Origin of the sequence: Arenimonas metalli CF5-1 (assembly GCF_000747155.1) — a bacterium.
Classification (GTDB): Bacteria; Pseudomonadota; Gammaproteobacteria; order Xanthomonadales; family Xanthomonadaceae; genus Arenimonas; species Arenimonas metalli.
Genome location: NZ_AVCK01000065.1, coordinates 1 through 49,776 on the forward strand (window position 1 = coordinate 1; position 49,776 = coordinate 49,776).

The 49,776-nt window shown below is 71.1% G+C and carries 50 protein-coding genes; 20 read left to right on the forward strand and 30 right to left on the reverse strand.

Annotated features, from left to right (window positions below; all coding sequences use genetic code 11):
- On the forward strand, positions 1–2,056 hold a 2,056-nt coding region (gene rapA / locus N787_RS13860), incomplete at its 5' end, for an RNA polymerase-associated protein RapA (RefSeq protein WP_034215441.1).
- A gap of 66 nt (positions 2,057–2,122) precedes the next feature.
- On the opposite strand, the gene N787_RS13865 is transcribed toward rapA, so the two are convergent.
- Complete coding sequence (locus tag N787_RS13865; RefSeq protein ID WP_034215443.1) at positions 2,123–2,779, reverse strand: rhomboid family intramembrane serine protease; 657 nt, start codon at positions 2,777–2,779, stop codon at positions 2,123–2,125.
- Positions 2,780–2,819: 40 nt separating this feature from the next.
- Here N787_RS13865 and N787_RS13870 point away from each other — a divergent pair, with 40 nt between their 5' ends.
- The gene (locus tag N787_RS13870; RefSeq protein WP_052575500.1) at positions 2,820–3,446 is read left to right on the forward strand and encodes a 2OG-Fe(II) oxygenase; all 627 of its coding nucleotides are present in this window, start codon (positions 2,820–2,822) and stop codon (positions 3,444–3,446) included.
- Between the two features lie 3 nt (positions 3,447–3,449).
- On the opposite strand, the gene N787_RS13875 is transcribed toward N787_RS13870, so the two are convergent.
- Positions 3,450–3,818 (reverse strand): MGMT family protein, encoded by a 369-nt coding sequence (locus N787_RS13875; RefSeq protein ID WP_052575501.1) that lies wholly within the window; start codon positions 3,816–3,818, stop codon positions 3,450–3,452.
- Positions 3,819–3,858: 40 nt separating this feature from the next.
- On the opposite strand from N787_RS13875, the gene N787_RS13880 reads away from it, so the two are divergent.
- On the forward strand, positions 3,859–4,266 hold the full coding sequence (locus N787_RS13880; RefSeq protein WP_034215446.1) for a hypothetical protein: 408 nt from the start codon (positions 3,859–3,861) through the stop codon (positions 4,264–4,266).
- A 159-nt stretch (positions 4,267–4,425) separates the two neighbouring features.
- Here the strand turns inward: N787_RS13880 and N787_RS13885 are convergent, their stop codons facing one another.
- Positions 4,426–5,550 carry an inorganic phosphate transporter gene (locus N787_RS13885; RefSeq protein WP_034215447.1) on the reverse strand — a complete coding sequence of 375 codons (1,125 nt, stop codon included), beginning with the start codon at positions 5,548–5,550 and terminating at the stop codon, positions 4,426–4,428.
- 3 nt (positions 5,551–5,553) lie between these two features.
- Positions 5,554–6,183, reverse strand: a complete 630-nt coding sequence (locus N787_RS13890; protein WP_034215450.1) for a DUF47 domain-containing protein — start codon at positions 6,181–6,183, stop codon at positions 5,554–5,556.
- Between the two features lie 205 nt (positions 6,184–6,388).
- On the opposite strand from N787_RS13890, the gene N787_RS13895 reads away from it, so the two are divergent.
- Positions 6,389–7,759 (forward strand): hemolysin family protein, encoded by a 1,371-nt coding sequence (locus N787_RS13895; protein ID WP_034215453.1) that lies wholly within the window; start codon positions 6,389–6,391, stop codon positions 7,757–7,759.
- A gap of 37 nt (positions 7,760–7,796) precedes the next feature.
- A complete protein-coding gene (locus N787_RS13900) occupies positions 7,797–8,399 on the forward strand; it encodes an exopolysaccharide biosynthesis protein (RefSeq protein WP_034215455.1) in 603 nt (200 codons plus the stop codon).
- On the opposite strand, the gene N787_RS13905 is transcribed toward N787_RS13900, so the two are convergent.
- The 3 genes from N787_RS13905 to N787_RS13915 all read right to left on the reverse strand — a co-directional run bounded on the left by N787_RS13905 (position 8,400) and on the right by N787_RS13915 (position 12,278).
- Positions 8,400–10,520: a putative bifunctional diguanylate cyclase/phosphodiesterase gene (locus N787_RS13905; RefSeq protein ID WP_034215457.1), complete on the reverse strand. Its 2,121-nt coding sequence runs from the start codon at positions 10,518–10,520 to the stop codon at positions 8,400–8,402.
- The gene (locus N787_RS13910) at positions 10,517–11,446 is read right to left on the reverse strand and encodes a phosphate/phosphite/phosphonate ABC transporter substrate-binding protein (RefSeq protein ID WP_425387887.1); all 930 of its coding nucleotides are present in this window, start codon (positions 11,444–11,446) and stop codon (positions 10,517–10,519) included. Before N787_RS13910 ends, N787_RS13905 begins: the two co-directional genes overlap by 4 nt.
- A 61-nt stretch (positions 11,447–11,507) precedes the next feature.
- Positions 11,508–12,278, reverse strand: coding sequence for an RNA methyltransferase (locus tag N787_RS13915; protein ID WP_084590823.1), 771 nt, complete (start codon positions 12,276–12,278; stop codon positions 11,508–11,510).
- 103 nt (positions 12,279–12,381) lie between these two features.
- Between N787_RS13915 and N787_RS13920 the strand changes: the two genes are divergently transcribed.
- Positions 12,382–13,188 (forward strand): inositol monophosphatase family protein, encoded by an 807-nt coding sequence (locus tag N787_RS13920; RefSeq protein WP_034215460.1) that lies wholly within the window; start codon positions 12,382–12,384, stop codon positions 13,186–13,188.
- A gap of 389 nt (positions 13,189–13,577) precedes the next feature.
- On the opposite strand, the gene secF is transcribed toward N787_RS13920, so the two are convergent.
- From secF to N787_RS13970, 10 genes are all read right to left on the reverse strand, one after another.
- Positions 13,578–14,498: a protein translocase subunit SecF gene (gene secF / locus N787_RS13925; RefSeq protein ID WP_156969066.1), complete on the reverse strand. Its 921-nt coding sequence runs from the start codon at positions 14,496–14,498 to the stop codon at positions 13,578–13,580.
- A 54-nt stretch (positions 14,499–14,552) separates the two neighbouring features.
- On the reverse strand, positions 14,553–16,430 hold the full coding sequence (secD, locus tag N787_RS13930) for a protein translocase subunit SecD (RefSeq protein WP_034215465.1): 1,878 nt from the start codon (positions 16,428–16,430) through the stop codon (positions 14,553–14,555).
- A gap of 56 nt (positions 16,431–16,486) precedes the next feature.
- Complete coding sequence (gene yajC, locus N787_RS13935; RefSeq protein ID WP_034215467.1) at positions 16,487–16,831, reverse strand: preprotein translocase subunit YajC; 345 nt, start codon at positions 16,829–16,831, stop codon at positions 16,487–16,489.
- A 120-nt stretch (positions 16,832–16,951) separates the two neighbouring features.
- The gene (gene tgt, locus N787_RS13940) at positions 16,952–18,058 is read right to left on the reverse strand and encodes a tRNA guanosine(34) transglycosylase Tgt (RefSeq protein WP_425387889.1); all 1,107 of its coding nucleotides are present in this window, start codon (positions 18,056–18,058) and stop codon (positions 16,952–16,954) included.
- A gap of 5 nt (positions 18,059–18,063) precedes the next feature.
- Entirely contained in the window at positions 18,064–19,128 is a 1,065-nt protein-coding gene (gene queA / locus N787_RS13945; RefSeq protein ID WP_034215471.1) for a tRNA preQ1(34) S-adenosylmethionine ribosyltransferase-isomerase QueA, read from the reverse strand.
- 25 nt (positions 19,129–19,153) lie between these two features.
- Complete coding sequence (locus N787_RS13950; RefSeq protein ID WP_211252173.1) at positions 19,154–19,720, reverse strand: DUF7010 family protein; 567 nt, start codon at positions 19,718–19,720, stop codon at positions 19,154–19,156.
- A 47-nt stretch (positions 19,721–19,767) separates the two neighbouring features.
- Positions 19,768–20,370 (reverse strand): response regulator transcription factor, encoded by a 603-nt coding sequence (locus N787_RS13955; RefSeq protein ID WP_034215473.1) that lies wholly within the window; start codon positions 20,368–20,370, stop codon positions 19,768–19,770.
- Complete coding sequence (locus tag N787_RS13960) at positions 20,367–21,488, reverse strand: sensor histidine kinase (RefSeq protein ID WP_052575502.1); 1,122 nt, start codon at positions 21,486–21,488, stop codon at positions 20,367–20,369. The genes N787_RS13955 and N787_RS13960 overlap by 4 nt, the downstream gene beginning before the upstream one ends.
- A 40-nt stretch (positions 21,489–21,528) precedes the next feature.
- A complete protein-coding gene (locus tag N787_RS13965) occupies positions 21,529–22,302 on the reverse strand; it encodes an ABC transporter permease (protein ID WP_034215476.1) in 774 nt (257 codons plus the stop codon).
- On the reverse strand, positions 22,299–23,231 hold the full coding sequence (locus N787_RS13970; RefSeq protein ID WP_034215478.1) for an ABC transporter ATP-binding protein: 933 nt from the start codon (positions 23,229–23,231) through the stop codon (positions 22,299–22,301). The genes N787_RS13965 and N787_RS13970 overlap by 4 nt, the downstream gene beginning before the upstream one ends.
- A 234-nt stretch (positions 23,232–23,465) precedes the next feature.
- Here N787_RS13970 and N787_RS13975 point away from each other — a divergent pair, with 234 nt between their 5' ends.
- Positions 23,466–24,968 carry an aminotransferase class III-fold pyridoxal phosphate-dependent enzyme gene (locus N787_RS13975; RefSeq protein WP_034215481.1) on the forward strand — a complete coding sequence of 501 codons (1,503 nt, stop codon included), beginning with the start codon at positions 23,466–23,468 and terminating at the stop codon, positions 24,966–24,968.
- Between the two features lie 183 nt (positions 24,969–25,151).
- Here the strand turns inward: N787_RS13975 and N787_RS13980 are convergent, their stop codons facing one another.
- A complete protein-coding gene (locus N787_RS13980) occupies positions 25,152–26,333 on the reverse strand; it encodes an FAD-dependent oxidoreductase (RefSeq protein WP_034215483.1) in 1,182 nt (393 codons plus the stop codon).
- Positions 26,330–27,541, reverse strand: coding sequence for a 2-octaprenyl-6-methoxyphenyl hydroxylase (ubiH, locus tag N787_RS13985; protein WP_034215486.1), 1,212 nt, complete (start codon positions 27,539–27,541; stop codon positions 26,330–26,332). The genes N787_RS13980 and ubiH overlap by 4 nt, the downstream gene beginning before the upstream one ends.
- 105 nt (positions 27,542–27,646) lie before the next feature.
- On the opposite strand from ubiH, the gene N787_RS13990 reads away from it, so the two are divergent.
- The 3 genes from N787_RS13990 to N787_RS14000 are packed head-to-tail and all read left to right on the forward strand — an operon-like array spanning position 27,647 to position 29,713.
- On the forward strand, positions 27,647–28,225 hold the full coding sequence (locus N787_RS13990) for a hypothetical protein (protein WP_156969068.1): 579 nt from the start codon (positions 27,647–27,649) through the stop codon (positions 28,223–28,225).
- 7 nt (positions 28,226–28,232) lie between these two features.
- Positions 28,233–28,787, forward strand: a complete 555-nt coding sequence (locus N787_RS13995) for a cob(I)yrinic acid a,c-diamide adenosyltransferase (protein ID WP_034215488.1) — start codon at positions 28,233–28,235, stop codon at positions 28,785–28,787.
- A 2-nt stretch (positions 28,788–28,789) separates the two neighbouring features.
- A complete protein-coding gene (locus tag N787_RS14000) occupies positions 28,790–29,713 on the forward strand; it encodes a histone deacetylase family protein (RefSeq protein ID WP_034215490.1) in 924 nt (307 codons plus the stop codon).
- Here the strand turns inward: N787_RS14000 and msrB are convergent.
- Entirely contained in the window at positions 29,700–30,119 is a 420-nt protein-coding gene (gene msrB / locus N787_RS14005) for a peptide-methionine (R)-S-oxide reductase MsrB (RefSeq protein ID WP_245594028.1), read from the reverse strand. The two genes, N787_RS14000 and msrB, sit on opposite strands and share 14 nt — an antisense overlap.
- 46 nt (positions 30,120–30,165) lie before the next feature.
- Here msrB and lptD point away from each other — a divergent pair, with 46 nt between their 5' ends.
- The 7 genes from lptD (at position 30,166) to N787_RS14040 (ending at position 37,319) form a co-directional block, all read left to right on the forward strand.
- A complete protein-coding gene (gene lptD / locus N787_RS14010) occupies positions 30,166–32,394 on the forward strand; it encodes an LPS assembly protein LptD (protein ID WP_034215552.1) in 2,229 nt (742 codons plus the stop codon).
- Positions 32,395–32,433: 39 nt separating this feature from the next.
- Positions 32,434–33,738 carry a peptidylprolyl isomerase gene (locus tag N787_RS14015; RefSeq protein WP_034215491.1) on the forward strand — a complete coding sequence of 435 codons (1,305 nt, stop codon included), beginning with the start codon at positions 32,434–32,436 and terminating at the stop codon, positions 33,736–33,738.
- Positions 33,739–33,743: 5 nt separating this feature from the next.
- On the forward strand, positions 33,744–34,718 hold the full coding sequence (gene pdxA, locus N787_RS14020; RefSeq protein ID WP_034215492.1) for a 4-hydroxythreonine-4-phosphate dehydrogenase PdxA: 975 nt from the start codon (positions 33,744–33,746) through the stop codon (positions 34,716–34,718).
- Complete coding sequence (gene rsmA, locus N787_RS14025; RefSeq protein ID WP_034215493.1) at positions 34,715–35,527, forward strand: 16S rRNA (adenine(1518)-N(6)/adenine(1519)-N(6))-dimethyltransferase RsmA; 813 nt, start codon at positions 34,715–34,717, stop codon at positions 35,525–35,527. The genes pdxA and rsmA overlap by 4 nt, the downstream gene beginning before the upstream one ends.
- 9 nt (positions 35,528–35,536) lie before the next feature.
- Positions 35,537–35,917 carry a Co2+/Mg2+ efflux protein ApaG gene (gene apaG, locus N787_RS14030; protein ID WP_034215494.1) on the forward strand — a complete coding sequence of 127 codons (381 nt, stop codon included), beginning with the start codon at positions 35,537–35,539 and terminating at the stop codon, positions 35,915–35,917.
- 1 nt (position 35,918) lies between these two features.
- Positions 35,919–36,764: a symmetrical bis(5'-nucleosyl)-tetraphosphatase gene (locus N787_RS14035; protein ID WP_034215496.1), complete on the forward strand. Its 846-nt coding sequence runs from the start codon at positions 35,919–35,921 to the stop codon at positions 36,762–36,764.
- 84 nt (positions 36,765–36,848) lie between these two features.
- On the forward strand, positions 36,849–37,319 hold the full coding sequence (locus N787_RS14040; RefSeq protein WP_034215497.1) for a hypothetical protein: 471 nt from the start codon (positions 36,849–36,851) through the stop codon (positions 37,317–37,319).
- An 18-nt stretch (positions 37,320–37,337) separates the two neighbouring features.
- Here the strand turns inward: N787_RS14040 and N787_RS14045 are convergent, their stop codons facing one another.
- Genes N787_RS14045 through N787_RS14065 form a run of 5 tightly spaced genes read right to left on the reverse strand, consistent with a single transcriptional unit; the run spans position 37,338 to position 40,655 of the window.
- Positions 37,338–37,817, reverse strand: a complete 480-nt coding sequence (locus N787_RS14045) for a dihydrofolate reductase (RefSeq protein ID WP_034215555.1) — start codon at positions 37,815–37,817, stop codon at positions 37,338–37,340.
- 5 nt (positions 37,818–37,822) lie between these two features.
- Positions 37,823–38,617, reverse strand: coding sequence for a thymidylate synthase (locus N787_RS14050; RefSeq protein ID WP_034215500.1), 795 nt, complete (start codon positions 38,615–38,617; stop codon positions 37,823–37,825).
- The gene (lgt, locus tag N787_RS14055; RefSeq protein ID WP_034215503.1) at positions 38,617–39,507 is read right to left on the reverse strand and encodes a prolipoprotein diacylglyceryl transferase; all 891 of its coding nucleotides are present in this window, start codon (positions 39,505–39,507) and stop codon (positions 38,617–38,619) included. Before lgt ends, N787_RS14050 begins: the two co-directional genes overlap by 1 nt.
- 28 nt (positions 39,508–39,535) lie before the next feature.
- The gene (locus tag N787_RS14060) at positions 39,536–40,258 is read right to left on the reverse strand and encodes a TerC family protein (RefSeq protein WP_034215506.1); all 723 of its coding nucleotides are present in this window, start codon (positions 40,256–40,258) and stop codon (positions 39,536–39,538) included.
- Between the two features lie 13 nt (positions 40,259–40,271).
- Positions 40,272–40,655 (reverse strand): diacylglycerol kinase, encoded by a 384-nt coding sequence (locus N787_RS14065; RefSeq protein ID WP_034215507.1) that lies wholly within the window; start codon positions 40,653–40,655, stop codon positions 40,272–40,274.
- A gap of 130 nt (positions 40,656–40,785) precedes the next feature.
- Here N787_RS14065 and N787_RS14070 point away from each other — a divergent pair, with 130 nt between their 5' ends.
- Positions 40,786–41,463, forward strand: a complete 678-nt coding sequence (locus tag N787_RS14070) for a DUF533 domain-containing protein (RefSeq protein ID WP_052575504.1) — start codon at positions 40,786–40,788, stop codon at positions 41,461–41,463.
- A gap of 91 nt (positions 41,464–41,554) precedes the next feature.
- Positions 41,555–42,583, forward strand: a complete 1,029-nt coding sequence (locus tag N787_RS14075) for a TIGR00266 family protein (RefSeq protein ID WP_034215510.1) — start codon at positions 41,555–41,557, stop codon at positions 42,581–42,583.
- 58 nt (positions 42,584–42,641) lie between these two features.
- On the opposite strand, the gene N787_RS14080 is transcribed toward N787_RS14075, so the two are convergent.
- Together N787_RS14080 and N787_RS14085 are read right to left on the reverse strand one after the other, a co-directional pair.
- Positions 42,642–44,699 carry a TonB-dependent receptor family protein gene (locus tag N787_RS14080; RefSeq protein ID WP_156969065.1) on the reverse strand — a complete coding sequence of 686 codons (2,058 nt, stop codon included), beginning with the start codon at positions 44,697–44,699 and terminating at the stop codon, positions 42,642–42,644.
- Between the two features lie 28 nt (positions 44,700–44,727).
- Positions 44,728–45,717 carry an isoaspartyl peptidase/L-asparaginase family protein gene (locus N787_RS14085; RefSeq protein WP_034215515.1) on the reverse strand — a complete coding sequence of 330 codons (990 nt, stop codon included), beginning with the start codon at positions 45,715–45,717 and terminating at the stop codon, positions 44,728–44,730.
- 402 nt (positions 45,718–46,119) lie between these two features.
- Here N787_RS14085 and N787_RS14090 point away from each other — a divergent pair, with 402 nt between their 5' ends.
- Entirely contained in the window at positions 46,120–47,307 is a 1,188-nt protein-coding gene (locus N787_RS14090) for a S8 family peptidase (protein ID WP_034215518.1), read from the forward strand.
- 121 nt (positions 47,308–47,428) lie between these two features.
- On the opposite strand, the gene N787_RS14095 is transcribed toward N787_RS14090, so the two are convergent.
- From N787_RS14095 to N787_RS15170, 3 genes are all read right to left on the reverse strand, one after another.
- Positions 47,429–48,721, reverse strand: coding sequence for an ABC transporter permease (locus N787_RS14095; RefSeq protein WP_034215521.1), 1,293 nt, complete (start codon positions 48,719–48,721; stop codon positions 47,429–47,431).
- Complete coding sequence (locus N787_RS14100) at positions 48,718–49,446, reverse strand: ABC transporter ATP-binding protein (protein WP_084590829.1); 729 nt, start codon at positions 49,444–49,446, stop codon at positions 48,718–48,720. The genes N787_RS14095 and N787_RS14100 overlap by 4 nt, the downstream gene beginning before the upstream one ends.
- Positions 49,443–49,776, reverse strand: a 334-nt coding sequence (locus N787_RS15170; RefSeq protein ID WP_425387888.1) for a hypothetical protein, incomplete at its 5' end; no start/stop codon positions are given. The genes N787_RS15170 and N787_RS14100, both read right to left, overlap by 4 nt.

The window sequence follows — 49,776 nt, forward strand, 5'->3', positions numbered from 1 at the left end:
GGCGCTGGCCGCCGGCTGGGACCTGCTGCTGGTGGACGAGGCGCACCACCTGGTGTGGACGCCGGAGTTCTCCAGCCCGGGCTATGCGCTGGTGGAGGCACTGTCGGCGCGCACGCCGGGCCTGCTGCTGCTCACGGCCACGCCGGAACAACTGGGCCTGGGCGGGCACTTCGCGCGCCTGCGCCTGCTCGACCCCGCGCGCTACACCGACCTCGACGCGTTCCGCGCCGAATCGCGCGGCTACCTTGAACTCTCCGCGCTGGCCGAGCGCCTGCTCGAAGGCCAGTCGCTGACCACCGCCGACATGGCGACGCTGTCGGGCCTGTTCCCGGGCGATGAAGCCGCGCTGGTCGCCCGCCTGGGCCGCATCGCCGCCGGCGATGCCGCCGAGCGCGAGACACTGCTGGCCGACCTGGTCGACCGCCACGGTACCGGCCGCGCGATGGTGCGCAACCGGCGCGCCGCGGTCGGCGGCTTCCCCACCCGCCTGCCTTCCGTCACCACGCTCGACGCGCCCGGGGATCCGACCGTGCTCGGCCGCCTGCGCGCCGAGTTCGCGCACGACGTCGGCGACAGCGACGACGAGCCCGAACACGACTACGCCAGGGACCCGCGCACCGACTGGCTGCTCGGCATCCTCGACCAGGTCGCCCCGGCCAAGGTGCTGCTGCTCTGCCGATCGCGCGCCAAGGTGCAGGCGCTCGAGGAAGCGCTGCGCCTGCGCACCGGCCTGCAGGTCGCGCGCTTCCACGAGGACATGAACCTCCTGCAGCGCGACCGCAACGCCGCCTTCTTCGCCGACCCCGAGGGCGCGCGCCTGCTGATCGCCAGCGAGATCGGCGCCGAGGGCCGCAACTTCCAGTTCGCCCAGCACCTGGTGCTGTGGGACCTGCCGCTGCACCCGGACATGCTCGAGCAGCGCATCGGCCGCCTCGACCGCATCGGCCAGAAGGGCGACGTCAACATCCACGCCGCCGCCGTCGCCGGCAGCGCGCAGGAAGTGCTGCTGCGCTGGGTGCACGAGGGGCTGGACGCCTTCCGCGGCGTGCTGGCCGACGGCCGCGAACTGCTGCGCAGCTTCGGCGCCGAGCTACTGCAGCTGGCCGAACAGGACGCCGATGCGCGCGAACCCGCGCTGACCGAACTGATCGCCCGCAGCCGCGACAAGCACGCCGAACTGACGCGCATCATCGCCGAGGGCCGCGACCGCCTGCTCGAACTGGGCAGCCGCGGCACCGACGGCGGCGAGCTGCTGGCCGCGCTGCAGGGCGACGACCAGCACGCCGCGATGGACGACCACGCGCTGCGCCTGCTCGAGGCCTTCGGCGTGCACAACGAGCCGCTGGGCCCGAACCAGTGGCTGCTCGATCCCGAGCACCTCACGGTGGACGGCTTCGAGGAGTTCAAGCAGGGCCCGCGTGCCGTCACCTTCGACCGCGCCACCGCGCTCGGCCGCGACGACCTGCTCTACCTGCGCGACGACCACCCGCTGCTGCTCTCGGCCAACGAGCTGCTGGTGTCGGGCGAAACCGGCAACGCCGCCTTCCTGGTCGACGACAGCCTGCCGCCGCGCACCGTGGTGATGGAAGCCGTGAACGTGATCGAGTGCGTCGCCCCGCGCGGCCTCGACGTCGAGCGCTACCTGCCGCCCGCGCCGCTGAGCGTGGCGGTGGATACCCGCCTGCAGGTGCGCGCGGAGTTCGCCCCGGGCGAACGCGCCCGCCTGCGCGCCGGCGACCGCGTCTTCGACCTCTCACCCCAGCGCAAGGTGCTGGCCGCGCTGGTGCCGCCGATGCTCGAGCGCGCCCGCGAGGAAGCCTTGCTGCGTGCGCAGGAACGCGTGGCCGAAGCGGTGGCGAAGGCCGACGCGCTGCTGGGCGCCGAGATCGCCCGCCTGCGCGCTCTGGCGAAGGTGAACCCGGCCGTGCGCCACGAGGAAATCACCGCGCTGGAGCAGGAGCGCGAGCAGCTGCTCGCCATCCTCCCCACCGCCCGCCCCCGCCTCGACAGCCTCCGCCTCGTCGCCAGCACCGACTTCCTCCAGCTCCGCCGCTGACAAGAAAAAGGGGTCAGAGTAATTATTCTTTTGAAACGAATAATTACTCTGACCCCTTTTTCTCGGCTAGCGGACGAGCCTCGGGCCGCGCGGGCGGAACGGCGGCTGGCCGCGCCAATAGCGGATCACCAGCCAGCCGAACAGCATGCCGCCCAGGTGTGCGAAGTGGGCGATGCCGGAGTTGCTGGCGAACACGCCCATGCCCAGCTCGATCGCGCCGAACACGATCACGAAGGTGCGGGCCTTCATCGGAATCGGCGGGATCAGCAGCATCACCTGCCGGTTCGGAAACAGCATGCCGTAGGCCAGCAGCAGGCCGAACACGCCGCCCGAGGCGCCGATGGTGGGATAGACGCCCTGCCCCGTGATGCCCGAGGTCACCACCGCCAGCTGGATCAGGCCGGCGCCGACGACGCAGATCAAGAAATAGGCCAGGAAGCGGCGCGTGCCCCAGGTCTGCTCCAGCGAGCTGCCGAACATGTACAGCGCCAGCCCGTTGAAGAACACGTGGCCGAAGCTGCCATGCAGGAAGCCGTAGCTGAGGACCTGCCACGGCAGGAAGCCCACGGTGATCGGCGAGCCGTCGGCCGCGAAGCCGGCGGAGTACTCGCCCAGCGGCCACAGCGCGAAGTACATCAGCAGCGGTTCGGGCAGGAACTGCTGCAGCAGGAAGCCGATGCCGAGGGCCCAGAGCAGGCCGGCGGTGGCCGGAGGCAGTCGCATGGGGAAGTGCCGGTGGGGAGCCAGCCCGTATCATAGCGGCATGGCCCCGCCCCTTCCGTTGATCCCCGGTGACGATGCGCTCGACGCGCTGGCCGGCGTGCTGCGCACGCGCGACTGGGCCACGCTGGCGCTGGACGCCACCGATGCCCGCCTGCACGCCGCCGCCGATGAAGCGCGCGCCCACGCCGCCGCTGGCCGCCTGGTGCCCGCCGCCACCGGCCGCGCCGACGGCCGCCAGTTCGCCGGGCTGCGCGGCGACGCCACGCTCTGGCTCGATGACCCCGCCTGCGGGCCGGCGGCGCGGGAACTGCTCGCCTCGCTCGATGCGCTTCGCAGCGGCCTGAACCGCCGTCTGCTGCTGGGGCTTGAGGAGGTCGAGGCGCACTTCGCGCACTACCCGCCCGGCGCCGGCTACGCCCGCCACCGCGACCGCTTCCGCAGCGACGATGCGCGCGTGCTGTCGCTGGTGCTTTACCTCAATCCCGACTGGCCGGACGCCGCCGGCGGCCAGCTGCGCCTGCACCTGCCGGCGGGCCCGGTGGACATCGCGCCTCGCCTGGGCACGGTGGCGATTTTCCTGAGCGCCGAAGTCGACCACGAGGTGCTGCCGGCGACGCAGCCGCGCTTCAGCGTCGCGGCCTGGTTCCGCCAGCGCCCGCGGGCCTGAGGCTCAGCGCTTCACCGCCGGCGGCGCCCACAGCATCTCGTCCAGCGTCGGCGCCGCGCGCTGCCCGCGCACCCGCCCCGCCTCGACCCGCACGCCTTCCGAACGCAGCCGCTGCACCTGCTCGTCGAAGCCTTCGGAACCTTCGGGGAAGGCGATGCGGCCATCGGAACGCAGCACCCGATGCCAGGGCAGCCCCGGCTCGTCGCCCGCCGACAGGATGCGCGCCACCAACCGCGCCCGTCCCGGCAGCCCGGCGCGCCGCGCCACTTCGCCGTAACCCGCCACTTCGCCCGCGGGAATGGCGCGCACCGCCGCGAGGATGCGCTGGCGGGCGGCGGCGGGCGTATCGCTGGCGTTGGGCTTTGGGGCCATGGGGGTTTAGGATACCCCTCCCGCAGATTTCCACGCCGCCATGCAGAACTTCGAACAGATCCGCAGCCACCTCCAGGGCAAGTACAAGCTCACCGCCAGCGAGCCTTACCTGGCCTGCGTGCAGCTCTCGCTCGACAAGGGCAAGCGCCACCAGAGCATCTTCCTGTCGGAGATGGTCGGCGAGGACGAGCGCCCCTACCTGCGGGTCAGCACCGTGATCGCGCCGATGACCGGCATCGACGCCCGCCGCATGCTGCAGTTCAACTGGCAGAGCCGCGTGGGCTACCTCGCCATCGGCGAACTCGACTCGGTGCCCTACCTGCAGCTCTGCGAAAACCGCCCCTACGACACCCTCACCGCGGCCGAGATCGACCGCCTCGTGCTCGAAATCGGCGGCCTCGGCGACCAGATGGAACGCATGCTCTCCGCCGGCGGCGATCTTCTGTAAGAGTGTTTTTTGACGCGGATTAACGCGGATAAACGCGGATAGGGCAAAGGCGAAGTTGGATCTTCGCCGTGCGCCGCAGTCGGCGAAAATCCACTCAATCTGTTTTTGATCTATCCGCGTTCATCCGCGTTAATCCGCGTCAAAAAAACCGCTCTCCCATCACCCCCACCCCATCGCTGTGACGCCCTTGAGGAGGAGCCAGGCGAGGCCGCCCGAGGCGGGGATGGTGAGGATCCAGGCCCAGACGATCTTCTGGATCACGGACCACTGCAGCGCGCGCGGGTTCTTCGCCACGCCCACGCCCATGATCGCGGTCGAGATGCTGTGGGTCGTGGACACCGGCATGCCGAAGTGCGCCGCCAGCGTCAGGATCGTGGCCGAGCTGGTTTCCGCCGCGAAGCCGTGGATGGGATGCAGCTTCACCATCTTGTGGCCCAGCGTCTTGATGATGCGCCAGCCGCCGGCCGCCGTGCCGGCCGCCATCACCAGCGCGCAGGTGACGATGATCCAGGTCTCGATGCCCTCGCTGTCGCCCGGGTGCATGAAGGCCAGCCAGCCCGGCAGGTTGTCGAGCGTGCCCGCCGCCTCGGCGCCGATCAGCGCCAGCGCGATGATGCCCATGGTCTTCTGCGCATCGTTGGTGCCGTGGGCGAAGCCCATGTAGGCCGCCGACACGATCTGCGACTTGCCGAACACGGCGTTGATCCAGCGCGGGCGCGAAATGCGCGCCAGCCATCCGCCGGCCCCGTTCATGGCGCTGATGATCGCCATCAGCCCGCCCATCATCAGCAGGCCGAGGGTGAAGCCCGCGACCGGCGAGCTGATCATCGGCACGATCACCTTCCAGAAGATGCCCTGGTTCTTGGTCCAGTGCTCGGCCTCGCGCGCCCAGATCAGCGCATCGAGGTCACCGCCCGAGGCGGCCAGCGCCGCGCCGCACAGGCCGCCGATCAGCGCGTGGCTGGACGAGGACGGCAGGCCGAACCACCAGGTGATCAGGTTCCAGATGATGCCGCCCGCCAGCGCGCAGATGATCAGCTGGGAAGTCACCAGCACCACCTGGTCGTCGATCAGGCCGGAGGAGATGGTCTTGGCCACCGCCGTGCCGGCCAGCGCGCCGATGAGGTTCATGAAGGCCGCCAGCGCCACCGCCTGGGTCGGGTTCAGGACCTTGGTGGCCACCACGGTGGCGATGGAGTTGGCGGTGTCGTGGAATCCGTTGATGTACTCGAACACCAGGGCCGTCAGGATGACGGCCAGCACCAGGATGAGCGCGGTGGTCATGGCTCAGGCGTTCTTGAGGACGACGCCGTAGATGACGTTGCCGGCGTCGCGGCAGCGGTCGATGGCCTTCTCGAGGATCTCGAACAGGTCCTTGAGGATCAGGTAGCGCATCGGATCGGTTTCATTGGTGTAGGTGTCGCGGTAGAGCTCGAGGATGAGGCGGTCGGCCTCGGCCTCGATCGCCTGCAGCTTGTCGTTGAGGTTCTTGGTGGTCTCGAGGTTCATGCCCTTGCGCAGCAGGCCGACCATTTCCTCGAGCACCACGCAGGCGCGCTCGAGCATGGCGGCGCGCGAGACGAACTCGACGTCGCCGATGCGCTCGGCGGCGAGCATGTAGCGCTCGGCGAACTTCTCCACCACCTTCGGGATCTTGTAGAGCACGTTGCTCAGGGCCTCGATGTCCTCGCGCTCGAGCGCGGTGACGAAGGTGTTCACCAGCTCCTGGCTGATCTGGGCGGCGAGGTTCTTCTCGCGCTGCCGGGCCAGCTTGAACTTCTCCAGCGAGCGCTGGGCCGGCGGGGTGGCGAGCAGCTCGCCCAGGGCGCGGGCGCTTTCACGGGCGGCCGCGGCGCTGGCCTCGAGCAGGCCGTAGAACTTGTCGCCTTTGCCGAAGATGGTCTGGAGGGAAAACATGGATGCGGGCCCCTGGCTGGCCGGGAAGCCCCGGCCGTGGATGTCGAATGTGGCGGCAATATTACAACGGCATGACGCCCGGGCGCCCGCCAGGCAGGCGTACGGCGCCCCCGGAGCCCCGGCCGGGCCGGGCCGCTGTGGCATAGTTCACGCTCCGCCCGCCCCTCCCTGAACGGAATCCCGTGCCGGCCCGTCCCGGCAGCCCATGACCCTCGCCCTCGCCATCGTCCTGTTCCTGGTCATCTGCAACGGCTTCTTCGCCCTGTCGGAGATGTCGGTAGTCGCCTCCCGCAAGCCCAAGCTGCGCCAGATGGCCCAGGACAGCCGCCGGGCCGAGGCCGCCCTGGCCCTGGCCGAGCATCCCGAGCGCTTCCTGTCCACGGTGCAGGTGGGCATCACCTCGATCGGCATCCTGACCGGCATGTTCGGCGGCGACGCGCTGGGCGACGGCATCGCGGCCGGGATCGAACCGCTGGGCCTGGAGCAGCTGGTCGGCGGCTGGCTCGAGCCCGTGCTGGCCTGGATGGGCGTGGACCTGGACGTGAACCAGGCCATCGGCACCGCGATGGCGGTGATCCTGATCACCTACGTCTCGATCATCCTGGGCGAGCTGGTGCCCAAGCGCATCGCCCTGCTGGCCCCGGAGAAGTTCGCCGCCGGCGTCTCGCTGCCCATGTCCTGGGTCTCGAAGATCGCCATGCCCTTCGTCTGGCTGCTGTCGCTGAGCACGCGCAGCATCCTGCGCCTGCTGCGCCTGAACCAGGGCAGCGACAACCAGGTGACGGAAGAAGAGATCCGCCTGCTGGTGGCCGAGAGCCACGAGCAGGGCGTGATCGACGCCGACGAGCGCAACATGATCAACCGCGTGCTGCGCCTGGGCGACCGCAGCAGCGCCGGCCTGATGACGCCGCGCACCCGCATCGTCTGGCTCGACGCCGCCGCCAGCACCGAGGAGAACCTGGCGACCATGCGCGAGACGCCGTTCGCGCGCTACCCGGTCTACCGCGGCAGCGACGCCGACGTGCTCGGCATCCTCGAGGTGAAGTCGCTGACCGGCCTGCTCGGCGCCGGCGCCACCACCACCCCCGACCTGTTCCGCGAACTGCGCCCGGCGCTGTTCGTGTCCGAGTCCACCCACGCCCTGAAGCTGCTCGAGATCTTCCGCGAGGAGCAGCAGACGATGGCCCTGGTGGTGGACGAGTACGGCGACATCCAGGGCATGGTCTCGGCCAACGACCTGCTGGGCGCCGTGCTGGGCCGCGTGCAGGCCACGGAGACCGAGGACGACGAAGCCCTGGTGGTCACCCGCGCCGACGGCTCGCTGCTGGTGGACGGCCGCCTCTCGACCGAGGAGCTGCGCGAGGTGCTCTCGGTCAACGCCCTGCCCGGCGAGGAAGAACACGACTATCACACCGTCGCTGGCATGGTGATCGCGCGCTTCGGACGCATCCCCCACGCCGGCGAATTGTTCGACTGGGAAGGCTGGCGTTTCGAAGTGGTGGACCTGGACGGCGCCCGGATCGACAAGCTGCTGATTTCAAGGCTGCCGGACGCCGACGATTCCCCGGCAATTTAGGGCCGATAAAGCCGGCCCCCCACAGACTCCGGCCCCGATGAGCCCAGAAATCAGCACGCGCGCCCTGTTGCATGCCCTGGCCGAGGGGCGCGCGGGGCATTCGCTGACGCTGGGCGACCTGCTCGACCAGTTCCGGGCCCGGGCCTTCGGCGTGTTCCTGCTGATCGCGGTGCTGCCGGCCTTCGTGCCGCTGCCGATCGGCGCGGGCGCCATCAGCGGCCCGCTGGTGTCGCTGATCGGGCTGCAGCTGATGTTCCAGCTGGCCCATCCCTGGATCCCCGGCTTCCTGTCGCGGCGCGAGCTCTCGCGCGAGGGCGTCGAGAAGTTCCGCAACCGCACCTCGCGCCTGCTGGGCTGGCTGGAAAAGATCAGCCGCCCGCGCGCCGAGGCGATCATCGACCATCCCGCCGCTCGCACCTTCACCGGCCTGATGCTGGTGCTGCTGGGCGCCCTGCTGGCGCTGCCGCTGCCGGCCACCAACTATCCCTTCGGCCTGATCCTGCTGGCCTTCGCCATTGCCCTGATCGAGCGCGACGGCCGGCTGATGCTCGCGGCCTGGGCGCTGGGGCTGGCCGAGCTGGTGGTGGTGGGCTTCTTCTCCGGGCAGATCGCCACCTGGGTGGGCGACCTGTTCCGCTGACTACTCGCGGAAGCGGCGCTGCATCTCCGACGCCGGCATCGGCCGGCCCAGCCAGAAGCCCTGGCCCTGGTCGCAGCCGCGCTCGCGCAGCACTTCGTACTGGCCTTCGGCCTCGATGCCCTCGGCGACCACGGTGATGCCGAGCGAGTGCGCCATCGCGATGATGGCCGAGGTCAGCGCCAGGTCGTCCGGATCGCGCAGCACGTCGGCCACGAAGCTGCGGTCGATCTTGACGCCGTCCACCGGCACGCGGCGCAGGTGGCTCAGGCCCGAGAAGCCGGTGCCGAAGTCGTCCAGCCACACCTTCACCCCGGTCGCGCGCAGGCGCGACAGCAGCGCGCTGGCCTGCACCTCGTCGCCGAGCACGGCGGTCTCGGTGAGCTCCAGGTGCAGCTGCTTGGGCAGCACGCCGGTGGCGGCCAGCGCGCTGGCCACGACATCGGGCAGGTCGCCCGTGCGCAGCTGGCGCGGCGAGATGTTCACCGACACGAACGGCGGCTCCATGCCCGGCTGCGACCACGCGGCCGCGTCCTGGCAGGCCTGCACCAGCACGTGCCGGCCCAGCGATTCGATCAGGCCGCTCTGCTCGGCCACTTCGATGAAGACCGACGGCGGCACCACGCCCAGGCGCGGATGCTGCCAGCGGCACAGCGCCTCGGCGCCCATCAGGCGGCGATCGGCCAGGCGGTAGATCGGCTGGTAGTGCAGGCTCAGCTCGCCGCGCTCCCAGGCGCCGCGCAGCTCTTCCTCGAGCTGCACGCGGCGCTCGACCGCCTGGTCCATGGCCTTGGAGTAGAAGCGGTAGCAGCCCTTGCCCGCGACCTTGGCCTGGTACATCGCGATGTCGGCGTTCTTGAGCAGCTGGCCGGCGCTGGAGGCGTCGAACGGGAACAGCGTGATGCCCACCGACGCGCCCAGGAACACCTGCCGCCCGCGCAGCACCAGCGGCCGCTGGATCTCCTCGATCAGCGACTCGGCCAGGTGGCCGGAGCTGGCGCGAATGTCCTCGGCCATGAACAGCACGATGAACTCGTCGCCGCCGAAGCGCGCGATCTCGGCGCCGACGCCACCCAGGCGTTCGACCGCCATGCGGATGCGCATCGACAGCTGGCCCAGCACTTCGTCGCCGGCCTCGTGGCCCAGGGTGTCGTTGACGCGCTTGAAGTCGTCGAGGTCGACGAACAGCAGCGCCAGCTCGCCGCTGCTGGCCTGCAGCGTCAGCAGGCGGTCGTCCAGCGCTTCGCGGAAGGCGAGGCGGTTGGACAGGCCGGTCAGCGAATCGGTGTAGGCCATGCGGCGGATGTCGCGGTCGTGGCGCGCCACCGATTCGCTCATGCGCGCGAAGGCCCGCACCAGTTCGCCGATTTCGTCCTGGCGGTCCGAGGACACCTTCACGTCGGCGTAGCGGCCCTGCTCGATGCGCGCGGCGGCTTCGGCCAGGCCGCTGATCGGCGTCACGATCCGCCGCTGCAGCAGGCCCATCGCGCTCACGCCCATCGCCACCAGCGCCGCCATCAGCGCCAGGATCCAGCCCAGGTGTTCGTTGCTCGCGGCCTGCAGGCGCTCGGCCAGCGGCTCGAGCATCTCCTGCTCGCGGCGGTTGGCGCTCTCGCGCGAGAGGCCGACGCGGACGCCGCCGATGCGCTCGCCGCCGATGCGGATCGGGCTGGCGACGTCGAGCAGCTTGTCGCTCCACTGGCCGTGCACGCCCTCGGCATTGAGCGCCTCGTAGGCCATCGGGTCGGACATCGGCTGGCCGAAGGCCGGGATGTCGCCGGAACCGTCGTGCACCACCTGGCCCTCGGCGTCGTGGATGACCACGTACACCACGTCGGGCTGCCGCAGCGTGGCGCGGGCCAGTTCGCCCAGCTTGGCCAGGTCGAGGTAATAGAGTGGATTCGTGGCTGCGTCGGCCAGCTGGCTCGACAGCGTCTGGCCGCGGCCGAGCAGGCCCTCGCGCGCGAGCTCGCGCATGGCGCTGGCGCTGAGTTCGCGGGCGTCGCGGCTGCTGGCCTTCTCGTGCAGCCAGAGCGCCGCCACCAGCGCGGCGATGACCAGCATCACGCCGCACATGATCAGCAGCAGTTCGACGCGCAGGCCGAGCTTCACGGGCAGCTTCATTCCAGCGCCTCGCGGATCTCGCGGGCGCCGCGGCGCAGGTTGTCCAGCCGGACCTGGGTGGCGGCGTCGGCCTCGTAGAAGCCCGTGGTGCGGAAGAACTGGCGCAGTGCGTCGCGCGCCTGCGGGTCGGTGCTGGCGCCGAGCAGGACTTCCTTGAGCCGCGCCTCCACCGCCGGGGACATGTTGCCGTTGACCAGCTCCATCGCGCGCGGCACCGGGTCGGTGGTGTGGATCACCACCAGGTCGCGCCGGAAGGCTTCCGACACGCGCTGCAGCTGGTCCCAGTCCTGGTCGCTGAAGCCGCCGGCGTCCACCAGGCGCTTGTGCACCCAGGCCGCCAGGTTGGCATCGGTGTTGGCGAACACGTAGCCGACGCTGCCGGGCTCGCGGCCTTCCAGCGGCGACACCATCAGGCCCATCGGCAGGCGGCGCTCGCGCAGGGCCAGGGCCGGCACCAGGTAGGCGCTGGTGGAGGACGGCGACTGGAAGGCGATGGTCTTGCCCAGCAGCTGCGAGAGATCGGTGATGCCGCTGTCGCGGCGCACGAACACCACGCTGCGGTACTCGCGGGCGCCGCTGCGTTCGGTCAGCAGCAGCGGGCGGGCGCCGGCGCGATCGGCCAGCAGCAGGCCGGTGCCCGGGGTCTCGGTGACCCAGTCGACCTTGCCGCGGCGCAGGTAGCTCATCATCTGCTGCGGGTCGCGGGCCATCAGCACCCGGCCCTCGGTGATGCCGACGGTGCGCATGCGCGGCACCACGTAGTCGAGCAGCGGCTTGAGCTGCTCGTGGTGGCGGCGGGGATCGTCGCTGATGCGGCCCAGCACCAGCACGCCGTCGGCGGCGGCGGCCGGGCCGGCCAGCAGCAGGAACAGGAGGAACAGCAGACGCCGGGCGCCGGACGTGTTGCGGGGTGGCTTGGGCGTCACTTCGGGCTCGGGGGCGTCAGGACTACTGGGGGCCTACTCTATTCGCCCCACGGCGACCGCGCTAGGCGGCCCCGCCCCGGGCCAGCCGGGCCATGCGCTGGGCCTCGGCCAGGATGCCGCGCAGGATCTTGACCTCGCGCGCGTCGAGCCCGGCCCGCAGGTACAGGCGGCGCAGGCGCGACATGACCATCTCGGGCGGCTTGCCCTTGTGGAAGTCGATGTCGTGGAGGGCCTGGTCGAGGTGCCGGAAATAGCCCTCGAGTTCGTCGGCGGTGGCCGGCGGCTCGACCTCCGGCGGCGGCATCGGCCGGCCCGAGGCCAGGGCGTCCCCGGCCCGGGCCAGCACGGCCAGCCGCAGTTCGTAGGACAGCACCTGCACGGCGGCCGCGAGGTTGAGCGAGCTGAAGCCCGGGTCGGTCGGGATGCCCACCGTGTAGTGGCAGCGCTGCAGTTCGGCGTTCTCGAGCCCGGTGCGCTCGCGGCCGAACAGCAGGGCCACCGGGCCCCGGCCCACCGCCTCGACCAGCGTTTCGGCGGCCTCGCGCGGGCTAAGCTCCGGCAGCGGCACGTGCCGGCGCCGGGCGCTGGTGCCCAGCACGAGGTGGCAGCCGGCCAGGGCGCCGTCCAGGTCCGGGTGCACGGGGGCCGCTGCCAGCAGGTCGTCGGCGCCGGCGGCCAGGGTGTTGGCCTCGGGGTCCGGGAAGCGCTCGGGGGCGACCAGGTGCAGGGCCGACAGCCCCATGGTCTTCATGGCGCGCGCGGCCGAGCCGATGTTGCCCGGGTGCTGGGTGCCGACCAGCACGATGCGGAGGTTGGGAAGGCCGTCGATCATCGTTTTAGAGGCCCTGTTCAGGGCAACCTGTTATCCTTTGCGCCGCGCCGGCTCGACCGGCCCCTTGTTCTCTTCACAATCCAGCGGACCTTTGGACGGGCATATGCAGAAACCTGTCGTCAACGTCATGGTCAAGGCGGCCCGTTCGGCCGGCAACTTGATCCTGCGCCACATGAGCAAGCTCGACAGCCTGAGCGTCTTCGAGAAATCGAAGCAGGACTACGCGAGCGAAGTCGACGCCCAGGCCGAGGCGGAGATCATACGCGAGCTGCGCCGCGCGTTCCCGGACTACGCCATCCTGGCGGAGGAATCGGGCGCGATGGGCTCGGGCCGCCACACCTTCGTCATCGATCCGCTGGACGGCACCTCGAACTTCCTGCGCGGCTTCCCGCACTTCTGCGTGTCGATCGCGCTGTGCGAGGGCGGCGAGCCGGTGCACGGCGTGATCTTCGACCCGCTGCGCAACGAGCTCTTCACCGCCTCGCGCGGCGCGGGCGCGGTGCTCAACGACAAGAAGATCCGGATCGGCGAGCGCAAGGACCTCAACGGCGCGATGCTGATCACGGGCTTCCCGCCGCGCGAGCGCAAGCGGGTGGCGCCGCACCTGGCGGCGCTGGAGGCGGTGCTGGGCGAGGCCGAGGACATCCGCCGCACCGGTTCCGCGGCGCTCGACCTGGCCTACGTGGCCTGCGGCCGGGCCGACGCCTACTTCGAGGCGGGCGTGAAGCCCTGGGACATCGCGGCGGGCCTGCTGCTGGTCCGCGAGGCCGGCGGGCGGGTCTGCGACTTCCGGGGCGGCGGCGACAAGCTGCTCATGTCCAGCCAGATCGTCGCGGGCAACCTCAAGATCACCGAGCACCTGCAGAAGGCCATCGTGAACTCCAACTACGCGGCCGCCTTCTCGGTCTGATCCAACCCGCCATCGCTGCTTCGAAAAAGGGGTCAGAGTGTTTATCCGTTTCCATCGGATATCCACTCTGACCCCTTTCTTGTGGCCGGGAACTTTTGACGCGGATTAACGCGGATGTACGCGGATAGAGCCAAGGAAAGTGTGGCGCACGGCGCGTCGGATGGCCCCGCGAAACTCCAATCCAGTCGCTTCTGCCCTATCCGCGTCTATCCGCGTTAATCCGCGTCAAACGCTCCAAAATGAAAGGCCCGCCGAAGCGGGCCTTTCCGGAAGTGCGAAGCCCCCCTTGGTAAGGGGGGCGCGCCGAAGGCGCGGGGGATCGGAAGTGATGAGCCCGGGGCCCGCGATCTGCGAAGCAGGTCGTGGGATAACACCAGCGAATGCTGGTGTTACGGCCGGCGGGCGAGCTCTGCTTCGATGTCGTCCTTGGCGCGCGGCATCAGGTCCTGCTTGGTGACGCCCATCAGCAGCAGCAGCGGGCAGGCCACGAAGATCGAGGACAGCGTGCCGAACACGATGCCGATCATCTGCGATTCGGCCATGCCCTTGAGCGACTGGCCGCCGTAGAGGTACAGCGCCAGGATGGTCAGGAAGGCCACGAACGACGTGATGATGGTGCGCGACAGCGTCTGGTTGACCGACTTGTTGAGGATCTCGCGCGGCTCGAGCTTGAGCGTGCGGAAGTTCTCGCGCACGCGGTCGAAGACCACGATCGTGTCGTTGATCGAGAAGCCCATCACCGACAGGATGCCGGCCAGCACCGTCAGGTCGAACTCGTGCTGGCTGAGCGCGAACCAGCCGCAGACCACCAGCAGGTCGACCAGCGTGGTGAGGATGGCCGCGATCGCGAACTTGAGCTCGAAGCGCGCCCAGATGTAGGCCAGGAAGCCCAGCACCACGAAGATCGCCGCGTAGACGCCGTTGAGCGCCAGCTCGTTGCCGATCTGCGGGCCGACGAAATCGCTGCGCAGCACCTTGCCCGGGTTGCCCTCGGGCTGGGCCGCAGCCAGGATCGCCGCGCCGCTGTACTCGCGCTGCGTGCCCTCGCCTTCCGCGCCCGGCTCCTGCGGCTGCAGCCGGATCACGATGTCGTTGCCGGCACCGAAGGTCTGCACGACCGCACCGGTGTAGCCGGCGGTCTCCAGCCGCTGGCGCACCTGCTCGACGTCCACCGGCTGGGCGAACTCGATCTCGGTGGCGGTGCCGCCGGTGAAGTCGAGCGCGTAGTTGAAGCCCTTGGTGCCGAGGAAGAACAGCGACGCCAGCATGAGCAGCGCGACCACCGCCAGCGAGACGTAGCGGACGCGCATGAAGTTGATGTTGCTATTGGACGGGAAGAGTTCCACGCCGCCTCCAGGAATGCGTTAGATCGAGACCTTGGCAAGCTTCTTGCGCTTGCCATAGATCAGGGTGGCGATGCCGCGCGACACCGAGACCGCGGTGTACATCGAGGTCAGGATGCCGATGATCAGCGTGATGCCGAAGCCACGGATCGGGCCGGAGCCGAACACCGCCATCGCCACGCCCGCCAGCAGCGCCGTGGTGTTGGAGTCGGTGATGGTGCCCGAGGCCTTGTCGTAGCCGTTGGCGATACTGGCCAGCGGCGTGTTGCCGTTGCGCAGCTCCTCGCGGATTCGTTCGTTGATCAGCACGTTGGCGTCCACCGACATGCCCACGGTGAGCGCGATGCCGGCCAGGCCGGGCAGCGTCAGCGTGGCGCCGATCACCGACATCACCGCCACCACCATCAGCAGGTTCAGCAGCAGCGCCAGGTTGGTGACGATGCCGAACATCTTGTAGTAGACGAGGAAGAACACCAGCACGAACACGAAGGACCAGAACACCGCCGACAGGCCGCGCTCGACGTTCTCCGCACCGAGGCTCGGGCCGATGATGCGCTCCTCGATGATCACCATCGGCGCCGCCAGCGAACCGGCGCGCAGCAGGCGGGCCAGGCTGGCCGCCTCTTCCTGGCTGTCGAGGCCGGTGGTCTGGAAGTTCTTGCCGAACACGCCCTGCAGCACCGCGGCGTTGATCACTTCCTCGCTGACGCGGGAGGTGCGCACTTCCTGGCCATCCACCATCCGCACTTCCGGGATGGTCTCGATGTAGACGGCGGCCATGAACTGGCCGACGTTGTCGCGGGTGTGCGCCAGCATGCGGTTGCCACCGGCGTTGTTGAGCTCGATCTGCACGGCCGGGCCGCCGCCCTGCGGATCCGGGTTCGAGGTGGCGTTGACCAGCTGGTCGCCGGACACGATGACCCGGCGCGACAGCAGGATCGGCATCGGCTTGCCGTCCGGACCCAGCTGGCGCATGTAATAGAGGCGGGCATTGGCCGGCACCACGCCGGTGCGCGCGGCTTCAACGGCCTGGGCGCCGTTGTCCACCACGTGGCGGTACTCGAGGGTGGCGGTGGCGCCGATCAGCTTGCGGGCCTCGGCAGTGTCCTGCACGCCGGGCAGCTGCACCACGATGCGGCTTTCGCCCTGGCGCTGGATGACCTGCTCGCCGACGCCCAGCGAGTTGATGCGGTTGTCGAGCGTGGTGCGGTTCTGCTCGATGGCGCCGTCAATGATCGCCTTGATCTGGGCCGGGGTGACCCGGGCCAGCAGGCGCTCGGGCTGGGCCTCGTCGAAGACCAGCTCGAGCTCGGGCGCGTCGCGGCTGATGGCGGCGCGGACGCGGGCCATGTCGGCGCCGTCGCGCAGCAGCACCTGGATGCCCTCGGCGGTGCGCGACACGCTGGTGTAGGCGAACTTGCCGTCGCGCAGGATCGCCGAGATCTCGTCGGCGAAGCCATTGGTGCGCTTGTCGATGGCCGCCTGCTGGTCCACTTCCAGCAGGAAGTGCACGCCGCCCTGCAGGTCCAGGCCCATCGACATCGGGTCGGCGCCCATCACCGTCAGCCACGAGGGCACGGTGGAAGCGAGGTTGAGCGCGACCGTGTAGCCCTGCCCCAGCTCGGTGCGCAGCAGGTCGGCGGCCTGGGTCTGCACGTCGGGGTTGGCGGTGCGGACGACGAGGTTCTCGCCCTCGACCGCGACCGACTTGGCCTCGACCTTGGCGGCCTCGAGCACGCCGCGGACCCGCAGGGCCAGCGAGTCGTCGATGGTGCTGCCGCGGTTGGCCGCGATCTGCACCGCCGGGTCCTGCGGGTACAGGTTGGGCAGCGAGTAGAACACCGACAGCGCGATCACGAGCGCGGCGACGACGTATTTCCAGGTGGGGAACTGCAGCATGGGCGACAACCGTTGGCGGCCCGGTCAGGGCCGTGGGTGATTCGGATGGGGACGGATCAGGCGGACTTCAACGTGCCCTTGGGCAGGACCGCGGTGACGGCGCCGCGCTGGACCTTGATGCTGACCTTGTCGGCGATCTCGACGGTGACGAAGCTCTCGCCCAGGTCCTCGATGCGGCCGGCGAGGCCACCGCTGGTGATCACTTCGTCGCCCTTCTGCAGCTTGGCCAGCAGCTCGCGGTGTTCCTTGGCGCGCTTCATTTGCGGGCGCAGCAGCAGGAACCAGAACACGATGAAGATGATGATCAGCGGCAGGATGCTGCCGAGCATGCTGGGCTGGCCGGCGGCACCACCCGCGGCCTGGGCGGCCGCCGGGGAAACGAAAATATCGAGCAGGGACATGGCTTTACCGTCTGCGTAGGGAATCAAGCGCGCAAGTATGCCATACCCCACCCCACCCCCTGTAGGAGGGCCTTCAGGCCCGAAGCCTCTGGCCGTAAGGCTTCGGGGCTGAAGCCCCTCCTACAGGGTGACGCCGCGGGCGGCGTGGAAGGCGGCGCGCCAGGCCTCGAAGGTGCCGGCGTCGATGGCGGCGCGGATGTCGCGCATCAGCTGCTGGTAGTGGTGCAGGTTGTGGATGGTGCCCAGCATCGAGGCCAGGATCTCGTTGCAGCGGTCGAGGTGGCGCAGGTAGCTGCGGGTGTAGCCGCTGGCGCAGGTGTAGCAGGTGCAGCCTTCCTCGATCGGGCGCAGGTCCTTCTCGTACTGCGCGTTGCGGATGCGCACCTGGCCGCCGCGGACGAAGTAGTGGCCGTTGCGCGCGTTCCGGGTCGGCATCACGCAGTCGAACATGTCGATGCCGCGCGCCACCGCCTCGACGATGTCCTCGGGCTTGCCCACGCCCATCAGGTAGCGCGGCTGGTCCTCGGGCAGCAGGGGCACCAGCGCGTCCAGCGTGGCGTCGCGCTCCTCCGGCGGCTCGCCCACGGCCAGGCCGCCGACCGCGTAGCCGTCGAAGCCGATCGCCTTCAGGCCCTCGGCCGAGCGCGCCCGAAGCTCGGGGTAAGTACCGCCCTGGACGATGCCGAACAGCGCCGCGTCGTTGCCCTCGTGCGCGCGCTTGCTGCGCTCGGCCCAGCGCAGGCTGAGCTCCATCGAGGTGCGCGCCACCTTCTCGGTGGCCGGGTACGGCGTGCACTCGTCGAAGATCATCACGATGTCGGAATCGAGCGAGCGCTGCACCTGCATGCTCACCTCCGGCGACAGGAAGACCTTGCTGCCGTCGGTGGGCGAAGCGAAGGTGACGCCCTCCTCCGTGATCTTGCGGCGCTTGGCCAGCGACCAGACCTGGAAGCCGCCGGAGTCGGTGAGGATGGGACCGTTCCACTGGCAGAAGCCGTGCAGGCCGCCGTGCAGGTCGATCACTTCCATGCCCGGCCGCAGCCACAGGTGAAAGGTGTTGCCCAGGATGATCTCGGCCCCGATCGCGCGCAGCGATTCGGGCAGCATCGCCTTCACCGTGCCGTAGGTGCCGACCGGCATGAAGGCCGGCGTCTCCACCGTGCCTCGCGGGAAGTGCAGGCGCCCGCGGCGGGCGCGGCCGTCCTGGCCGAGTTTCTCGAAACGCATCCGGCTCACGGCGCGGCCTCCGGGTAGAGCAGCATGGCGTCGCCGTAGCTGAAGAATCGGTACTTTTCCCGCACCGCGTGCGCGTACGCCGCCAGGATGCGCTCGCGGCCGGCGAAGGCCGAGACCAGCATCATCAGCGTGCTTTCGGGCAGGTGGAAATTGGTCAGCAGCGCATCGACCGTACGGATGCGCTTGCCGGGGAACAGGAAGATGTTGGTGTCGCCGGCGTAGGGCCTGAGCTCGCCGTCCTGCGCGGCGGTTTCCAGCGCGCGCACCACCGTGGTGCCGACCGCGACGACGCGCCCGCCGGCGGCGCGGGTGCGCGCCACCTGCTGGCACAGCTCGGCGCCGACGTTCAGCCATTCGCTGTGCATCTTGTGCTCGTGCAGCGACTCGACGCGCATCGGCTGGAAGGTGCCGGCGCCGACGTGCAGGGTGACGTGCCCGGTCTGCACGCCCCTGGCCTGCAGCGCCGCCAGCAGCGGCTGGTCGAAGTGCAGGCCGGCGGTGGGCGCGGCCACCGCGCCGGTGTGGCGCGCGAACAGGGTCTGGTAGCGCTCGAGGTCGTCGTGGCCCGCCTCGCGCTGGATGTAAGGCGGCAGCGGCATGCGGCCGGCGCGCAGCAACAGCTTCTCCAGCGGCTCGTCGGTGAGGAAGCGCAGGCGGTAGAACTCGCCCTCGCGGCCCAGCACCTCCAGCGCGGTGCCCTCGTCGATCGTGATCCGGCCGCCCGGTTTGGGCGACTTGCTGGCGCCGACCTGGGCCAGCACCTCGCGCCCGCCGACCAGCCGCTCGAGCAGGATCTCGACCCGGCCGCCGCTGTCCTTGGTGCCGAACAGGCGCGCCGGGATCACCCGGGTGTCGTTGAACACCAGCAGGTCGCCCGCCTGCAGGTACTCCGGCAGGTCGCGGACCTGGCGGTCGGCGTAGGGCGGCGCGTCGGGCCCGACCACCAGCATCCGGCTGGCCGAACGCTCGGCCAGCGGGGCCTGCGCGATCAGCTCGGGCGGCAGGTCGAAATGGAAGTCGGACTTTTTCAATGGAGACGGCTGCAGCGGCGGGGGCCGCATTATCGCCGGGAATGTCGCCGGGCCGTTAGGCGCCGTGCAGGCGGGTCTCAGCCTCGGGCCCCGCCCCGCGCCGATGCAGCACCAGGCAGGCGATGCCAAAGAGGGCTTCCAGCAAGGCGCCCGCCAACGCGCCCGCCAACAGCGGGGCGCCGAGGGCGGCAAGGGCGAAGCCGGCGGCCGCCAGCACCAAGCCCAGGATCCAATAAAACCGCATGCCGTAAATGGTCGCGAACACGAGGTAGCGACCGCCAATGACCAGGAGCATCGCCGGGAAGAACAGGCCCGGCCAGTGAAGGCTGAGCAGGTAGGCGATCGGCAGGCAGAAGATCAGCCAGAACGTGCTCGCCCCCGCCAGCAGGCCGAACGGATTGCCCTTGGCGTGCGCGCCGCGCGAGCCCAGCAGCTTGCACGCGAGCAGGCCGACCGGATGGATGAACATGCCGCCGACCAGCAACGCCCAGACGGCCTGCTGGGGCGAGGCGAGAGCCGCGAAGCCCGCCGCGACCGACCAGGCCAGCGCGGAGGCCAGGATCCCCGTGGCTCCGCTGTGGTAACCCTGCCGCATGTCGGCCTGCGCTTGCGTTACTGACATTTCCACTACATGCATTCCTTGGATTGAAGTCACGGAAGGAAACTCGTTCACAGCCAGCCCTTCGCCCGCGCCACCCGGTAGGCCTCGATCCGGTTCGCGGCACCCAGCTTGCCGATCGCCTCGGACAGGTAATTGCGCACGGTGCCGTGCGAGAGGTGAAGCTTGTCGGCGATATCGAGGCTGCGCGCGCCCTCGCCGGCCAGGCGCAGCACCTGGCGCTCGCGCTCGGTCAGCGGGTCCTCCTCGCCCCAGGCGGCGACGGCCAGCTGCGGATCGATGACGCGGCCGCCGGCGTGGACCTGGCGCAGGGCCGCGGCGAGCTGGCCCGAGGGCGCGTCCTTGAGCAGGTAGCCGCGGACGCCGGCATCCAGCGCACGGCGCAGGTAGCCCGCGCGGGCAAACGTGGTGATGATCACCACGCGCGTCGACAGCCCGGCGTCGCGCACGCGCAGCGCCAGGTCCAGGCCGGTGAGGCCGGGCATCTCGATGTCGGTCACCAGCAGGTCGGGCGCCTGCTTCGCCACCGCGACCCAGGCGGCCTCGCCGTCGCCCGCCTCGGCCACGACCTGCAGGTCGGTCTCGAGGCCGAGCAGCGCGGCGAGGGCGCCGCGCACCATCGCCTGGTCCTCGGCCAGCACCAGGCGGATCATGCGCTGGCCTCCAGCGCGCGCCGCGGCAGCGTGATCTGCAGGCGCGTTCCGGCACCCGGCGGGCTGTCGACCTCGAGCCCGGCGCCGAAGGCCGCGAGGCGCTCGCGCATGCCGGCCAGGCCGTTGCCCGGCGAGACGGCGCCGCCGCGCCCGTCGTCGGCGATGCTCAGGCGCAGTTCGCCGTCATCGGCCACCAGTTCGACCTCGACGCGGCGCGCCCCGGCGTGGCGCAGCACGTTCGTGACCGCCTCGCGCAGGGCCAGGGCCAAGGCCGATTCCAGCCCGGGCTCCAGCGCCACCGGCGCCAGCCGCTGGTCGAGGCTCACCTCGGCCGACAGCAGCGCCAGGCGCGCCGCGGCCAGTTCGGCTTCGAGGCCGGTGGCGCGGATGCCGACCACGGCCTCGCGCACCTGGGCGAGGGCTTTCCTTGCCACCGATTCCACTTCGCCGATTTGCTCGCGCGCAGCGACGGGATTCGAATCGACCAATCGTCCCGCCAGCTCGCTCTTCAGGGCAACCAGTGACAGCGTGTGGCCCAGCAGGTCGTGCAGGTCGCGGCCGATGCGCTCGCGCTCGGCCATCGCGGCGAGGCGGGCCACTTCACCCTGGGTCAGCCGAAGTTCGGCATCGCGGCGCTGGCGGGAGCGCGTCATCAGCACGCCGGCGACCACCAGCGCGCAGATCGCCGTCGCCATGGCGGCGTAGGCCAGCGCCAGCGGCAGCGGCATCACCGCGAGGAAGGCCGCCACCATCGCGGCGACCAGCAGCCCCGTCACCCACAGCGCGCGCCGCGCCGGCAGCACCGTGGCCGCCATCGCGCAGGCGTAGATAACGAAGGTGTTGCCGCCGGGCTGGATCGCGATCAGGGCCAGGCCGAGCACCGCGACCAGCGCCACCAGCCCCAGCTGGCGCGGTCCACGCCAGGCGCGGAATGCGAAGTACACCGGCAGGAAGACCGCGATTGCCAGCAGGCTGGCAATCCAGGCCCGCGCCGGCGCCTCCGGCCAGAAGCCCAGCGGCAGGAACACGAACGGCAGGTAGACCAGCCCCAGCCACGGACGCCCGATGAGCTCGTCGTAGGTTTCGTCTTCCTGCGGTCGCGAATCGGCGTTGTCCATCGCTCTCCAGACTATCGGATTTCGCGCCACGGCCGTCGCCTCAGCCGCGGCGCAGGCGGTGCGCGGCCAGGGCCAGGCACAGCGCCGTGGTGCCCAGCAGCACGGCGATATGCAGTCCCCAGCGCACGTCCTGCGCCTGCCCCACGACGCCCAGCGCCATCCGGCCGAGGTGCCAGGCCGGCCAGACCACGGCCAGCTTCTGCAGCAGCACCGGGAAGGCGAAGATCGGAATCCACAGGCCGGACAGCACCGACATCGGCAGGGAGACCAGGTTCACCACCGCCACCGCACCCTGCCCGCGCACCAGCGTGCCCAGCCACAGGCCCATCGCGCAGAACGGCAGCGTGCCCAGCAGCAGCGTCGCCACCAGCAGGCCCCAGGTACCGGGCGCCATCCGCACGCCGCCGCCCACCACCGCGGCGATCGTCAGCAGGCACACCACGGTGAAGCCGACGACCAGGCTCATCGCGATCTTGGCGAGGAAATACACCAGCGTCGGCATCGGCGAAACGCGCTTGAGTTCGAGCCAGCCCTTCTCGCGCTCGATCGCCAGCCCGACGCCGAAGCCGAACAGCGCCGGGCCGATCACCCCGAACACGCCGTAGGTCGCCAGCAGGTAGGCGGCGCGCTCCAGCCCGCCCCATTTGCCCGGCAGCACCACCGCGAACAGAAGGTAGAACACCACCGGGAACATCAGCGTCGGCAGGGCGAAGGCAGGCTGGCGCAGCACCGCCAGCAATTCGTACCAGGCCTCGAGCGCCTGGATGCGCAGCAGCGAGGGGGCGGCGTGGGGGGACGACGGCAGGGAATTCATGCGGCTTGCTCCAGGCGGCCGGCGGCCACGGGGTCTTGGGTCAGGGACACGAAGGCCTCCTCGAGGCTCAGCGGGCGGACTTCCAGCTCGGCCAGGCCGGGGTCGGCGGCCAGCCAGCGGCGCAGCACCTGTTCGGCCTCGCGGGTCACCAGCTCGGTGCCGGCGGCGGTGTCGTGCACGCGCAGCACGCCGGGCCACGACGCCAGTTCGGCGGTCGCGACGGTGCTGCGGGCGCGCAGGCGCTTGCCGTCGGCGCGGGCCTTGATGCCGGCCGGGCTGTCGTCGGCCAGGAGGCGGCCGCCGGCCATCAGCACGATGCGGTCGGCCAGCGCATCGGCCTCCTCGAGGTAATGGGTGGTGAGCACGATGCCGGTGCCCTCCCCGCGCAGTTGGCGCAGCACGGCCCAGAAGGCACGGCGTGATTCGACGTCCAGGCCCACCGTCGGCTCGTCGACGAACAGCAGCGGCGGCCGGCCGCAGATCGCCAGCGCGAACTGCACGCGCCGCTTCTGCCCGCCCGACAGCGCGCCGTAGGGCCGTCGCGCCAGGTCGGCGACGCCGGCCAGGGCCAGGGTTTCGGCCAGCGGCCGCGGCGAGGGGTAGTAGCTCGAGAACAGGCGCACGTGCTCGGCCACGCGCAGGGTGTCGGGCAGCTCGCCGTCCTGCAGCATCACGCCGATGCCCCGGCGCCGGCGCGGGTCGCGCGGATCACCGCCGAACAGCTCCGCCCGGCCGGCGTCCGGGCTGAGCCGGCCGGTGAGCAGGCCCAGGGCGGTGGTCTTGCCGGCGCCGTTGGCGCCCAGCACGGCCAGCACCTGGCCGGCATGGATGGCCAGGTCGACCGCATCCAGGGCCTGGACGGCGCCGTAGCGCTTGCCGGCGGCTTCGAGCCGGGCGAGGACGGTCGGGCGGTTCGGATCATCGGGCATGGCGGGGCTCCTCGGGGACGGGACCAGTGTCCCGACCGGGCAGGCGCCGGCGCAGTGGCCGGCGTCAGCGATCGCGCCTGACAGCTGTCATCCGCGGCCGCCGCGGATTCAAACGCTTGGGGGTTACGCGCCCTTCACCGGGGTGGTAACATCCGCCGCAAGTATTTGATTTTCAACGCAAGACCCGACGCGCGAGGGCCCTCCTCGCGTTTTGCTTTGGGTCCGGAGCCCGCCATGAACCTGATCGACACCCTCAAGCCCCTGCGCAGCCACGCTGGCCAGGTCCGCACCGCCGGCCTGGACGACGCCACCGTGCTCGATCTCGCCGGGCGCTATCCCGAGCTGGTCGAAGCCGTCGAGGCCGCCGTCGCGCAGCACGCGGCCATCGCCGCCGAGTTCGCCGACCTGCTCGACCTCGACGAGCAGGCGCAGATCGAGGCCGTGCAGTCGGGCTTCGTCAACTTCTATCCGGACGACGCGGTGAACCCGTACGTGGCGATCGCCGCGCGCGGCCCGTGGGTGGTCACGCTCAAGGGCGCCGTGATCCACGACTCCGGCGGCTACGGCATGCTCGGCTTCGGCCACGCGCCGAAGGCCGTGCTCGAAGCGATGGCCAAGCCGCAGGTGCTGGCCAACATCATGACCCCGTCGCTGTCGCAGCTGCGCATCGTGCGCGCGCTGCGCAAGGAGCTGGGCCATACCCGCGGCGGCTGCCCGTTCGCGAAGTTCCTGTGCCTGAACTCGGGCTCGGAGTCGGTGTCGCTGGCCGGCCGCATCGCCGACGTCAACACCAAGATCCACACGGATCCGGGCGGCCGCCACGCCGGCAAGCGGGTCAAGCGCATCGCGGTCAAGGGCGCCTTCCACGGCCGCACCGAGCTGCCGGCGCTGTACTCCGATTCCTCGCGCAAGAACTACCTGCAGCACCTGGCCAGCTACCGCCACCACAACGACCAGCTGATCACCATCGAGCCGTATTCGATCGAAGGCCTGAAGCAGGCCTTCGCCGACGCCGAGGCCAACGGCTGGTACTTCGAGGCCATGTTCCTCGAGCCGGTGATGGGCGAAGGCGACCCGGGACGCGCGGTGCCGGCGGAGTTCTACGCCGTCGCGCGCGAGCTGACCAAGGCGCACGGCACCCTGCTGCTGGTGGACTCGATCCAGGCCGGCCTGCGCGCGCACGGCGTGCTGTCGATCGTCGACTACCCGGGCTTCGAAGGCCTGGAGGCGCCCGACATGGAAACCTATTCCAAGGCGCTCAACGGCGGCCAGTACCCGCTGTCGGTGCTGGCGGTGAACGAACGCGCCGCGGGCCTGTACCGCAAGGGCACCTACGGCAACACCATGACCGCCAACCCGCGCGCGCTCGACATCGCCTCGACCGTGCTGGGCCTGCTGACGCCGGAACTGCGCCGCAACATCGTCGAGCGTGGCCGCGAGTTCCTGGACAAGATCAATGCGCTCAAGGAAGAACTTGGCGGCGGCCTGATCACCCAGGTGCAGGGCACGGGCCTGCTGTTCTCGTGCGAGCTGCATCCGCAGTTCAAGTGCTTCGGCACCGGCTCCACCGAGGAGTTCATGCGCGAGCGCGGCATCGGCGTGATCCACGGCGGCACCAACTCGCTGCGCTTCACCCCGCACTTCGGCGTCACCAGCGGCGAGATCGACCTCGTGGTCTCGCACATCCGCCACGCCCTCCTCCACGGCCCGCGCAAATCCCAGGCCGAGGCGGCATGAGGCTAGGGCGTTTTTGACGCGGATTTACGCGGATAAACGCGGATAGGGCAAAGGCGGGAGTGGGTCGAGGCGAGCGCGCGTCAGCTGCGTGCTTGCCGCGAATCCCGATCCGGCCAGTTCAACTCAATCGGCTTTTGCCCTATCCGCGTTTATCCGCGTAAATCCGCGTCAAAAAAACGCCCTTCAGACCCCGGCCGCGCGGCGCCAGAGGGCGCGGGTGACGGGGGTGAGGCGGTTGGCGAGGCCGAGGGCGTGGCCGCGCAGCAGGGTTGGCCACATCGCGTCGTTGCTGAAGACGCGGTTGATGGTTTCGAAGGAGTGGGCCGCCACGGCGTTCTCGCTGCGGCGGGTGCGCTCCCAGCGGGACAGCCGGTGCGGGGCCGCGAAGTCGGCGTGCACTTCCGCCGCGCGGCGCCACGAGGCGCGCAGCGCGGCGACATCGCGCAAGCCCAGGTTCACGCCCTGCCCCGCCAGCGGATGCACCGCGTGCGCGGCGTCGCCAACCAGCAGCACGCGGCCCGCCACGTAGTCCTTCGCCAGCTGCCGACGCAGCGGGAAGGCCGCGCGTGCCGACACCGCCGTCACTTCGCCCAGGCGCGCATCGAAGGCACGCGTGAGCTCGCGCCGGAAGCTCGCCTCGTCCGTCGCCAGCAGGCGTTGCGCCTCGGCTTCGGGGAGAGTCCAGACGATCGAGCTTCGACCGTCGGCGCAGGGCAGGAAGGCCAGCGGTCCGGTCGGCAGGAAGCGCTGCCACGCGGTGTCTTCATGCGGCGACTGCGTGCGGACGTAGGCGACCAGGCCGCGCTGGCCGTAGTCGTGGGCGTCGGTGTCCAGCCCCACGGCGGCGCGCACCCGCGAGGCGGCGCCGTCGGCGCCCACCACCAGCCGCGCACGCAGGCGCTGGCCGTCGCCGAGCACCGCGGTCGCGGCGTCGGCGTCCTGTTCAATCGTCGCCAGGGTCGCCGGCACCACGCGGCGCAGCGAGGGCTCGCGGCCGCAGGCGGCCCACAGCCGGTCCACCAGCAGCGAATGCTCGACGATGTGACCCAGGTGATCGCGCGCGAAGGCATCGGCGTCGAAATCGAGTTCGCCGCCGCCGGCCGCGTCCCAGACCCGCATGCGCCGGTAGGGATGCGCGCGCGCCGTGCGGATCGCGGACCACGCGCCGAGGTCATCGAGCAGCGCGGCGTTGTCGGGCGCGAAGGCGTATACGCGCAGGTCGGCGTCATCGAGCGACCAGGCCGCGGGTTCCTGCGCTTCGACCAGGGCCACGCGCAGCCCGTCGCGGGCCGCCGCCAGCGCGGTGGCGCTGCCGACCACGCCGGCTCCGACCACCACCAGGTCGTACAGGTCGCGACGGCTCATGCCCGTCCCCGCGACAGCGACGGCACGCGCCCACGGAAGCCCATCGCGCCGGCCACCAGCGGATCCGCCAGCCCGGGCACGTGGCCCAGCGCCAGCAGGCCCAGCGAGCGCAGCACGTGCAGCGGGAAACCTTCGCTGGCGGTGAGGCGCGCCAGGCCGTCGCTGAAGGCCAGGGTGCGCTCGCGGTCCTCGCGGCGCGCTTCGGCGTAGGCGGCCAGCCACGCCGCGGCGCCTGGATCGTCGCCGGTCAGCACTTCGGCCAGCGTCAGCGCATCGCGCAGGCCCAGGTTGAAGCCCTGCGCGCCGATCGGGTGCAGGGTCTGCGCGGCGTTGCCCATCACCACGCCGCGCGGCGCGGTCAGGCGCTCGGCCACCACGCGCAGGATCGGATAGGCGCTGCGCGCGCCCACGCGGGTGATGCGGCCGGCGCGCCAGCCGAAGCGCTGCTGCAGGTAGTCGCGGTAGGCCGCGTCGTCCATCGCCAGCACCGCGTCGGCGGCCTCGCGGCGCACGCCGCAGATGCCGCCGTAGTGACCGCCGGCCATCGGCAGCAGCGCCACCGGGCCCTCCGACGTGAAGCGTTCGTAGGCGGTGCCGTCGGGCGCGCGGTCGGTGGCGACGCTGCACACGAGCAGCGTCTGGCCGTAGTCGTGTTCTTCGGCGCCGATGCCCCACGCCGCGCGCGCCAGCGAGCGGCTGCCGTCGGCGGCCACCAGCAGGCGGGCGCGCAGGCGGCGGGTGGCGCCGTCCTGTTCAATCGTGACCACCGGGCCATCGGCGTCGGGCGCGACCGCGACCACGCGCGCCGGGCGATGGCGCACCAACCCCGCGCAGTCGGCCAACCGCGACTCCAGCGCCAGGCCCAGTTCGCGCGCCAGCACCACGCCGCCGAACTGCTCCCGGCCATGCTCGGCCGCGGCCAGGCGCACACTGCCGAAATCGCCGGCGCGGCTGACGTGGATGCGGCGGATCGGCGCCGGCGGGGTCGCCAGCCGCGGCAGCACGTCCAGGGCCGACAGCGCGTTCAGGCTGGCCAAGGCCAGGGCCAGCTTGCGCTCGTCGAACCCGGGCGCGCCGGCCTGCGGCGGGCTGGCCTCGACCTGGCCGACGCGCCAGCCGCGGCCGTCGAGCGCGCAGGCCAGCGCGCTGCCGACCAGGCCGCCGCCAAGGATGAGGATGTCGTGGTCGAAACCGTCGGTGCCGGGCATGGCGTGATGATACGCGTCCGCCCGGTGAAGGCCCATGCACGCCCCCTCGGGGCGCAGTTCGTCTAAAATGCCGGCCTGACCTCCGGAAGCCTGCACATCATGACCCTGACCCTCCGTTCGCGACTGGCCGTGTTCCTGGCGCTCGCCGCCGTCATGGCCGCGACCCGGCTCAATCATTTCGGCCTGGTGCCGGACGCCTCGTGGGCGGTGTTCTTCGTCGCCGGCTTCTACCTGCGCGGCAGCGTGCGCTGGGCGTTCCCGGCGCTGATGGCGCTGGCGGTGGCGGTCGACTACCTGGTCATCACCGGCAGCGGCCAGAGCTTCTGGAGCCACTACTGCATGTCGCCGGGCTACTGGTTCCTGCTGCCGGCGCACGCGTCGATGTGGCTGGGCGGCAGCCTGCTGCGCCGCGCCTACCGCGGCCTGGAGCCGCGCGCGCTGGCGCTGCTGGCGGTGTCGGTGTTCGCCAGCGTCGCGGCCTGCCACTTCTTCGCGCAGGGCGGCTTCTACTGGCTGGCCAGCGCCGTCGCCGAGCCCACCGTCGCCGGCTGGGCCAAGAATTACGCCGACTGGTTCCTGCCCTACCTGCGCAACGCCAGCGCTTACGTCGCGGCCGCCGCTACGCTGCACGTCGTGGCGACCTGGGCCCTGGCCCGCCGCGCCGCCGTCGCCACCGCGCGCTGAGGCCACCATGGGCAACCGGCTGTCGAAGATCTACACCCGCACGGGCGACGACGGCAGCACCGGCCTGGGCGACGGCTCGCGCGTGGCCAAGGATTCCGCCCGCGTCACTGCCTACGGCACCGTCGACGAGGCCAACTCGGCCATCGGCATCGTGCTGGCCTGCGACCTCCCGGAAGACGTGCGCACCGTGCTGGTGTCGGTGCAGCACCAGCTGTTCGACCTCGGCGGCGAGCTCTGCATCCCCGGCCATGCGGCCATCTTCGACGCCGACATCCAGCGCCTCGAGGACCAGCTCGACGCCTTCAACGCCGACCTGCCGCCGCTCAAGGACTTCATCCTGCCCGGCGGCGGCCTGGCCGCCGCGCACTGCCACCTGGCGCGCACCATCTGCCGCCGCGCCGAGCGCGAGTCGGTCACGCTATCGCACCATGACGCCGTGCGGCCCGAGGCCATCCGCTACCTCAACCGCCTCTCGGACCTGCTGTTCGTGATCGCCCGCGTGCTGGCCCGCGCCAGCGGCCACGGCGAGGTGCTCTGGAACCACGAGCGCCGGAAAGGCTAGGCGTGCTGCTCTATACCCATCCCGCCTGCCTGGCGCATGACCCGGGCGCCGGCCACCCGGAATGCCCGGCCCGGCTGGAGGCGGTGCTGCACGCGGTGCGCGCCAATTTCCCGCTCGCGCCCTGGCGCGAGGCCCCGCGCGCCGGCCGCGATGCCCTGCTGCGCGTGCACACCCGCGACCTGGTGGCGCGCGTGCTCGACACCCCGTTCGACGCCAGCCTGCGCCTGGACGAAGACACCGCGATGTCGCCCGACTCGCCCGAGGCCGCGCTGCGCGCCGCCGGCGCCGGCATCGCCGCGGTGGACGCGGTGACGCGCGGCGAGACGCGCCACGCCTTCTGCGCCGTGCGCCCGCCCGGCCACCACGCCACCGGGCCGGTGGCGATGGGCTTCTGCCTGTTTAACTCGATCGCGGTGGCCGCCGCCCACGCGGTGCACGCGCACGGGCTCGAGCGCGTGGCGATCATCGATTTCGACGTGCACCACGGCAACGGCAGCCAGGACATCTTCGCCAGCGACCCGCGGGTGATGTACGCCAGCTCGCACCAGTACCCGCTGTACCCGAACTCCGGCCTCGCGCACGAGCGCGGCGTCGGCAACGTGGTCAACGCCACGCTGTCGCCGGGCACCGACGGCGAGGCCTTCCGGCATGCCTGGCGCGAGCACCTGCTGCCGCAGGTCGAGGCCTTCCGCCCGCAGCTGGTGCTGGTCTCGGCCGGCTTCGACGGCCACCGGCTCGACCCGCTGGCCGACCTGATGCTGGAAGCCGACGACTACCGCTGGCTCAGCGCCGAACTCGCCGCGCTGGCGGATCGCCACGCCGGCGGCCGCCTGGTGTCGATGCTCGAGGGTGGCTACAGCCTGGCGGCGCTGCGGGCCTGCAGCGTGGCCCACCTGCACGGCCTGGCCGGCACTACGCCGGCCTGAAATCCAGCGCCGCGGAATTGATGCAGTAGCGCAGCCCCGTGGGCTGCGGCCCGTCGGGGAAGACGTGGCCCAGGTGCGAATCGCAGGCCGCGCAGCGCACCTCGACCCGGTGCATGCCGTGGCTGGTGTCCGCGTGCTCGTCCACCGCGCCGGCCGCGACCGGCCGGGTGTAGCTGGGCCAACCGCTGCCCGAGTCGTACTTGTCCACCGACGAGAACAGGTCGGCGCGGCAGGCCGCGCAGACATAGGTGCCGGTGCCGTGGTGGTTCCAGTACTTGCCGGTGAACGCGCGCTCGGTCTCCGAGCAGCGGCAGATGGCATATTGCTCGGGGCTCAGCTCGGCCCGCCACTCTGCGTCGGTCTTCTCGATCTTGCCGGCCATCCGCGTGCCTTCGTGTTGCCCCATCAGGCGCCTTGGGCCAAGCTATCACGTCTTTTCCAGGGATGCCTCCGTGCGCCGTCAAGCCCTTCGACTGCTTCCGCTCTGCCTGGCCATCGCCGGCGCAGCCCGCGCACAGGATCCCGCCCCGGCCGCCGACTGGGCGCTGTGCCCCTCGCCGGAAGGCCTGCCGCTGTTCCAGCCGCTCGCCGACCCGGCCACCAGCGCCGCGGACCCGGCCACGCTGGCCACCGACATCAGCGCCGAAAACCTCGACGTCAGCGGCCGCGAAACCACCGTGTTCGAGGGCGACGTCGAACTGCGCCGCGGCGGCCAGTGGCTGGGCACCGACAAGCTCACCTATTCGCACGAGAGCGAACGCTTCGTCACCGAAGGCCAGGTGCGCTTCCAGGACGACGGCATCCGCTTCACCGCCGACCAGGCCGCGGGCGACCAGAAGGCCGACACGATCGTGCTCGACGGCGTGCAGTACCAGTTCAACCAGAACGCCGGCAACGGCCGCGCCGACCGCATCACGATGCGCGGCGACCTGGGCGAGATGGCGGGCGGCACCTACTCCACCTGCCCGCCCGGGCAGCGCCAGTGGGAGTTCTCGGCCAGCCGCATCGACGTCGACCAGGAAGAGGCGATGGGCACCGCCCGCAACGCCACCCTGCGCCTGGGCGGCGTGCCGGTGCTCTGGCTGCCGTATATCCGCTTCCCCACGGACGATCGCCGCCGCACGGGCCTGCTCTCGCCCAAGATCGGCTTCGACGACCGCAACGGCTTCGACTACGAGCAGCCGGTCTACCTCAACCTCGCGCCGAACTACGACGCCACCCTGACGCCGCGCTGGATGGCGCGGCGCGGACTCATGCTCGGCGCCCAGTTCCGCTACCTCACCGCGCGCAGCCGCGGCGAGATCGAAGGCACCTGGCTCGGCAACGACGACGAGCCCGGGCGCGGCTACGACCGCGGCGTGGCCTCGCTGCGCCACACCACCTCGCTGGGCCCGAACTGGTACGCCAGCGCCGACCTCAACCACGTCAGCGACGTCTTCTACTTCGACGACTTCAACGACTCGCTGGCCTCGACCTCGATCACCCTGCTGCCCAGCACCGCCGGCCTGTACGGCCGCGGCTACGGCTGGACCGCCAGCCTCTCGGCCCAGCGCTGGCAGATCGCCAACCCGCTGGTGCTGCCGGGCACCGAGCCCTACCGCCGCCTGCCCGCCGCCGACCTGCGCTGGAACAAGGCCCTGCTGCCCTGGATGGAATTCGGCCTGCAGGCCGAGGCCGTGCGCTTCGACCACGAGACCCTGGCCGGCGGCACCCGCGTGGACCTGCGGCCGACCCTGCGCCTGCCCTTCGGCGGCGCGGCCTGGTACGCCACGCCGGAGTTCTCCTGGCGCTACACGAGCTGGTCGCTGGACGGCGGCCTGCTGGCGCCGGGCGCCGACCGCTCGCCCACGCGCAGCCTGCCGATCACCCGCTTCGACGCCGGCGCCTTCTTCGAGCGCGAGTTCGCGTGGGGCGACGGCCGCCTGCTGCAGACGCTCGAGCCGCGCCTGGTCTACCTGAACGTGCCCTACCGCGAGCAGGACGACCTGCCGCTGTTCGACACCCAGCCGCTGACGTTCAGCTGGCCGGGCCTGTTCCGCGACAACCGCTTCGGCGGCGCCGACCGCCAGGCCGACGCCGACCAGGTGACGCTGGCCGTGACCAGCCGCGTCCTCGACACGGCCGACGGCCGCGAGCGCCTGAGCGCCAGCCTCGGCCGCATCCATTACTTCGACCCGCCCCGGGTCACCGTGCCCGGGGCCCCGCCGCTGTCCGACGACGGCTCGGCCTGGGTTGCCGAGGCCAGCCTGACCCTGGGCCAGCGCTGGACCCTGGGCCTGGCCCAGCAGTGGGATCCGGACCGCGAGCGCACCAACCTCTCGGCCGTGCGCAGCCAGTGGCGCTTCGGCGACGGCGGCCTGGTGAACGCCGCCTACCGCTACCGCGCCGACGTGCTCGAGCAGGGCGACCTGTCCTTCGTGGTGCCGGTGAACGACCGCTGGCGCCTGCTCGGCCGCTGGAACTATTCCCTGCGCGACCGCGAGACGCTGGAATCGCTGGCCGGCGTGGAGTGGAAGAGCTGCTGCCTCGCGGTGCGCGTGCTGGCGCGTGAATACATCCGTGAATTCGGCGGCGACCGCAACCTGGGCATCTACCTTGAGCTGGAGCTGAATGGCGTCGGCAGCCTGGGCCGCGACACGGCCCGTTTGCTTGATGATGCTATCCTTGATTACTCCCGTTGAACCCATGGCGCCGGCCCCGGCGCCGGAGCCACGAACCGCATGAAGAACGCCCTGCCCCTCCTCCTCGCCGGCCTGCTGGCCCTGGGGTCCGCCCTCGCCCCGACCCCGGCGTCGGCCCAGGACACCATCCCGCTGGACGGCATCGTCGCCGTCGTCGACGAAGAGGTGATCCTGCGCAGCGAGCTCGACCGCGCCGTGGGCAACATCCTGGCCCAGTACGCCAACCAGCCCGGGCAGCTGCCGCCGCGCGAGATCCTCGAGCGCCAGGTGCTCGACCGCCTGGTGCTGATGCGCCTGCAGCTGGTGCGCGCCCGCGACAACGGCATCCGCGTCAGCGACGGCGAGCTCAACCAGGCCATCCAGAGCGTCGCCGGCCGCAACCGCATGACCCAGGACCAGCTGCGCGACCGCCTCGCGCAGGACGGCCTGGGCTACGAGGAATTCCGCAACAGCCTGCGCGAGGAGCTGATGCTCGAGCGACTGCGCCAGAGCTACGTGCAGTCGCGCGTGCAGGTCAGCGAGGCCGAGGTGGACCAGCTGCTGGCCGTGCGCGAGATCGGCGGGCCGGAAGTGCGCCTGTCCAACATCCTCGTGGCCCTGCCCGACGGCGCCACGCCGGAGCAGATCGCCACCGCCGAGCGCAAGATCACCGGCATCCGCGAAGTGATCATGAAGGGCGAGCTTGATTTCCGCGCCGCCGCGATCCGCTACTCCGACGCGTCCAACGCGCTCGAGGGCGGCGACATCGGCTGGCGCGGCTACGACGCCCTGCCGCAGAACTACGTCGGCATGATCCGCGCGATGTCGCCGGGCGAAATCAGCCAGCCGCTGCGCGGCCCGAGCGGCTACCAGCTGGTGCAGCTGGTCGAGACCCGCGAAGCCGGCCGCCAGACCGCCACCGAATACAACGCCCAGGGCATCCTGGTGCGCCCGACCCCGACCCTGCCGCCGGAAGCCGCGCGCCAGAAGATCGAAGACCTGCACCGTCGCCTCGTGGCCGGCGAGGACTTCGCCAAGCTCGCCCGCGAGAACTCCGACGACACCCTGACCCGCGCCGACGGCGGCGACATGGGCTGGTTCGCGATCAACACCTGGGGCACCGCGATCGGCAACCAGGTCCAGCAGCTTGCCGACGGCGAGCTGTCGGCGCCCTTCCAGAGCGACAGCGGCTGGCACATCGTGCGCCGCCTGGGCGTTCGCGAGCAGGACGTCACCGAGGTCAACCGCCGCAACCAGGCGCGCGAGGTGATCGGTGCGCGCAAGGCCGAGGAAGAGTTCGAACGCTTCCTGCGCCAGCTGCGCTCCGAGGCCTACGTCGAGACGCGCCTCACGGCCGCGGGCTGATCCCCATGCGGACCCGGCTGGCCCTGGTTCCTGGTGAGCCGGCCGGCATCGGGCCCGAGCTCTGCGTCCGGCTGGCCCAACGGCCGCCGGATGCCTCCCTGGTCGCCTACGCCGACCCCGACGCACTCACCGCCGCCGCCGCGGCGCTGGGCCTGCCCCTGCGCCTGCTCGATGCCGACCGCGACGCCGGCCCGGGCGAGCTGGCCCTGCATCCGATCCGCCAGGCCCGCCCCACCCGCTTCGGCCAGCCCGACCCCGCCAACGCGCCGGCCGTGATCGCCGCGCTGCGCGACGCCGGCGCCGCCTGCCTGGCCGGCGAGCTCGACGGCCTGGTCACCGGCCCGGTGCACAAGGCCAGCATCAACGCCGGCGGCATCGCCTACACCGGCACCACCGAGCTGCTGGCCGCGCAGGCCGGCGTCGAGGTGGTGATGATGCTCGCCAACCCGCGCCTGCGCGTCGCCCTGGCCACCACCCACCTGCCGCTGCGCGCCGTGCCCGATGCGATCACCCGCGACGGCGTCACCCGCACGCTGCGGATCCTCCATGCCGCGCTGGCGCGCGACTTCGGGCTGTCCGCGCCGCCGCGCATCGCGGTGCTGGGCCTGAACCCGCACGCGGGCGAGGACGGCCACCTCGGGCGCGAAGAGCTCGACACCATCATCCCCGCGCTCGACGCACTTCGCGCCGAAGGCCTGGCGCTCGAGGGCCCGCTGCCCGCCGACACCGCCTTCCTGCCGCAGAAACTGTCCGGCTACGACGCGGTGCTGGCGATGTACCACGACCAGGGCCTGCCGGTGCTCAAGCACTCGGGCTTCGAGCAGGCGGTCAACATCACCCTCGGCCTGCCCTACCCGCGGGTGGCGGTGGACCACGGCACGGCCCTCGACCTGGCCGGCCGCGGCGTCGCCGATCCGTCCAGCCTGTTCGCCGCCGCCGCGCTGTGCGCGCGGCTCGCCCGCCACCGGAGGTCCGCATGAGCCACTTCAAGGCGCCGCCCAAGAAGAACCTCGGCCAGCACTTCCTGGCCGACCGCAGCTACATCGACCGCATCGTGATGGCGGTGAACCCGAAGCCCGGCGACCGCCTGGTGGAAATCGGCCCGGGCCAGGGCGCGATCACCTTCCCGCTGCTGCGCAAGCACGGCGAACTGACCGTGATCGAGTTCGACCGCGACCTGATCACGCCGCTGATGGAGGCTTCGGAAGGCGTGGGCCGGCTGACGATCATCCACAAGGACGTGCTGCAGGTGGACTTCAGCAAGCTGGCCGGCGACGAGGGCCCGCTGCGCCTGGTCGGCAACCTGCCCTACAACATCTCCTCGCCGATCCTCTTCCACGCGCTCGAGCACGCCGGCGCGGTCAGCGACATGCACTTCATGCTGCAGAAGGAAGTGGTGGACCGCATGGCTGCCGATCCGGGCAGCAAGGTCTACGGGCGGCTGAGCGTGATGCTGCAGGCGTATTGCACGGTCACGTCGCTGTTCGACGTGCCGCCGGGCGCGTTCAGGCCGCCGCCGAAGGTGGATTCGGCGGTGGTGCGGCTGGTGCCGAAGCCCGCGGCGGAGATCGGCATCGCCGACCCGGCGCTGTTCGAGCGGGTGGTGCGCGATGCCTTCGGCCAGCGCCGCAAGACCCTGCGCAACGCGCTCTCCCAGGTCTGTACCGGTGCCGACATCGAGGCCGCGGGCCTGCGCCCGGATGCCCGCGCCGAGCAGCTGGCGGTGGCGGATTTCGTGCGCCTGGCGCAATTCCTCGGTTCGCTGCCCCCGGGCGACCGTCCTGCGTAGAATGGCGGCATGGATTCCGCGCAGCACGCCATCGAGGTGATCGTCGCCACCCGCTTCCTCGAGGACCAGTCGATCCCCGAGGACGACCGCTACGTCTTCGCCTACACCATCCGCATCGTGAACCTGGGCGAGGTGCCGGCCCGCCTGCTCAGCCGCCACTGGATCATCACCGACGCCAACGGCAAGGTGCAGGAAGTCCGCGGCGAGGGCGTCGTCGGCGAGCAGCCCTGGCTGCGGCCGGGCGAGCACTTCGAATACACCTCGGGCGCCGTGCTCGAGACCCCGCTGGGCACCATGCACGGCAGCTACCAGATGCTGGCCGACGACGGCACCTCGTTCGACGCGCGGATCGACCCGTTCACCCTGTCCATCCCGCGGACGCTGCACTGACATGGCCACCTACGCCATCGGCGACGTGCAGGGTTGCTACGACGCGCTGCAGCGCCTGCTCGAGAAGATCCGCTTCGACCCGGCGGCCGACCGGCTGTGGTTCTGCGGCGACCTGGTCAACCGCGGCGGCCAGTCGCTCGAGACCCTGCGCCTGATCCACTCGCTGGCCATCCACAGCACCATCGTGCTGGGCAACCACGACCTGTCGCTGCTGGCCATCTCCACGCGCCGCGAGGCCGACCAGCGCAAGGTCAACCCGGACCTGCAGCGGGTGCTGTTCGCCGACGACCACGAGGTGCTGATCGGCTGGCTGCGCCGGCAGAAGCTCTTCCACGTCGACCGCACGCTCGGCTTCGCGATGGTGCACGCCGGCCTGGCCCCGAAGTGGACGATCAGCCTGGCCGAGGCCCGCGCCCGCGAGGTCGAGGAGAAGCTGCAGGGCGACGGCTTCTTCAAGCTGGTCAAGAACATGTACGGCGACAAGCCGGCCTGGTCGCCCAAGCTCACCGGCGTCGACCGCTACCGCGCGATCATCAACGTGTTCACCCGCCTGCGCTATTGCACGCCGGCGGGCCGCATCGGGTTCGAAGACAAGGGCCGGCCGGGCACCCAGAAGCCGGGCATGTACCCGTGGTTCGAAGTGCCGGGCCACGCCGTGCGCGAATTGCCCGTGGTGTGCGGACACTGGTCCACGCTGGGGCTGTTCATGGGCCTGGGCGTCTATGCCATCGACACCGGCGCGGTCTGGGGCGGCAAGCTCACCGCGATGGAGCTGGGCCCGGAGCTGCGCCTGCACCAGGTCGCCGGCCGCGACCCGCCAGACGGCAGTCCCCGCGGCGACGACTGAGTCGCTCCGCCCCCTTTTTTAGTGCAGGGCCTCGGTACTGGCCCGGTATGGTCTTGAGTCTGGCTGCAAAGGAGAACCCCGCCCATGTCCCGATCGATCCTCACCCTCGCGCTCGCCCTGTCCCTGGCCGTCCCGGCCGCGTTCGCCCAGTCGTCCGGCAACGGCGCCCAGAAGATGGCCGCGCTGCAGGCCGAAGTCGCCCAGGGCAAGCAGGCCTACATCTCCCGCCAGCTGGCGATGGACCCCGCCGAGCAGGCCGCGTTCTGGCCGGTGTACGACAAGGTGCAGGAGGATCTGGCCGACCTGGCCGAGCGCCGCCGCGCCAACGCCGCCGCGGTCACCGCCGGCCTGCGTACCGAGCTGGACGAGGATGATGCCGAGGAGCTCGCCGACGAGGCCGTGGCGATCGAAGTCGACCAGGCCAAGCTGATGGAGCGCACCTACCGCACGCTCAGCCGCGTGGTCGCCCCGAGGAAGGCCCTGGCCTACGTGCAGGCCGAGTCCCGCCTGGCCACCCTGCAGCGCTACGAGATCGCGGGCTCGCAGCTGCCCTGACCGTCCCGCCGGCGCCGCTCAGCGGCGCCGGTATTCGACGAATTCGAAGCCGAAGGCATGGCGCGCGTCCGCGCCGTGCGCTTCGCGCGACACCGCCTCCCACCCGGCCGGATCGAACGCGGGAAAGAAGGCATCGGCGGCGTCCACTTCGGTAGCCACGTGCGTGAGGTGCATGCGCGTGGCCAGCGGCAGCGCCAGCGCGTAGACCTCGCCGCCGCCGATCACCATCAGCTCGTCCGCGCCGCACAGCGCCTGTGCGCGCGCCAGCGAATCCACCGCCTCCATGCCGTCGAACGGCACCCGGCCGCTGCGCGTCAGCACCAGGTTGCGCCGGCCGGGCAGCGCGCGACCCAGCGATTCCGCGGTCTTGCGCCCCATCAGCACGGGTTTGCCCAGGGTCAGCGCCTTGAAGTGCTTGAGGTCGTCCGGCAGCCGCCACGGCAGGTCGTTGCCGCGACCGATGGCGCCGGCGCGATCGAGCGCCGCCACCAGCACCAGCGCCGTCACACCGCCACCGGGGCCTTGATGGCCGGGTGCGGGTCGTAGCCTTCGATGGCGATGTCCTCGAAGCGCATCGCGAACAGGTCCGTGGCATCGGGCGCCAGTACGAGGCGCGGCAGCGGGCGCGGCTCGCGCGACAGCTGCTCGCGGGCCTGGTCGAAGTGGTTGCTGTACAGGTGCGCGTCGCCCAGCGTGTGCACGAAATCGCCGACGCCCAGGCCGCAGTGGCGCGCCACCATGTGCGTAAGCAGCGCATAGCTGGCGATGTTGAACGGCACGCCGAGGAAAATGTCGGCCGAACGCTGGTAAAGCTGGCAGCTCAGCTTTCCGTTGGCCACGTAGAACTGGAACATGGTGTGGCAGGGCTGCAGCGCCATCGCCGGCAGGTCGGCCACGTTCCAGGCGCTCACCACCAGCCGGCGCGAATCGGGGTTGCGCCGCAGTTCGTCCACCACGTTGCGCAGCTGGTCGATCTCGCGGCCATCGGTGCCGGTCCAGCGCCGCCACTGCTTGCCGTACACCGGGCCGAGTTCGCCGTCGGCGTCGGCCCACTCGTCCCAGATGCTGACCTTGTTCTCGCGCAGGTAGGCGATGTTCGTCTCGCCGCGGATGAACCACAGCAGCTCGTGGATGATCGAGCGCAGGTGCAGCTTCTTGGTCGTGACCAGCGGGAAGCCTTCGGACAGGTCGAAGCGCATCTGCCAGCCGAACACCGAGCGGGTGCCGGTGCCGGTGCGGTCGGCTTTTTCGGCGCCGTGTTCGAGCACGTGCCGCAGCAGTTCGAGGTACTGGCGCATCAGGTCGGCTTCACGTTGGAGAGGTCGGGCTGCAGGGTCGGCGCCGAGCGCGACTTCCACAGCAGGAACAGGCCCAGCGCCACCAGCGGCAGCGACAGCACCTGCCCCATCGTCAGCCAGCCGAACGCGAGGTAGCCCAGGTGCGCATCAGGCTCGCGCACGAACTCGACCAGGAACCGGAACGCGCCGTAGAGCAGCGCGAACAGCCCCGACACCGCGTAGCGCGGGCGCGGCTTGCGCGAATACAGCCACAGCGCCGCCATCAGCAGCACGCCCTCGAGGAAGGCCTGGTAGAGCTGCGAGGGATGCCGCGCGTAGGCGTCGAGCGCGCCGCTGGCGTGCAGCTGGCGCAGCTGCTCGACCGGCTGCACCGCCAGCTCCGCCGGCAGCGCGTCGCGGAACACCACGCCCCAGTCGCCGCCGGTGGGCTTGCCCCAGAGCTCGCCGCCGATGTAGTTGCCCATTCGCCCGAAGCCCAGGCCGAGCGGGATCAGCGGCGCCACGAAGTCCATCACGTCGAAGAAGTGCCGGCGGTGCTTGCGCGTCCACCACGCCGCCGCCAGCATCACGCCCAGCAGGCCGCCGTGGAAGCTCATGCCGCCCTCGTTGATGCGCAGGAGCATCAGCGGGTTGGCCAAGAACTCATCGAACACGTAGAACAGCACGTAGCCCACGCGCCCGCCCAGCACCACGCCGAGCATGCCGTAGAACAGCAGGTCGCCGAAGGCTTCCTCGTTGATGCCCGGCAGGCGGCCGCCGCGGATGCGCCGCGTGCCCAGCCACCAGGCGCCCAGGAAGGCCAGCAGGTACATCACGCCGTACCAATGGATGCCGTGCGGCCAGAACGGCAGCGGGACGGCGATCGGGTCGATGTCGTGCAGCAGGGTCATGCGGGCTCCGTCGGGGCGAAGCGGCGGCCTAGCTCGGTCGTCGCTTCTTGCGCTGGGACAGGATGTTCAGGGTCTCCACGCCGGCCGAGAAGGCCATCGCGAAGTACAGGAACTTGCGGTCGATGTGGTACTCGAAGCCGTCGGCCACCAGGGCCACGCCGACCAGGATGATGAAGGTGAGCGCCAGCATCTTCACGGTCGGGTGCCGGTCGATGAAGTCGCCGATCGGGTTGGCCGCGAACAGCATCACCGCCACCGCCATCATGATCGCCGCCACCATCACCCAGCGGTTGTCGACCATGCCGACCGCTGTGATCACCGAGTCGAGCGAGAACACGATGTCGATCACGGCGATCTGCGCGATCACGTAGCCGAACACCGCCGAGGGCTTGGTGCTGATGTCCTCCTCCTCGTCCCGGCCCTCCATCGAGTCGTGGATCTCCATCGTGCCCTTCACCAGCAGGAACAGGCCGCCGGCGATCAGCACCAGGTCGCGCACCGAGAAGTCCTGGCCGAACAGGCTGAACAGGTTGTGCTGCATGCTGGCCAGGAAGGCCAGCGACAGCAGCAGCAGGATGCGGGTGACGCAGGCCAGCATCAGGCCGAACCGGCGCGCCTTCGGGCGCTGCTCGGGCGGCAGCTTGCTGACCGCGATCGAGATGAAGACCAGGTTGTCGATGCCCAGCACGATCTCGAGCGTGGCGAGGGTCAGCAGCGCGACCCACAGTTCAGTGCTGAAAAGCCATTCCATCGTGCAGGAACCTCTAGAGGAAACGGGGGCCGAGGACCAGGCCCCAGCAAAGCAGTACGTTCATGTCGGCCAGGAAGACCGCGGCCGAGCCCATGTCCTTGGCGCGGCCCGCGAGCTCGTGGTGCTCGGCGCCCCAGCGGTCCACGACCGCCTCGACCGCCGAATTGAGCACCTCGACCACCAGCACGCCCAGCAGCGAGCCGACCAGGATCGCCCGCTCGACGCCATCGGCGCCCAGCCACAGGCCCAGCGGCGCCAGCACCACGAACAGGTAGACCTCGAGCCGGAACGAGGACTCGAGCTGCCAGCAGGCGCGCAGGCCCTGCAGCGACCACACGAACGCGCTCCAGACCCGGAACGGGCTGCGCGGCGCATGGCTGCCGTTGCTGTCGGCCATCGGGGTCCCGGGGCGGAAGGGCGAGGGGCGCATTTTGACACATCCGCCCTGCGGGTCCGTCCCTGACCTTGTGCACTGCCCCGGGCCACCCCATTCTCGAACACTGTCCCCCGCGACCATGGAGCCGAGAATGTTCAACCCCGAGCAACTGTTGGGCCAGCTGATGGGCGACGCGATGTCGGGCCAGCTGGGCGGCCGCAAGCGCAAGCGCTCCAAGTCCGGCCTGGGCGCCCTGCTGGGCGGCTCGGGCGGGATCTCCACCGCCACCAAGGCCAAGGTCGGCCTCGGCCTGCTCGGCGTGGCCTATGCGGCCTACCAGCACTACTCGCAGCAAGGCGGCAGCGCGGCCCCCGCGCCGCAGCCGGTGATGGGCCAGGCGCCCCCGCCCGCGCCGGCCACGGCGTCGGCCATGCCGCCCCCGCCGCCGCCCGCCGCCAACCCCTCGCCGGCCCGGGTCGAGGAGGCCATGCACCTGCTGCGCGCCATGATCACCGCCGCGCACGCGGACGGCCTGATCGACGGCGACGAGCACGAGGCCATCCTCGGCCGCGCCCGCCAGGCCGGCATGGACGCCGACAGCCTGCGCGCGCTCGACGCCGAAATCCGCGCGCCGCTCACGCTCGAGCAGCTGACCGTGCGCACGCCGGCCGGCCAGCGCGCGGAAACCTACGCCGCCGCGCTGATCGCGATCACCGCCGATACCGCCGAGGAGCGCGCCTTCCTGGACCGGATGGCGGCGCAGCTGGAACTCGACGCGGCGACGCGAGCCGACATCCACGCACAGCTCGGGCTTCCCGCGTCGCCCTGACACCGTTCGGGACTGAAGTCCCTCCTACAACGGCACCTGTAGGAGGGCCTTCAGGCCCGAAGCTCTCATCCCCCCCACGAAGGAGCCCTCCATGCACCAGTGGTACCTCAGCTACAACGGCCAGCAGATCGGTCCGCTCGACCACGCCGCCGCCATCGCCCAGGCCAGCCGCGACGGCTCCGGCCACTGCTGGCGCCAGGGCTTCCCGGAATGGATCCCGATCTCCGCCTGCACCGAGCTGCGCGCCGAGTCGGCGCCGGGCGCGATGATGGCGCCGGTGCCGCCGCCGGCCGCAGCCGCCAGCCACGCCGGCCAGCGCAGCGACGTGATCGACTACCGCATCTACGGCGAGGACATGCAGTTCGTCGAGATCGAGCTTGATCCGGGCGAGAGCGCCGTCGCCGAGGCCGGTTCGCTGATGTACAAGGAGTCGGTGGTCAGCATGGACACCGTGTTCGGCGACGGCACCGCCGGTTCGGCCGGCGGTGGCTTCATGGACAAGCTGGTGGGCGCCGGCAAGCGCCTGATCACCGGCGAGAGCCTGTTCACCACGGTGTTCTCGCACGCCGGCGCCAGCGGCAAGGCCAAGGTCGCGTTCGCGGCGCCCTACCCCGGCACCATCGTGCCGATGACGCTCAGCAACTACGGCGGCACCATCATCGCGCAGAAGGACAGCTTCCTGTGCGCGGCGCGCGGCGTGCAGATCGGCATCTTCTTCCAGAAGAAGATCATGACCGCGCTGTTCGGCGGCGAGGGCTTCATCATGCAGAAGCTCACCGGCGACGGCCTGGTCTTCATCCATGCCGGCGGCACCATCATGGAGCGCGACCTGCGCCCGGGCGAGCGCCTGGACGTGGACACCGGCTGCGTGGTGGCGATGACCAGCACGGTGCAGTTCGACGTCAAGCCGGTCGGCGGCGTGAAGTCGATGCTGTTCGGCGGCGAAGGCGTGTTCCTGGCCACGCTGACCGGCCCGGGCAAGGTCTGGCTGCAGTCGCTGCCGTTCTCGCGCATGGCCGGCCGGATGATGGCCGCGGCCTACCAGCAGGGCGGCAGCAAGGGCGAAGGCTCGGTGCTGGGCGGGCTGGGCGGCATCATTTCCGGCGACCGCGGGTTCTGATCGCGCGGCGCGAGCCGCGAAGTGCGGGACCAGGCGGGCCCGGGAAACCGGGCCCGCTTCATTTCGCGGCGCGGAAATCCAGGCCCAGCCACAGCGTGCGCGGGGCGCCGGGCTCGAAGTAGCGGCCGTTGCCGTCGTTGGTGATCACCGAGCCGGCGTGGCGACGGTCGAGCGCGTTGTCCAGGCGAAGGAAAGCGTCGAGGCGCGGCGTCGCCGACCACGTCACGCCCAGGTCGAGCAGCCCGTAGCCCGAAGCCCGGTCGCTGCCAACGTCGTTGACGGTGACGGCGGAGACGCCGCGCACTTCCGCGAAGCCCCGCCAATCGCCGCGCCAACCGTCCCAGCGCAGGCGGCCCTGCGAGCGCGGCACGCCCGCGAGCCGCGTGCCGCGGGCGATGCGCTGGGTCGGCAGCGTGCAGGGCGCGCCGGCGCAGGCGAAGTAATCCTGGCGCATGGTCGCGTCGAGTCCGGTCCAGGCCAGCTGCAGCGACATCGCCTCGCCCAGCGGCGCGGCGAACTCCAGCTCCACGCCCTGCCGGCGCGTGCGCGCGGCGTTGGCGTAGCTGGCGCGGCCGCCGGCATTGGTCGCCACCACGAGTTCGTCGCGGGTGGCGGTGCGGAACACGGCGACATCGGCGCTGACGCCCGGCCGGGGCCGCCACTTCATGCCCAGCTCCAGGTTGCGGCTGCGCGCGGGGCGCAGGTCGAGGTTCAGGCCCGAGCCGCCGTCCGGGCGATACGCCAGTTCCACCAGCGTCGGCGTCTCGAAGCCGCTGCCGACGCTGGCATGCAGGTTCAGCGTCGGGCGCGCGCGCCACTGCAGCGCCAGCACCGGGGTGTAGCGTTCGAAGTCGACCGCGCCGCTGTCGTCCGGGTTGCCGGTGGTGACGTAGCGATCCTCCGAGCGGAAGCGCACCCGGCTGTGGCGCAAGCCGGCCAGCAGCGACCAGTCGTCGGCGAAGCGCCAGTCGGCCTGCGCGAACTGGTCGAAGGTGGCGACGTCGTTGCGCTCGTCGCGCCGCAGCCGGCCGCGCACGCCCAGCTGCGTGCCGACGAAGTTCTCGAAGCCGCGGCGCTGCTGCGCCAGGCCTTCCCAGCCCAGCCCCGCGGTCCACTTCAAATCGCGGCCAGCGAGCGTGGCCTCGCCGGCCAGGCGCAGTTCGCCGCCGAAGAAATCACTGCCCAGGTCGACGACGCCGCCGGACTGCAGCGGGTTGCCCTGCACGCCGACCGGGATGGCCAGGTACTGCTCGATGTCGCGCTGGCCGGCATAGGCCATGGCCTGCAGCCGCGCGACGCCAAGCGCCCGCTGCCAGGTGCCGCCGAGCTGCGACTGGCGCACCGACTTGCGGGTGTCGAAGGCCCGCGCCTGCGGCGTGGTTTGCGAAGGATCGGCATCGAATTGCGCGCGGTCCAGGCCGAGCGGGTCCTGCGCGTCCGGCGCGTCGAGGTGGTTGAACACCAGCGACCCGCCCTCGCCGCCGTCGCCCGGCCAGTGCAGGCGCGCGTTGAAGGACGTCCGCTCGGCGGCCGAATGCGGCCGGAACCCGTCCACGCGCAGGTGCGACAGCCCCGCCACCACGCCCGCGCCGCGCCACTGCGTGCGCAGGCCGGACGACACGCGCCAGTCGCCGGCATCCGAGCCGGCGGCGCCGAGGCGCCATTCGCCGGGCGCGACGCCCTCGCCGCTGAAGACCTGCAGCACGCCGCCCGAGGAATTGCCGTACAGCGCGGAGAACGGCCCGCGCAGCACCTCGACGCGCTCGGCGCTGGCGAGGTTGGCGTGCGAGAGCTGCGACTGCCCGTCCGGCTGGGTCGCGGGGATGCCGTCGATGATCACCCGCAGCCCGCGGATGCCGAAGCTGGCCCGCGTGCCGAAGCCGCGGATCGACACCTGCGTGTCCTGGGCATAGTTCTGCCGGTCGCGCGCCAGCAGCCCGGGCACGCCGCCCAGCCACTCCGACAGGTTCAGCCCGGGCGCCGCGTCCGGCGCCGTGCGCACCGACACCGCCGCCGGCGTCTCGAACACGCTTGCCTCCCGCCGCGTCGCCGTCACCGTCACCGGCTCCAGCGCCACCATCTCCGAAGCCGCCAACACCCAATGAACCAGGTTCATTTGCTGGCCACCGCCAAAGGAACCTGGTTCATTTGTCGTCGCGGAAGATGGCGGTGCCGCGGGTGCCGTCGGGCTTGAGCCAGGCGCGGTACATGCCGCTGGTGTTGAAGGGCATGGCGATGTTGCCGCGGCGATCGAGGGCGATGGCGCCGCCGTCGCCGCCGAGCGCGACGATCTCTTCGTTGATCACCGCGTGCGCGGCGGTCGCCAGCGCGTCGCCGCGCAGGCCGACGCGGGCGCAGATCGCGTGCGCGGCCGCGGTGCGCAGGTAGAACTCGCCCCAGCCGGTGCCGGACACGCCGCAGTTGGCGTCGGCCCAGGTGCCCGAGCCGATGACCGGCGCATCGCCGACCCGGCCCCAGCGCTTGTTGGTCATGCCGCCGGTCGACGTGGCCGCGGCGATATGGCCGCTGGCATCGAGCGCGACCGCGCCCACGGTGCCGAAATACGCGCCGGGCGCGGGAAGCAGCGCCGCACGCTCGCGCTCCTGCGCCTTATCAAGCTGCTCGCGGCGGCGCTCGGTGTCGAACCAGTCCGGCGCCACCCGCTCGAGCTCCGGCCGGGTGTCGGCGAAGGCCTCGGCGCCGCCCGCCGCCAGCATCACGTGCGGCGAGTGCTCCATCACCGCGCGCGCCAGCCGGATCGGGTTGCGCACCGTGCGCACGCCCGCCACGGCGCCCGCGCGTCGGGTGTGGCCTTCCATGATCGCGGCGTCGAGCTCATGGCCGCCCTCGGCGTTGAACACCGCGCCCTTGCCGGCGTTGAACCAGGGCGATTCCTCCAGCACGACGATCGCCGCGGTCACGGCGTCCAGCGCGCTGCCGCCGTCCTTGAGCACCGCCTGGCCGGCGTCGAGCGCGCGGTCGAGCGCCGCGCGCACCTCGCGCTCGTCTTCCGGCGACAGCGCACTGCGCTCGATGACGCCGGCACCCCCGTGCAGCACCAGGGCCGTCGGCGGCGGCGCGGCGAAGGCCGGGGCGGCCAGGGCGAAGGCGAGCGCGAGCAGGGTGCGGATCATGGTCGAAGGCCTCGGGAATGGACGCGGACGCACAGTCTAGCCGGGCCGGGCGAAGGCCCCGTGCACGCCCGTGCAGGCCGCGCAGATTTCTTGCCGCAAGGCAGCAATTCACGGCCCGCCCGGGCGCGCCCCCGCGTGCTGCGCTGCGGCGGACTTCACGGGTCGAGGCCGCTGCAGCGCGGCTGTCGACGATGGTGCATCGCGGTCGCCGCGCCGCAGCATGCGCCATGCCTGCACGGGGCGTTGACAGCCCCCGCGTGCGTCCCCTATCCACGGCCTGCCACGCGACGAAGGACACGGCGGGATGCCGACCGGAAGCCGCGGGCCGGTCCGACAGGGGAAGGACCGATGCGGGCGCAACGCCCAACCACCACCTGTTCGATCCATTCGGGGAGTCACACCATGAAGACCGTCAACCTGCTCGCGCTCGGCCTTGCCCTCGCGCTGGGCACCACGTCCACGCTCGCGTCCGAGCTGCGCCGCGCCGAGCATCCGATCAAGAACAGCTACATCGTCGTGCTCAAGCCCAACAGCCTCGTGCTGCCGGCCAACGCGCGCAACGGCCGCGAGGCCATGTCGATGGCGGTCGCCAACGCCGCGGTCGACCTCTCGGACCGCTTCGAGCTGCGCCCGCACCAGATGTACGACGTCGCCCTGCAGGGCTTCGCGGTCGAAGCGACCGAGAAGCAGATCCAGCGCCTGATCAAGGACCCGCGCGTGGATTACGTGGAAGAGGACGAAATGTCCTACATCCACGCCACCCAGACCGGCGCCACCTGGGGCCTGGACCGCTCCGACCAGCGCGACCGTCCGCTCAACGGCAGCTACATCTACGACTACACCGCCTCGAACGTGCGCGTGTACGTGATCGACAGCGGCATCCGCGCCAGCCACTCCGACTTCGGCGGCCGCGTGCTCTCGGGCTACACCGCGATCAGCGACGGCCGCGGCACCAATGACTGCAACGGCCACGGCACGCACGTGGCGGGCACCGTCGGCGGCGCCACCTGGGGCGTGGCGAAGGCGGCCCGGCTGGTGCCGGTGCGCGTGTTCGGCTGCACCGGCGGCAGCGCCAACTCGACGATCATCGCGGGCATCAACTGGGTGGCGAGCAACCACGTCAAGCCGGCGGTGGCGAACATGAGCCTGGGCGGTTCGGCCTCCTCGGCCACCGACACCGCCACCAACAACCTGATCAACGCCGGCGTGACCGTGGTGGTGGCCGCGGGCAACTCCAACGCCAACGCCTGCAACTACTCGCCGGCGCGCGTGGCCAATGCGATCACGGTCGGCTCGACCACGTCCACCGATGCGCGTTCGTCGTTCTCGAACTACGGCAGCTGCGTGAACATCTTCGGGCCGGGCAGCTCGATCCGTTCGGCCTGGTACACCAGCAACACCGCCACCAACACCATCAGCGGCACCTCGATGGCCTCGCCGCACGTGGCGGGCGCGGCCGCGCTGTACCTGGCGGCCAACCCGTCGGCCTCGCCGGCGACAGTGCGCAATGCGCTGTACTCGAAGGCGACCACCAACCGCCTGACCGGCATCGGCACCGGTTCGCCGAACCGCCTGCTCTACACGCGTTGATCCACCCGGCGCCCGGGGCGGCTCGCTGGCCCCGGGCGCTTCTCCTGTGGGAGGGACTTCAGTCCCGATGCCCTTCGCGAAAGGCATCGGGACTGAAGTCCCTCCCACAGCGGTTGGTGCATCAGCCCTGGTGGCGCAGCGCCTCGATCGGATCGAGCCGCGCCGCCTTGCGAGCGGGGTAGAACCCGAAGAACAGCCCGGTGGCGACCGAGAACCCGGTGGCCATCAGCACCACCTTCGCGTCCAGCATCACCGGCAACGCGCCGAACTTGCTGGCCAGCAGCGCACCGCCGACGCCCAGCGCGATGCCGATGAAGCCGCCGCCCAGCGAGATCAGCATCGCCTCGGCCAGGAACTGCGCCTGGATCTCCTTCGGACCGGCGCCGACCGCCATGCGCAGGCCGATCTCGCGGATGCGCTCGGTCACCGACACCAGCATGATGTTCATGATGCCGATGCCGCCGACGATCAGCGAGATGCTGGCCACCGCGCCCAGCAGCAGCGACATCAGCCGCGTGGTCTGGGTGCGGGTGCTGACGATCTCGGCGATGTTGCGCACCGCGAAATCGTCCTCCGCGCCCGGCGCGATGCGGTGGCGCTGGCGCAGCAGGGAATTCAACTCTTCCTCGACGTAGGCCAGGTCCTCGGCCCGCCCGACCATCACCGAGATCTGCTGCACCGTGCTGGCCTGGCGCGGCACCGCCGCGGCGGCGCCGGCGGCGGGCGTGGCCGTGGCAGGCGTGCTGGCCGCGGCCGCGGCGGGCGCCAGCCGGCGGCGGCCGGTTTCCAGCGGCACGATGATGATGTCGTCCGAATCCTGGCCCCAGTTGCCCTGGCCCTTGGGCACCAGCACGCCCACCACGCGCAGCGGCACGCGGCCCAGGCGGATCGTGGCACCCACCGGATCGGCATCGCCGAACAGCTCGCGGCGCACGGTCTCGCCCAGCACCACCACCTTCGCGGCCGAACTGAAGTCGCGGGCGCTGAAGCCGCTGCCCAGCGCGTACTCCCAGTCGTTGACCGGGAAGTAGTCGGCGTTCACGCCTTCCCAGCGCGTGGACCAGTTGTTCTCGGCGAACACCACCTGGCCGCCACCGCGGATCGAGGTGGCGACGTACTGGACTTCCGGGATTTCGCCGCGGATCGCTTCGGCGTCGTCGTCGGTGAGGCTGGCGGCCGAACCGGCGCCACCGCGCACGGGCCCCTGGCGCGAGGACGAGGCGAACACCTCGAGCCGGTTCGAGCCCAGCCGCGAGATCATCTGGTCGAGCTCGCTCTGCGTGCCCTGCCCCACCGACACCATCACGATCACCGCGGCGATGCCGATGATCACGCCCAGCGCGGTCAGGATGCTGCGCATGAAGTTGCCGCGCAGCGAGAACACCGCCGAGCGCAACACGTCGGGGAAAGTCATGCCGCGTTCTCCTTCGGGACCCAGCCATCGGCGTGCAGCTGGCCGTCGTGCATCACCACGATGCGGTCGGCGTGCTCGGCGATCGGCCGCTCGTGGGTGATGATGACGATGGTGCGGCCGCCGGCCTGCAGGCGCTCGAACAGCGCCATGATCTCCTCGCTGGTGCGCGAGTCGAGCGCACCGGTCGGCTCGTCGGCCAGCAGCAGCGGCGGCTGGTTGATCAGCGCGCGGGCGATGGCGACGCGCTGCTGCTGGCCGCCGGAGAGTTCGTTCGGGCGGTGCCCGGCGCGGTCGGCCAGGCCGACCTCGGCCAGCGCCTCCAGCGCCCGCGGCGCGCGCTCGGCCACCGGCACGTTCGAGTACACCAGCGGCATCATCACGTTCTCCAGCGCGGTCTGGCGCGAGAGCAGGTTGAAGCCCTGGAAAACGAAGCCGATCTTCTCCAGCCGCAGCTTGGCGCGCTGGGTGGCGTCGAGCGTGGCGACGTCGACGCCGTCGCAGCGGTAGGTGCCGGCGCTGGGTTGGTCGAGGCAGCCGATCATGTTCATCATCGTCGACTTGCCCGAGCCGGACGCGCCCATGATGGCGAGGAACTCCCCGCGCGGCACGACGAGGTCGACGCCGCGCAGCGCCACCACTTCGGCCGGCGTGCCCGGCGAGTAAACCTTGCGCAGGCCGACCAGCTCGATCATCGGCGCCTGCGATCCGGACGTCGGGGCCGTCATGCCGCCGGGCGCTCCTGCCCGGTGATCACCGCGTCGCCCTCGGCCAGTTCGCCCGATACCTCGGTGACCGTGCCGTCGGAGGCGCCCAGGCGCACCGCGACCGCACGCGGCTGGCCCTGGTCGAACACCCACACCACGCCGCGGCGGGCCGTGGCGAGCGCGCGCAGTTCTTCATCCCAGCGCGCCTGCTGCTCCGGCGACAGGGTGGCGCGGAAGTCGGCGAAGCTGCGGTTGAGCGCCTCGGCCATGCGCTGGCGCATCGCTTCCGGCGACGGTCCGCCGCCGCCCGGCGCCGCGCCCGCGCCCGGCGGGCGACCCCCGCCCGCGGCG

Excerpts from the sequence above, each read along its gene's own strand:
- N787_RS13865 (WP_034215443.1), bottom strand. The coding sequence starts at position 2,779 with ATGCGACTGCCTCCGGCCACCGCCGGCCTGCTCTGGGCCCTCGGCATC.
- N787_RS13870 (WP_052575500.1), top strand. The coding sequence starts at position 2,820 with ATGGCCCCGCCCCTTCCGTTGATCCCCGGTGACGATGCGCTCGACGCG.
- N787_RS13875 (WP_052575501.1), bottom strand. The coding sequence starts at position 3,818 with ATGGCCCCAAAGCCCAACGCCAGCGATACGCCCGCCGCCGCCCGCCAG.
- N787_RS13880 (WP_034215446.1), top strand. The coding sequence starts at position 3,859 with ATGCAGAACTTCGAACAGATCCGCAGCCACCTCCAGGGCAAGTACAAG.
- N787_RS13885 (WP_034215447.1), bottom strand. The coding sequence starts at position 5,550 with ATGACCACCGCGCTCATCCTGGTGCTGGCCGTCATCCTGACGGCCCTG.
- N787_RS13890 (WP_034215450.1), bottom strand. The coding sequence starts at position 6,183 with ATGTTTTCCCTCCAGACCATCTTCGGCAAAGGCGACAAGTTCTACGGC.
- N787_RS13895 (WP_034215453.1), top strand. The coding sequence starts at position 6,389 with ATGACCCTCGCCCTCGCCATCGTCCTGTTCCTGGTCATCTGCAACGGC.
- N787_RS13900 (WP_034215455.1), top strand. The coding sequence starts at position 7,797 with ATGAGCCCAGAAATCAGCACGCGCGCCCTGTTGCATGCCCTGGCCGAG.
- N787_RS13905 (WP_034215457.1), bottom strand. The coding sequence starts at position 10,520 with ATGAAGCTGCCCGTGAAGCTCGGCCTGCGCGTCGAACTGCTGCTGATC.
- N787_RS13915 (WP_084590823.1), bottom strand. The coding sequence starts at position 12,278 with ATGATCGACGGCCTTCCCAACCTCCGCATCGTGCTGGTCGGCACCCAG.
- N787_RS13920 (WP_034215460.1), top strand. The coding sequence starts at position 12,382 with ATGCAGAAACCTGTCGTCAACGTCATGGTCAAGGCGGCCCGTTCGGCC.
- secF (WP_156969066.1), bottom strand. The coding sequence starts at position 14,498 with ATGCGCGTCCGCTACGTCTCGCTGGCGGTGGTCGCGCTGCTCATGCTG.
- secD (WP_034215465.1), bottom strand. The coding sequence starts at position 16,430 with ATGCTGCAGTTCCCCACCTGGAAATACGTCGTCGCCGCGCTCGTGATC.
- yajC (WP_034215467.1), bottom strand. The coding sequence starts at position 16,831 with ATGTCCCTGCTCGATATTTTCGTTTCCCCGGCGGCCGCCCAGGCCGCG.
- tgt (WP_425387889.1), bottom strand. The coding sequence starts at position 18,058 with ATGCGTTTCGAGAAACTCGGCCAGGACGGCCGCGCCCGCCGCGGGCGC.
- queA (WP_034215471.1), bottom strand. The coding sequence starts at position 19,128 with ATGCGGCCCCCGCCGCTGCAGCCGTCTCCATTGAAAAAGTCCGACTTC.
- N787_RS13950 (WP_211252173.1), bottom strand. The coding sequence starts at position 19,720 with ATGTCAGTAACGCAAGCGCAGGCCGACATGCGGCAGGGTTACCACAGC.
- N787_RS13955 (WP_034215473.1), bottom strand. The coding sequence starts at position 20,370 with ATGATCCGCCTGGTGCTGGCCGAGGACCAGGCGATGGTGCGCGGCGCC.
- N787_RS13960 (WP_052575502.1), bottom strand. The coding sequence starts at position 21,488 with ATGGACAACGCCGATTCGCGACCGCAGGAAGACGAAACCTACGACGAG.
- N787_RS13965 (WP_034215476.1), bottom strand. The coding sequence starts at position 22,302 with ATGAATTCCCTGCCGTCGTCCCCCCACGCCGCCCCCTCGCTGCTGCGC.
- N787_RS13970 (WP_034215478.1), bottom strand. The coding sequence starts at position 23,231 with ATGCCCGATGATCCGAACCGCCCGACCGTCCTCGCCCGGCTCGAAGCC.
- N787_RS13975 (WP_034215481.1), top strand. The coding sequence starts at position 23,466 with ATGAACCTGATCGACACCCTCAAGCCCCTGCGCAGCCACGCTGGCCAG.
- N787_RS13980 (WP_034215483.1), bottom strand. The coding sequence starts at position 26,333 with ATGAGCCGTCGCGACCTGTACGACCTGGTGGTGGTCGGAGCCGGCGTG.
- ubiH (WP_034215486.1), bottom strand. The coding sequence starts at position 27,541 with ATGCCCGGCACCGACGGTTTCGACCACGACATCCTCATCCTTGGCGGC.
- N787_RS13995 (WP_034215488.1), top strand. The coding sequence starts at position 28,233 with ATGGGCAACCGGCTGTCGAAGATCTACACCCGCACGGGCGACGACGGC.
- msrB (WP_245594028.1), bottom strand. The coding sequence starts at position 30,119 with ATGGGGCAACACGAAGGCACGCGGATGGCCGGCAAGATCGAGAAGACC.
- N787_RS14015 (WP_034215491.1), top strand. The coding sequence starts at position 32,434 with ATGAAGAACGCCCTGCCCCTCCTCCTCGCCGGCCTGCTGGCCCTGGGG.
- pdxA (WP_034215492.1), top strand. The coding sequence starts at position 33,744 with ATGCGGACCCGGCTGGCCCTGGTTCCTGGTGAGCCGGCCGGCATCGGG.
- rsmA (WP_034215493.1), top strand. The coding sequence starts at position 34,715 with ATGAGCCACTTCAAGGCGCCGCCCAAGAAGAACCTCGGCCAGCACTTC.
- apaG (WP_034215494.1), top strand. The coding sequence starts at position 35,537 with ATGGATTCCGCGCAGCACGCCATCGAGGTGATCGTCGCCACCCGCTTC.
- N787_RS14035 (WP_034215496.1), top strand. The coding sequence starts at position 35,919 with ATGGCCACCTACGCCATCGGCGACGTGCAGGGTTGCTACGACGCGCTG.
- N787_RS14040 (WP_034215497.1), top strand. The coding sequence starts at position 36,849 with ATGTCCCGATCGATCCTCACCCTCGCGCTCGCCCTGTCCCTGGCCGTC.
- N787_RS14050 (WP_034215500.1), bottom strand. The coding sequence starts at position 38,617 with ATGCGCCAGTACCTCGAACTGCTGCGGCACGTGCTCGAACACGGCGCC.
- lgt (WP_034215503.1), bottom strand. The coding sequence starts at position 39,507 with ATGACCCTGCTGCACGACATCGACCCGATCGCCGTCCCGCTGCCGTTC.
- N787_RS14060 (WP_034215506.1), bottom strand. The coding sequence starts at position 40,258 with ATGGAATGGCTTTTCAGCACTGAACTGTGGGTCGCGCTGCTGACCCTC.
- N787_RS14065 (WP_034215507.1), bottom strand. The coding sequence starts at position 40,655 with ATGGCCGACAGCAACGGCAGCCATGCGCCGCGCAGCCCGTTCCGGGTC.
- N787_RS14070 (WP_052575504.1), top strand. The coding sequence starts at position 40,786 with ATGTTCAACCCCGAGCAACTGTTGGGCCAGCTGATGGGCGACGCGATG.
- N787_RS14075 (WP_034215510.1), top strand. The coding sequence starts at position 41,555 with ATGCACCAGTGGTACCTCAGCTACAACGGCCAGCAGATCGGTCCGCTC.
- N787_RS14080 (WP_156969065.1), bottom strand. The coding sequence starts at position 44,699 with ATGAACCTGGTTCATTGGGTGTTGGCGGCTTCGGAGATGGTGGCGCTG.
- N787_RS14085 (WP_034215515.1), bottom strand. The coding sequence starts at position 45,717 with ATGATCCGCACCCTGCTCGCGCTCGCCTTCGCCCTGGCCGCCCCGGCC.
- N787_RS14090 (WP_034215518.1), top strand. The coding sequence starts at position 46,120 with ATGAAGACCGTCAACCTGCTCGCGCTCGGCCTTGCCCTCGCGCTGGGC.
- N787_RS14095 (WP_034215521.1), bottom strand. The coding sequence starts at position 48,721 with ATGACTTTCCCCGACGTGTTGCGCTCGGCGGTGTTCTCGCTGCGCGGC.
- N787_RS14100 (WP_084590829.1), bottom strand. The coding sequence starts at position 49,446 with ATGACGGCCCCGACGTCCGGATCGCAGGCGCCGATGATCGAGCTGGTC.